General features: G+C 37.1%; 55 protein-coding genes (1 of these 55 cut by a window edge). 13 read left to right on the forward strand and 42 right to left on the reverse strand.

The features are described from left to right. Window positions 1-7 precede the first annotated feature (7 nt). From K345_RS0100940 to K345_RS0100965, 6 genes are all read right to left on the reverse strand, one after another. Window positions 8-928: an ABC transporter permease gene (locus K345_RS0100940; RefSeq protein WP_028972575.1), complete on the reverse strand. Its 921-nt coding sequence runs from the start codon at window positions 926-928 to the stop codon at window positions 8-10. After that, window positions 928-2,004 carry an ABC transporter permease gene (locus tag K345_RS19165; protein ID WP_037570706.1) on the reverse strand — a complete coding sequence of 359 codons (1,077 nt, stop codon included), beginning with the start codon at window positions 2,002-2,004 and terminating at the stop codon, window positions 928-930. Before K345_RS19165 ends, K345_RS0100940 begins: the two co-directional genes overlap by 1 nt. Beyond that, window positions 2,001-3,521, reverse strand: a complete 1,521-nt coding sequence (locus K345_RS0100950) for an ABC transporter ATP-binding protein (protein WP_028972576.1) — start codon at window positions 3,519-3,521, stop codon at window positions 2,001-2,003. Before K345_RS0100950 ends, K345_RS19165 begins: the two co-directional genes overlap by 4 nt. A gap of 87 nt (window positions 3,522-3,608) precedes the next feature. After that, a complete protein-coding gene (locus K345_RS0100955) occupies window positions 3,609-4,586 on the reverse strand; it encodes a sulfotransferase (RefSeq protein ID WP_028972577.1) in 978 nt (325 codons plus the stop codon). Window positions 4,587-4,672: 86 nt separating this feature from the next. After that, entirely contained in the window at window positions 4,673-5,845 is a 1,173-nt protein-coding gene (locus K345_RS0100960; RefSeq protein ID WP_028972578.1) for a BMP family ABC transporter substrate-binding protein, read from the reverse strand. 38 nt (window positions 5,846-5,883) lie between these two features. After that, a complete protein-coding gene (locus tag K345_RS0100965) occupies window positions 5,884-6,501 on the reverse strand; it encodes a MarC family protein (RefSeq protein ID WP_028972579.1) in 618 nt (205 codons plus the stop codon). Window positions 6,502-6,585: 84 nt separating this feature from the next. Between K345_RS0100965 and K345_RS19170 the strand changes: the two genes are divergently transcribed. Beyond that, a complete protein-coding gene (locus K345_RS19170; RefSeq protein ID WP_037570709.1) occupies window positions 6,586-7,716 on the forward strand; it encodes a GGDEF domain-containing protein in 1,131 nt (376 codons plus the stop codon). Window positions 7,717-7,779: 63 nt separating this feature from the next. Then, the gene (gene thrH, locus K345_RS0100975; protein ID WP_028972580.1) at window positions 7,780-8,391 is read left to right on the forward strand and encodes a bifunctional phosphoserine phosphatase/homoserine phosphotransferase ThrH; all 612 of its coding nucleotides are present in this window, start codon (window positions 7,780-7,782) and stop codon (window positions 8,389-8,391) included. Here thrH and K345_RS19175 read toward each other — a convergent pair. Genes K345_RS19175 through K345_RS0100995 form a run of 4 tightly spaced genes read right to left on the reverse strand, consistent with a single transcriptional unit; the run spans window position 8,375 to window position 14,351 of the window. Next, window positions 8,375-10,705: a response regulator gene (locus K345_RS19175; protein ID WP_053227950.1), complete on the reverse strand. Its 2,331-nt coding sequence runs from the start codon at window positions 10,703-10,705 to the stop codon at window positions 8,375-8,377. The genes thrH and K345_RS19175 overlap by 17 nt on opposite strands. Then, entirely contained in the window at window positions 10,689-11,930 is a 1,242-nt protein-coding gene (locus K345_RS0100985; RefSeq protein ID WP_028972581.1) for a response regulator, read from the reverse strand. The genes K345_RS19175 and K345_RS0100985 overlap by 17 nt, the downstream gene beginning before the upstream one ends. A 20-nt stretch (window positions 11,931-11,950) precedes the next feature. Beyond that, window positions 11,951-13,405: an aminoacyl-histidine dipeptidase gene (locus K345_RS0100990; RefSeq protein ID WP_028972582.1), complete on the reverse strand. Its 1,455-nt coding sequence runs from the start codon at window positions 13,403-13,405 to the stop codon at window positions 11,951-11,953. Window positions 13,406-13,418: 13 nt separating this feature from the next. Next, complete coding sequence (locus tag K345_RS0100995; protein ID WP_037570712.1) at window positions 13,419-14,351, reverse strand: hypothetical protein; 933 nt, start codon at window positions 14,349-14,351, stop codon at window positions 13,419-13,421. 120 nt (window positions 14,352-14,471) lie between these two features. Here K345_RS0100995 and K345_RS0101000 point away from each other — a divergent pair, with 120 nt between their 5' ends. Continuing rightward, window positions 14,472-15,770: a ShlB/FhaC/HecB family hemolysin secretion/activation protein gene (locus K345_RS0101000; RefSeq protein ID WP_028972584.1), complete on the forward strand. Its 1,299-nt coding sequence runs from the start codon at window positions 14,472-14,474 to the stop codon at window positions 15,768-15,770. On the opposite strand, the gene bcp is transcribed toward K345_RS0101000, so the two are convergent. From bcp to K345_RS0101025, 5 genes are all read right to left on the reverse strand, one after another. After that, the gene (bcp, locus tag K345_RS0101005) at window positions 15,767-16,219 is read right to left on the reverse strand and encodes a thioredoxin-dependent thiol peroxidase (protein ID WP_028972585.1); all 453 of its coding nucleotides are present in this window, start codon (window positions 16,217-16,219) and stop codon (window positions 15,767-15,769) included. The two genes, K345_RS0101000 and bcp, sit on opposite strands and share 4 nt — an antisense overlap. A gap of 62 nt (window positions 16,220-16,281) precedes the next feature. Then, on the reverse strand, window positions 16,282-17,190 hold the full coding sequence (locus K345_RS0101010) for an esterase/lipase family protein (RefSeq protein ID WP_028972586.1): 909 nt from the start codon (window positions 17,188-17,190) through the stop codon (window positions 16,282-16,284). 71 nt (window positions 17,191-17,261) lie between these two features. Further along, complete coding sequence (pheT, locus tag K345_RS0101015) at window positions 17,262-19,679, reverse strand: phenylalanine--tRNA ligase subunit beta (RefSeq protein WP_028972587.1); 2,418 nt, start codon at window positions 19,677-19,679, stop codon at window positions 17,262-17,264. Window positions 19,680-19,699: 20 nt separating this feature from the next. Beyond that, window positions 19,700-20,746, reverse strand: a complete 1,047-nt coding sequence (pheS, locus tag K345_RS0101020; protein ID WP_053227951.1) for a phenylalanine--tRNA ligase subunit alpha — start codon at window positions 20,744-20,746, stop codon at window positions 19,700-19,702. A 231-nt stretch (window positions 20,747-20,977) separates the two neighbouring features. After that, complete coding sequence (locus tag K345_RS0101025; protein ID WP_156888256.1) at window positions 20,978-21,622, reverse strand: hypothetical protein; 645 nt, start codon at window positions 21,620-21,622, stop codon at window positions 20,978-20,980. Between the two features lie 111 nt (window positions 21,623-21,733). On the opposite strand from K345_RS0101025, the gene K345_RS0101030 reads away from it, so the two are divergent. Then, a complete protein-coding gene (locus tag K345_RS0101030) occupies window positions 21,734-22,069 on the forward strand; it encodes an HIT domain-containing protein (RefSeq protein ID WP_028972590.1) in 336 nt (111 codons plus the stop codon). Window positions 22,070-22,072: 3 nt separating this feature from the next. Here the strand turns inward: K345_RS0101030 and K345_RS0101035 are convergent, their stop codons facing one another. Both K345_RS0101035 and K345_RS0101040 read right to left on the reverse strand, forming a co-directional pair. Continuing rightward, on the reverse strand, window positions 22,073-22,729 hold the full coding sequence (locus tag K345_RS0101035; protein WP_028972591.1) for a hypothetical protein: 657 nt from the start codon (window positions 22,727-22,729) through the stop codon (window positions 22,073-22,075). Between the two features lie 7 nt (window positions 22,730-22,736). After that, window positions 22,737-23,372 carry a rhomboid family intramembrane serine protease gene (locus K345_RS0101040; RefSeq protein ID WP_028972592.1) on the reverse strand — a complete coding sequence of 212 codons (636 nt, stop codon included), beginning with the start codon at window positions 23,370-23,372 and terminating at the stop codon, window positions 22,737-22,739. A 73-nt stretch (window positions 23,373-23,445) separates the two neighbouring features. Here K345_RS0101040 and K345_RS0101045 point away from each other — a divergent pair, with 73 nt between their 5' ends. Beyond that, a complete protein-coding gene (locus tag K345_RS0101045) occupies window positions 23,446-24,030 on the forward strand; it encodes an HD domain-containing protein (RefSeq protein ID WP_028972593.1) in 585 nt (194 codons plus the stop codon). A 4-nt stretch (window positions 24,031-24,034) separates the two neighbouring features. Here the strand turns inward: K345_RS0101045 and K345_RS0101050 are convergent, their stop codons facing one another. From K345_RS0101050 to K345_RS0101090, 9 genes are all read right to left on the reverse strand, one after another. Further along, window positions 24,035-24,760: a DUF554 domain-containing protein gene (locus tag K345_RS0101050; RefSeq protein ID WP_028972594.1), complete on the reverse strand. Its 726-nt coding sequence runs from the start codon at window positions 24,758-24,760 to the stop codon at window positions 24,035-24,037. Continuing rightward, window positions 24,757-26,271 (reverse strand): ATP-binding cassette domain-containing protein, encoded by a 1,515-nt coding sequence (locus K345_RS0101055; RefSeq protein ID WP_028972595.1) that lies wholly within the window; start codon window positions 26,269-26,271, stop codon window positions 24,757-24,759. The genes K345_RS0101050 and K345_RS0101055 overlap by 4 nt, the downstream gene beginning before the upstream one ends. Before the next feature lie 181 nt (window positions 26,272-26,452). After that, the gene (locus K345_RS0101060; protein WP_028972596.1) at window positions 26,453-27,076 is read right to left on the reverse strand and encodes an NUDIX hydrolase N-terminal domain-containing protein; all 624 of its coding nucleotides are present in this window, start codon (window positions 27,074-27,076) and stop codon (window positions 26,453-26,455) included. Then, window positions 27,073-27,786, reverse strand: coding sequence for a GntR family transcriptional regulator (locus tag K345_RS0101065; RefSeq protein ID WP_028972597.1), 714 nt, complete (start codon window positions 27,784-27,786; stop codon window positions 27,073-27,075). Before K345_RS0101065 ends, K345_RS0101060 begins: the two co-directional genes overlap by 4 nt. Further along, the gene (locus K345_RS0101070; protein ID WP_053227952.1) at window positions 27,783-28,559 is read right to left on the reverse strand and encodes an inositol monophosphatase family protein; all 777 of its coding nucleotides are present in this window, start codon (window positions 28,557-28,559) and stop codon (window positions 27,783-27,785) included. The genes K345_RS0101065 and K345_RS0101070 overlap by 4 nt, the downstream gene beginning before the upstream one ends. Next, on the reverse strand, window positions 28,556-29,473 hold the full coding sequence (locus K345_RS0101075) for a ComEC/Rec2 family competence protein (protein ID WP_028972599.1): 918 nt from the start codon (window positions 29,471-29,473) through the stop codon (window positions 28,556-28,558). Before K345_RS0101075 ends, K345_RS0101070 begins: the two co-directional genes overlap by 4 nt. Window position 29,474: 1 nt before the next feature. Next, window positions 29,475-30,344, reverse strand: coding sequence for a carbohydrate ABC transporter permease (locus tag K345_RS19180; RefSeq protein ID WP_053227953.1), 870 nt, complete (start codon window positions 30,342-30,344; stop codon window positions 29,475-29,477). 61 nt (window positions 30,345-30,405) lie between these two features. Beyond that, window positions 30,406-31,620 (reverse strand): extracellular solute-binding protein, encoded by a 1,215-nt coding sequence (locus K345_RS0101085; RefSeq protein ID WP_028972600.1) that lies wholly within the window; start codon window positions 31,618-31,620, stop codon window positions 30,406-30,408. A gap of 80 nt (window positions 31,621-31,700) precedes the next feature. After that, on the reverse strand, window positions 31,701-32,534 hold the full coding sequence (locus K345_RS0101090; protein ID WP_037570720.1) for a carbohydrate ABC transporter permease: 834 nt from the start codon (window positions 32,532-32,534) through the stop codon (window positions 31,701-31,703). 1,595 nt (window positions 32,535-34,129) lie between these two features. Between K345_RS0101090 and K345_RS0101095 the strand changes: the two genes are divergently transcribed. After that, on the forward strand, window positions 34,130-36,010 hold the full coding sequence (locus K345_RS0101095; protein WP_028972602.1) for a hypothetical protein: 1,881 nt from the start codon (window positions 34,130-34,132) through the stop codon (window positions 36,008-36,010). On the opposite strand, the gene K345_RS0101100 is transcribed toward K345_RS0101095, so the two are convergent. Continuing rightward, the gene (locus K345_RS0101100; protein ID WP_028972603.1) at window positions 36,003-37,049 is read right to left on the reverse strand and encodes a polyprenyl synthetase family protein; all 1,047 of its coding nucleotides are present in this window, start codon (window positions 37,047-37,049) and stop codon (window positions 36,003-36,005) included. The genes K345_RS0101095 and K345_RS0101100 overlap by 8 nt on opposite strands. A gap of 45 nt (window positions 37,050-37,094) precedes the next feature. Here K345_RS0101100 and K345_RS19185 point away from each other — a divergent pair, with 45 nt between their 5' ends. Next, on the forward strand, window positions 37,095-37,727 hold the full coding sequence (locus K345_RS19185; protein ID WP_053227954.1) for an SAM-dependent methyltransferase: 633 nt from the start codon (window positions 37,095-37,097) through the stop codon (window positions 37,725-37,727). Here the strand turns inward: K345_RS19185 and K345_RS19190 are convergent. The 3 genes from K345_RS19190 to K345_RS0101120 all read right to left on the reverse strand — a co-directional run bounded on the left by K345_RS19190 (window position 37,687) and on the right by K345_RS0101120 (window position 41,432). Then, on the reverse strand, window positions 37,687-38,649 hold the full coding sequence (locus K345_RS19190) for a polyprenyl synthetase family protein (protein ID WP_053227955.1): 963 nt from the start codon (window positions 38,647-38,649) through the stop codon (window positions 37,687-37,689). The two genes, K345_RS19185 and K345_RS19190, sit on opposite strands and share 41 nt — an antisense overlap. Further along, the gene (locus K345_RS0101115) at window positions 38,649-40,517 is read right to left on the reverse strand and encodes an FAD-dependent oxidoreductase (protein WP_245584592.1); all 1,869 of its coding nucleotides are present in this window, start codon (window positions 40,515-40,517) and stop codon (window positions 38,649-38,651) included. The genes K345_RS19190 and K345_RS0101115 overlap by 1 nt, the downstream gene beginning before the upstream one ends. A 147-nt stretch (window positions 40,518-40,664) precedes the next feature. Further along, on the reverse strand, window positions 40,665-41,432 hold the full coding sequence (locus K345_RS0101120; protein WP_028972605.1) for an FMN-binding protein: 768 nt from the start codon (window positions 41,430-41,432) through the stop codon (window positions 40,665-40,667). An 84-nt stretch (window positions 41,433-41,516) separates the two neighbouring features. Between K345_RS0101120 and K345_RS0101125 the strand changes: the two genes are divergently transcribed. Further along, on the forward strand, window positions 41,517-42,533 hold the full coding sequence (locus K345_RS0101125; protein WP_083963566.1) for an FAD:protein FMN transferase: 1,017 nt from the start codon (window positions 41,517-41,519) through the stop codon (window positions 42,531-42,533). Here K345_RS0101125 and K345_RS0101130 read toward each other — a convergent pair. The 3 genes from K345_RS0101130 to K345_RS21995 are packed head-to-tail and all read right to left on the reverse strand — an operon-like array spanning window position 42,507 to window position 43,969. Further along, complete coding sequence (locus K345_RS0101130; protein ID WP_028972607.1) at window positions 42,507-43,109, reverse strand: energy-coupling factor transporter transmembrane component T family protein; 603 nt, start codon at window positions 43,107-43,109, stop codon at window positions 42,507-42,509. The two genes, K345_RS0101125 and K345_RS0101130, sit on opposite strands and share 27 nt — an antisense overlap. Beyond that, complete coding sequence (locus K345_RS0101135) at window positions 43,093-43,617, reverse strand: Gx transporter family protein (protein ID WP_028972608.1); 525 nt, start codon at window positions 43,615-43,617, stop codon at window positions 43,093-43,095. The genes K345_RS0101130 and K345_RS0101135 overlap by 17 nt, the downstream gene beginning before the upstream one ends. Then, a complete protein-coding gene (locus K345_RS21995) occupies window positions 43,601-43,969 on the reverse strand; it encodes a NusG domain II-containing protein (protein WP_169714739.1) in 369 nt (122 codons plus the stop codon). The genes K345_RS0101135 and K345_RS21995 overlap by 17 nt, the downstream gene beginning before the upstream one ends. Window positions 43,970-44,048: 79 nt before the next feature. On the opposite strand from K345_RS21995, the gene K345_RS0101145 reads away from it, so the two are divergent. Beyond that, window positions 44,049-45,050 carry a tetratricopeptide repeat protein gene (locus tag K345_RS0101145; RefSeq protein WP_156888258.1) on the forward strand — a complete coding sequence of 334 codons (1,002 nt, stop codon included), beginning with the start codon at window positions 44,049-44,051 and terminating at the stop codon, window positions 45,048-45,050. A gap of 17 nt (window positions 45,051-45,067) precedes the next feature. Further along, entirely contained in the window at window positions 45,068-45,577 is a 510-nt protein-coding gene (locus tag K345_RS0101150; protein WP_028972610.1) for a hypothetical protein, read from the forward strand. On the opposite strand, the gene K345_RS0101155 is transcribed toward K345_RS0101150, so the two are convergent. After that, window positions 45,578-47,236: an adenylate/guanylate cyclase domain-containing protein gene (locus K345_RS0101155; protein WP_028972611.1), complete on the reverse strand. Its 1,659-nt coding sequence runs from the start codon at window positions 47,234-47,236 to the stop codon at window positions 45,578-45,580. A 74-nt stretch (window positions 47,237-47,310) separates the two neighbouring features. On the opposite strand from K345_RS0101155, the gene K345_RS0101160 reads away from it, so the two are divergent. After that, window positions 47,311-49,476 carry a coiled-coil domain-containing protein gene (locus tag K345_RS0101160; RefSeq protein WP_028972612.1) on the forward strand — a complete coding sequence of 722 codons (2,166 nt, stop codon included), beginning with the start codon at window positions 47,311-47,313 and terminating at the stop codon, window positions 49,474-49,476. Between the two features lie 85 nt (window positions 49,477-49,561). Beyond that, a complete protein-coding gene (locus K345_RS0101165) occupies window positions 49,562-49,981 on the forward strand; it encodes a response regulator (RefSeq protein ID WP_028972613.1) in 420 nt (139 codons plus the stop codon). Between the two features lie 2 nt (window positions 49,982-49,983). Here the strand turns inward: K345_RS0101165 and K345_RS0101170 are convergent, their stop codons facing one another. Both K345_RS0101170 and K345_RS0101175 read right to left on the reverse strand, forming a co-directional pair. Beyond that, entirely contained in the window at window positions 49,984-50,577 is a 594-nt protein-coding gene (locus tag K345_RS0101170; protein WP_028972614.1) for a histidine phosphatase family protein, read from the reverse strand. Next, window positions 50,577-51,227 (reverse strand): DUF445 domain-containing protein, encoded by a 651-nt coding sequence (locus K345_RS0101175; RefSeq protein ID WP_053227959.1) that lies wholly within the window; start codon window positions 51,225-51,227, stop codon window positions 50,577-50,579. The genes K345_RS0101170 and K345_RS0101175 overlap by 1 nt, the downstream gene beginning before the upstream one ends. A gap of 178 nt (window positions 51,228-51,405) precedes the next feature. Between K345_RS0101175 and K345_RS0101180 the strand changes: the two genes are divergently transcribed. Then, the gene (locus K345_RS0101180) at window positions 51,406-51,612 is read left to right on the forward strand and encodes a hypothetical protein (protein WP_028972616.1); all 207 of its coding nucleotides are present in this window, start codon (window positions 51,406-51,408) and stop codon (window positions 51,610-51,612) included. Between the two features lie 56 nt (window positions 51,613-51,668). Here K345_RS0101180 and K345_RS0101185 read toward each other — a convergent pair whose 3' ends face one another. The 6 genes in view from K345_RS0101185 to K345_RS0101210 are tightly spaced (at most 49 nt apart) and all read right to left on the reverse strand, a layout consistent with a single transcriptional unit that may run on beyond the window. Beyond that, complete coding sequence (locus K345_RS0101185) at window positions 51,669-52,166, reverse strand: nucleoside-diphosphate kinase (RefSeq protein WP_037570725.1); 498 nt, start codon at window positions 52,164-52,166, stop codon at window positions 51,669-51,671. Then, a complete protein-coding gene (locus tag K345_RS0101190) occupies window positions 52,166-52,531 on the reverse strand; it encodes a response regulator (RefSeq protein ID WP_028972618.1) in 366 nt (121 codons plus the stop codon). Before K345_RS0101190 ends, K345_RS0101185 begins: the two co-directional genes overlap by 1 nt. A gap of 49 nt (window positions 52,532-52,580) precedes the next feature. Next, a complete protein-coding gene (locus tag K345_RS0101195) occupies window positions 52,581-54,353 on the reverse strand; it encodes a hypothetical protein (RefSeq protein WP_028972619.1) in 1,773 nt (590 codons plus the stop codon). Between the two features lie 6 nt (window positions 54,354-54,359). Beyond that, window positions 54,360-55,442, reverse strand: a complete 1,083-nt coding sequence (locus K345_RS0101200) for a protein-glutamate methylesterase/protein-glutamine glutaminase (protein ID WP_028972620.1) — start codon at window positions 55,440-55,442, stop codon at window positions 54,360-54,362. A gap of 3 nt (window positions 55,443-55,445) precedes the next feature. Next, window positions 55,446-57,632, reverse strand: coding sequence for a chemotaxis protein CheA (locus K345_RS0101205; RefSeq protein ID WP_028972621.1), 2,187 nt, complete (start codon window positions 57,630-57,632; stop codon window positions 55,446-55,448). 17 nt (window positions 57,633-57,649) lie between these two features. After that, window positions 57,650-57,671, reverse strand: the final stretch of a protein-coding gene (locus K345_RS0101210; RefSeq protein WP_028972622.1) for an STAS domain-containing protein. Its footprint extends 305 nt past the window's final position; 22 of the gene's 327 nt are visible here — the last part of the coding sequence; its start codon lies beyond the right edge, outside the window — the gene reads right to left on this strand; its stop codon occupies window positions 57,650-57,652.

The raw sequence follows: 57,671 nt of genomic DNA on the forward strand, positions 1-57,671 counted from the left end.
TTTATACCTAACGCTCCCCTCTCTTGAAGGGCTCCCCTAAGAAAGCAGGAGAATGAAGACTTTTCTTATCACGTCTTAACCCATCCAAAAGCAGAACAGCTAATGTCGTAACATAAGGGAGCATGGATAATAGATTAGGAGCTATTCCGAGGGGCTGTAAAATATACTGCAAGACAAATATTCCTCCGAAAAGAAAAGCACCTATAAAGGCTCTTTTGGGATTCCATAAGGCAAAGATAGTTAAAGCTACAGCAATCCAACCACGACCGGCAACCATACCTTCTACCCAGGAATTACTATAGGATAGAGCTAAGTTAGCTCCCGCTAATCCTGAAAAGGCTCCCCCAATGGCGATAGCCCCGTAACGATAAAAGGCAACAGAAATACCTTGCGACTCTGCCGCTTTAGGATTTTCGCCAACAGAACGAAGACGTATTCCTCCAATCGTTCTATAGAGAAATATCCAGGTAAAAAGGCCTAATACAATGGCAATATAAAAGAAAGGAGGTTGTTGAAACAATATAGGACCAAGGAAAGGAATATCACTCAATCCAGGAATATCAACCTTTTCAATCTTGGCAGTAAGGGGGCGGCCCACAAAAGGTTTACCCCACATACTGGATAATCCCACACCCAACATGGTAAGGGCTAATCCTGATACCGTTTGATTAACTCGTAATGATACAGATGTCAATCCATGGATAAGACTATAGAGGGAACCTGCAACAACAGCAGCCATAACACCCAACCAGGGATGACCGGTTGTAAAAGCTACTCCGAATCCAACGACTGCTCCAATAGACATCATTCCCTCTACACCCAAGTTAAGGACACCAGATCGCTCTGTAACAATTTCTCCTAAAGTTGCAAGTAATAAAGGAGTTCCAGCAATTAGCGCTCTTTGAAGTACTGTAATTAATATATCCATTACGCCTTTCCTCCTTTGACTAGGCTTACCTTGTTTTTAAGAAAGAATTCTCCACCAATGAGGGCAATAAGAAGAATTCCATTAAAGACTTGAACAGTAGCAGCAGGTAAGCCAAAACTAATCTGAATAGCATCCCCACCAACGACAATACCAGCAAAGAAAATACTGGCTAGTATGGCATAGAGAGGATGTAATTTGGCTAACCACGCAACAATTATAGCAGTAAAGCCATAACCGGAACTAATGGTATCAGGATAGGTTAAGTGGTGATGAACACCTGCGACCTCACCGACTCCAGCCAATCCGGCAAGCCCTCCAGAGATTAACATCATATAGATCGTAGTTTTAACAAAATGTATTCCTGCATATTTTGCGGCTTCTTTGTTTTCCCCAATAACCCGTACTTCATAACCAAATCTAGTCTTTTTCATTAGTATGTAAATCAGTATCGCAGCTATAACAGCAATGACTAAGGTTACAATATGAATCCGAGTCCCCTTTAATAAAGCCAATTGTACCTTTTTAGGAAAATCATCTGTATAAGGAAAACCAAATTGAGTCTTCCCCTTCCATGGTCCTATAACAAGGAATTTAACTAGTTCAGCAGCTATATAATTGAGCATTAGTGTTGAGATAACTTCATTCATTCCAAATCTTATCTTAAATAAGGCTGCTAATAATGCCCAGATACCGCCACAGATGAAACCGATTCCAAACATGATCAATAAAAGCATAGGACCAGGTAAGAAGGATAAATTTAAGGCAGCCCAAGTAGCACCAACAGCTCCCATTAGTAACTGACCTTCGGCTCCGATATTCCAGTATTTACCTTGAAAGACAACAATCAAACCTGTTGATATCAGGATTAAAGGAATGGCTTTTGCAATGGTGGATTTAAATCCAAAAGCACTACCAAAAGAGCCTAAGAATATCTTAGCCATAGCATGAAAAGGATTAACCCCATTAGACAGAAAAATAAATCCAATAATGATTAATCCTACTAACATACTACCAATAAAGGTTAGAAACGCTTGTTTGAAATTCTGTTCATATCTTTCTTGTATTAGTAATTTCACTCAGATACTCCCTCAGTAGTTCCTGCCATCATCAATCCTATCTTTTCCATCGACCAATCTTTTTGTGACAAAATCCCCATAAACTCACCACTATGGATGACTGCTATCTGGTCACAGACTTCAAATAATTCTTCTAAATCTTCAGAAACTAACAAAACAGCCCCACCCTGATTACGTCTCTCAAGTATTTGCTTTCTAATATATTCTGTAGCGCCCACATCTAATCCATAGGTAGGATGACTGGCAATCAATAAATCTGGTTGTTGAACAATCTCTCTACCAAGTATTAGCTTCTGGATATTACCACCAGACAAGTTTCTCGTTCTATGGACAATCCCAGGGGCAGAGACTTGAAAGAGATCCATCAACATCTCTGCATGGGTTCGAATGGATTTGTAATCAAGAAACATGAAATCTGAAAAAGGTTTATTATGATGATGTTTGAGAACGGAATTTTCAAAAATCATTAAATTGGGTACAATACCAAAACGAATTCTTTCTTCAGGGACATGCCCTACTCCCATATTGCTGATAACTCTGGCAGATTCATTAGTGATGTCCTTATCTGCAATAATAACTTGTCCACTGAGGGCCGGTCGCAAACCAGTAATAGATTCAACTAATTCCCGTTGTCCATTCCCTGATACTCCGGCAATACCAAAAACCTGGTTTTTTCTTACTTCGAAGGATATATCCTTTACAGATTCTAAGCCTCTGTCATCTCGGACTCTAAGGTGCTTTACACTAAGAACAACATCACCAGGTTCTAATTCAGGTTTGTCAAAGCTAAACAACACTTCTCGCCCAACCATCATCTTGGCAAGCTCAGAGGGACTAAAATCAGCACGATCCATCTCGCCAACCTTCTGGCCCTTTCTTAAAACTAGTGCTCTATCACATATGTTTAGGATTTCTTCCATTTTATGAGTGATAATAATAATGGCATGGCCATCAGCTTTCATAACTCTTAATATCCGGAACAAGTCTTCTGCTTCTTGTGGAGTCAATACAGAGGTAGGTTCATCTAGAATCAATAGATCTGCCCCATGCATCAGTGCTTTTACGATTTCTACTCTTTGAAGCTCTCCTGCTGATAGATGATAGATTTTTTCATCAGGATCAACATTGAGTCCATATTTTTCACCAAATTCCTTTATAGAATTTCGTATCTTTTTGATAGGATTAAAGAAAGGAATACCTCCCATACCCATAGCAATATTCTCTGCTACCGTATGATTAGATACCAACATAAAATGCTGATGCACCATTCCTATCCCATAAGCAATAGAATCCTTAGGGTTTTTAAACCGGACAACTGTTCCATTTATAATCACCTGTCCTTCATCCTGATGGTATAATCCGTAAAGGATGTTCATCAAAGTAGACTTCCCAGCACCATTCTCACCCAAAAGTCCAAGTATTTCACCACCAAGAACTTTCAGATCAACATCTTTATTGGCATAAAAATCGTGAAACTTCTTGGAGATACCCTGCATTTCCAGAGTCTGGATTCTCATGACAGAGCCTCCTATAAATTGAGTAAATTATTGAGATAAAAGATAATTTTAGGGAGTATTCCTTTGTTATTCAATAGGATAAAGATATTATGATAAACCTTGTATCCTATAAAAGGGGGAAAACCATTGAGGTAATGTAAAATGACGATACTTGGGATCTATTTTTTCTAACTTTTGAACCCATAAATCTTCTCCACCATAACCATAGCCCAACATAAATTCCGAACAATGTTCCATCAATTTTGACACCCTATAACGCCCCCATTGGCGCCACCCTTGGTAGTTTCTAGAATTTTTTTTGGAATGCTTTGGTTTAGTTAATCTATTACTATCATAATACGTTTGACCTTCCATGGATGATCCATCAACAGCATATTGAAGCATATTGGTAAAGTATCCATCCTTGGTCTCTTTGCTAAATAAATCTTCAAATCGATATATTCTGATGTTAGGTAGATTTTTACATCGCTCCATGACAAATCGATTTAGATAATTATACCACCAGCAGTATTTTTCAAATTTATTCATATTATGCCATTTATCATGATAAGGGTCTTCTTTCAGATCTTCTGCAGAAACACTTAATCCCCAATCAAAAGATCCATAAAGAATATACTCTGTTGTTGGAAGAGCTGAGGCCACCCAATTACGGGGATCTCTTATAATAAATATCAACTTCGAATCAGGAAATACTTGGGGTATCAAATCAAATACGCCAAAAAGATGACCTGAAGATTCTATATAAAGCTCCTCAGCTCCTTTTTCGATATAGTGGGATCTCATCTTTCTAATATAATGAATAGCTTCATCATCAGATATTTTTCCTTTTGCCCTTAAATTACTAAGAGTGTACATACTGTACTTTGGATTCAATTGTCCTAAGCTCATATGGTAAAGCCCAAAGTCTTTAATATTTTCCAGAAATAACTTTGGTTTTGTTAACCATAAGGTTCCAGGTTCATGAACAGAACGACATTGAGGAATCATTTCAGATAAAGAATCCGCCAGAAATTGAGTTCCTGTTCGACCAGTGGAACTTATGAATACCATTTTCTTATCAGTCATACTTAAAGGATCTCATATATTTACTAATAAGCAAGAATCTAATTGTTATTTTTTAATTAAAAAAGGAGCCCTAAGGGCTCCTTCATTTATTCAGAAGGGACACTACCTAATACATTATCTACATAATACATCATAGATAGTAATTGATCTTTAGTAGCCATAGTTCCTTCAGATAATTGAAGATTTCCTTCATTATCATAAAGTGGTCCTACATAAGGATCAAAAGATTCTCGACCTTCTTTCATTTGTGCATATCGTTTTACAACAAGATCGTACACAGAGATAGTTCCAAGGTCAGGAGTCTCTACCATTTTAGCTTTAAGAGTTTCAACGTATTTAGGATTAACTAGTTCATCTACATTTTCACTAGCTCCCAATCGAGCGGCATCTTCTTTGGCTAACCACCATAAATCTTCGTTTGACCAGGTACCGTTCTTGTAATCTGTTAAGATTTTATCATAAAGAGCAAACCAGTTGGAAATTTGTCCAGAAAGCAGTGTATCCTCACCATAAGACTGCATAGGAGTATAGTGGCTGAAAGTATAGACATTTTTACCTTCTTCCATTAACTCTTGACCAACTTCAACAACGGCAGGGGTATCTTCTGTAAATGCCAGGACATCAGATCCTGCAGCTACAAGAGCCTGAGCTGCTTCTCTTGCTTTCTCAGGACCATACCAGGCATATGTCCATCTAACATCAACTTTGGCATCAGGATTAGTGGCCTTAACACCAAGAGCATAAGCATCAATGTGACGTACTAATTCAGGTGTTGGGAAAGCCGCCACATAACCAACTTTGTCTGTTTCTGTCATTGCACCAGCCATTAACCCATTTAGGTAGTACATCTGATAAAGCTCAGAAAAATAAGTACCTAAGTTAGGTGCTTGTTTATATCCTGAACAGTGCATGAAGGTTACATCAGGATACATTTCTGCAGCTTTAACAGTGGCATCCATATAACCAAAACTAGTAGTAAAAATGATGTCACATTTTTCTTCATTTATCAAACGATCGATATATCTTCCTGCATCACCTTCAGGTACTGATTCGATGTAAACAGAATCAAACCAATCGTATTTTTCTTCCAACATTTTCCTAACTTCTTCATGTGCATAAGACCATCCAAAGTCGGCTGTAGGGCCTACATAAATAAACCCTGCTTTGATCTTGCCGTCTGTTCTTTCTTCCTGTCCACCAGCAGCAAATACTGTGGCAGCCATGAGAATAGAAAGGGCAACAAGAAGTAATTTCTTCATTAATATCTCCTTTTCAGCTTTAATTTTAACCTTATCGACTATGCAGAGAAAATGTCAATCTGCAATACTCCAGCAATTCCTGTTAATATCATTTGTGCAGCCATAGCAGATAAAACCAGACCTGTAATCTTACTAAGGATAGCAATGCCCTGTTTACCAATTAGTTTTTCTATGGATCCAGCAACAAAAAGAAACAACATGGCACAAATGACAGCGAGAATCAAAACACCAAGAGTTACAATCCTATCCACTAATCCTGACGTTTCTACTCCCATAACAAGTAGATATCCAGTTGTGGCTGGCCCGATTACCACAGGCATAGCTAAAGGAACGACAGCAATGTCCTCTTCCTGAATCTCCTTTTCTGAGTTGGACTTTTTATTACCCTGTACCAAATTCACAGCACTAAGCATTAGTAGGATACCTGTTCCTACCCTGAAGGAGTTTAGAGTTATCCCAAAAAGAGAAAAAATAGTGGGACCACCAAAAAATAAGACTATCGATATCAATATCACTGAGATCAAAACCTTTGAGGCTACTTTCCTTTTTTGGCTCAAAGAGTATCCCTGTGTAAGAGATAAAAATTTTGAGACAACAAAGAAAGGGGTCATAAGGAAAAAGAACTTCAAATATATGGATAAATATTCATTAAACATAGACAAGAAAATAAACCATGTTCCATTTTATTTAAAGCATTGTTTTCTCTAAATAAATAAACTATATTAGTTCAAGGAATAGTTATGGAAGATTGGCATTCAAATCTTGAGCTTCTCAAACATTATGACGTACTCCAGAAGACAGGTATATGGGAACAACTTGATCTATTAAATGGAAAAATCAAGGATCAACAGGAACTTATATCTGAAGCCATCGAGCTATTCCAAAAGGATAGTATTGACTCGATCATTGAGTATGTAACCAGTAAACTACTTAATAAGTTTGTTCCAGAGAACTTAGTATTTCTTCTTCAAGAAGGAGCTTTTTCGGACACCTTAAGAACTATCTGGTTCAAAAATATGAAGCCCTATGAAGGGACTGATCATATAAAATCCTTAACATCATGTACTAAATTTTTTACAGAATTCCCCAATTCCATCAGCTTCAACTTATTAGAATACAAATTAGAAAATGAGTCTTTTATTAACTCTCTACGTTACTATAATCCTGAGATCATAGTCCCCATAGTAGGGATTGGAGGACTCAACGGACTTATTCTCATTGGAAATAAGGTTATTGGCGAAGGTTTTGATAGAGAAGAAATATATTATTTAGATACACTCATGAAGTTTGCCTCTATGAGTATTCAAAACAACCTTAACCACCAAAGTGCCATTACTGATTTCAAGACCCGTTTATATAATCATTCTTTCTTTATTAGACGATTAGAAGAGGAATTAAGTCGTTTAGAACGCTATGATGAAGAAGCTGCTCTATTGGTACTTGATGTTGATAAATTCAAAGTCTTCAACGATACCCATGGACATTTGGCAGGAGATCAGGTCCTTTATCATGTTTCACGTGCTGTGGAAGATACTATTCGTAAAGGAGATATTGCTGCCAGATTCGGTGGAGAAGAATTCGTAGTCCTTCTGGCTAGAACTGGGCAATTTGAAGCTTTCAAAGTAGCAGAACGTATTCGCAATAAGATTGCCGATATGACAGTAGATTTCCAAGGGAAGCAACTCAAAGTAACTGTTAGCATAGGTGGTTGTCATGTTAACAAACGCCGTTTGGTTCATGCTACAAAATTAATTGAGCAAGCAGATTCAGCTTTGTACAATTCCAAAGATAAAGGAAGAAATCAGACCAATTTCTTTGAACCCGGTTTTTACTTTCTCAGTAAAGTAGCTGCCTTACAATTATCAAGCTAGACAACTCTCCTGTACACCTGTTATATATTAAACATTATTAATAAATACTTAAGGCGGGTACAGATGAAAAACGATTTAACCCTGATTACTCTCGACCTGGAGGGTGTTCTCGTTCCTGAAATATGGATAGGTTTTGCCGAACAAACTGGTATTGAAGAACTCAAGCTGACAACAAGAGATATACCGGATTATGATGAACTCATGCAAAAAAGACTAAGAATTCTTAAAGACAAGGGCTATAAAATTCAAGACATTAAAAAAGTTATTGATAGACTTAGTCCTTTAGAAGGAGCAAAGGCCTTCCTTGATGAATTACGACATCGCACTCAAGTTGTCATACTTTCTGACACCTTTACACAGTTTGCCGGCCCTTTGATGGAACAGCTTAATTTACCTACGATCTTTTGCAATACTCTCATTGTAGATGAAGAAGGTAATATTACAAATTACCGTTTACGTCAAAAGGATGGGAAAAAAATCGCTGTACAGAACTTTCAAAATATGGGCCTACAAGTTTATGCGGCTGGGGATTCCTTCAACGATACAGGGATGCTTTTGCAAGCAGAGCAGGGCTTTTTCTTTAATCCACCAGACAGTTGTATTAAGCAATTTCCCCAGATACCTATAACAAGGAACTATGAAGAATTACTTGTTAAGTTTAAGGAATATATTTAATTATTGCCGACTCAGCCGCCTTCAAGGCGGCTTCTAGCTCGATGATGTCATCAGATATACCCGCTGCGACAGCTTTTTTTGCCTTGGCTTCTATAATTTCACCTATATCACCTAATTGACGAAGAGATATGTTACGACAACTTCCTTTAATAGAATGAGATTCATATTCAAGACGTTGAAAATCACTTTCACTCAAAGCTTGTTTCATTGTATGGATTTGATTCTTCATTTTTTCCATTATTTGATTAAGCAATGTCTCAACCATTTCACCATCCCCCATGAATGTATCTAGAGCATCCTTATAATCAAAGATATAAGAATCAAGATTTTCCCTGGCGTTATCTATACTATCTAACTCATTGATTTCTTCTGTATCATAATCCAAACTTTTATCAGGCCACTTAAGTTGATTAATAACTTTCTCGATATCAGCTTTTTGAAAAGGTTTAGTGACAAAGCCAACCAAACCTGCTTTAAAACATTCCTCTTTTTCAGAAGGGAGGGCATTTGCTGTAACAGCAATAATAGGATTATGAAATCCTTCAGATATTAATTGCCTGGAGGCATCAAGACCATTTAGCCTTGGCATATGCATATCCATAAAAACTATATCAGGATGGTATTTTTGTGTTAATTCTACTGCTTCAATACCATCATATGCCAAAATAACCTTATATCCCAATTTTTTAATTATAGCCTCAAAAAGGGTTATATTAACCTCATTATCTTCCGCAATCAAACAAGTTAGGGTTCGCTTATTCTCTATAGGCTCAGGTTCAGATTCTGTAATAATGGTTAATTCTTCTTCAAAATCAGAGACATTTGAAATCACCCTAAATAGAGTCTCAAACAATTCTCTACGCTTAACTGGTTTTATTATGTAATCGTCAAACCAATGAAGCATTCGCATTTTTGCAGTTTCAGGGCTAACACCAGCACTGTTCATAAGAATCATTTTCAGATTACCAAGCAAGGGATTATCCCTAATCTCGTGAGCTAATCGCCACCCATCCATGACAGGCATATTTTTATCAATAAGGGCAACATCAAAATGGATTTGACTTTGTGTCCACATTGATATTTGGCTTAGTGCTTTCTTACCAGAATCAGCTTCATAAACAAGGCATCCCCATTCTTCTAAGTACTGCTTTATAATGCGGCGGGACATATCATTATCATCAACTAACAGAACTGTTGTCCCTTTGAAGAAATTACTGGGAAGATAGTGGTACAGATTAGATTGCTCTTGTGTCTCAACAGGAATATTAAAAAAGAATTCCGTACCTTGACCAAATACACTTTTCACATCGATATAACCATCCATTAATTCCACAAGGTTTTTACAGATGGCCAAACCCAATCCTGACCCACCATATATTCGTGTTGTAGAATTATCTATTTGGGAAAAAGATTTAAAAAGCAATCCCACCCTATCTTCTGGAATACCTATCCCCGTATCTTTAACCCCCAATCTCAAATAGGGAGTTTCTTTTTCAATCTTAGCTAATGAAACAGTTACCAAGATTTCCCCGGAAGATGTGAATTTTACAGCATTATTGAACAAGTTTAGAATAACTTGCCTTAATCTAATAGGATCTCCCACTAATAAGTGCGGAACTTCTTTGTCAAACTCTAAACCAACCTCCAATCCCTTATTAAAGGCCTGAAGTGAAACCATATCAACAGTTTGTTCTAGTAATTCAAATAGATCGAAGGGAATAGATTCTAATTCCAAACGTCCGGCTTCAATTTTTGAATAATCCAGAACATCATTAATTAAATCTAGTAATATTCTACCAGCAAAAATGATTTGATCAGAATACTCCTTTTGCTCTTCATTCAAATCTGTTTCACTAAGTAGACTAGAAAGTCCATTAATCGTGTGAAGAGGGGTACGGATCTCATGACTAATATTGGCAAGAAATTCTGATTTACTCTGAGTGGCTCGTTCAGCTTGTAGTACGGCTTCCTCTAAAACGAGTCTTTCCTCATGATGAGTAGTGATATCCACCATAAAAATAATAATCACATCACTAAATGATCTAGTTTTTAGAGAAAAAGTAAGATCCTTGTCTTGCTTGGTTTTAAAGACAAAATCACCTCTTTGTGATTTATCATTTCCGACCCATTTTTTAAAATGCTCCCACTCAGAAAGGTGGAGGAACCAAGTAAATTTTGTACCAAGAACTTCTGACTCATCATAACCCATCCATTTATAGAATTGATCATTTGTCTCTTGAATCCGCCCTTCTTTATCTATAAAGACAACAGGAAAAGGAATTAAAGAAAACCAATTATCACAATGGATGTCCAAGGATCTCTACACCTTTTTTAATAATATCTAATGGTTTCACAGGTTTGATAAGATAGGACTTGACTCCATATTCCCGTGCTTTTAAAACAGTTTCCATTTTGCTTAAGGCACTAAGTATAATAACCGGAAATGTAGCATTATACTTTTTTATAGCCTCTAATACATGGAATCCATTAATATCAGGCATCATTAGATCCAAATATAATAAATCCAGATCTGGAGGAACATTAGATAAAAACTCTCGACCATTACCATATGTATACAATGTCGCTTGTGTATTAGAATAAGCCTTTTTTACGATTCCATGCACGATAGGATCGTCATCAACAATCGCAATCTTCAGTGACTTTATATCTACCAGTTTTTGAAGTTCAATAGGATCCTCATATCTATTCATACGAATCCCAGTTTCACCGGCTTCTGCATTTTCTGGACCAGTAACGAGTTGCTGTTGTTTTGCCCTTAGCTGGTTTTGATCGGAACCCGCTCCTATAAAGCCATTAAGGGCTAAATCCAAAGAAGGAAATACTTTTATTTTTGGTGTTTCATTTAAAGTAGATATCAATGCATCGGAAGTCGTTAAAACTCTTATTCGATCCTGACGATCATTTACAAGAGACAGAAGTTCCTCAAATAGCAGATGACACTTGTCCTCATCTTTATCATTCCACTGTATATCGCTAAACATGACTAAGATTAAAGGAAGTCTTATACTATAAAGCTCCATTAGTTCTCGAATTTTATAGTTGACTAATCGTATTTTCTCTCTATTAAAACCTCTGGCAATCTCAACAAATACAATCTGATCATTCATATGAACATCTACAATACTGGATGTTTCATCTAAGGGGATATCGACTTTTAGCATGTCAGTAACAGCACTTAGTAAGTCAACAATTGTACAAGGTTTTCGAAGTATTTTTTTGACACCGTACCTGGCAATGTCCATTAATTTTTCTTTAGGTATTTGACCAGATACAAGTAAGGTAGGAATATTACTCACATTAGGAGATTTTGCTTTGTCAGCCAGAAGAGAGTCTCCATCTCTTCTGGTTAAGAAAAAATCCATGATCACCATATCGGGAGCTTCCGAATGGATTTTATTATAGCCATCAAAACCATTATTTGCAGACACTATATAAAAACCATAATCAGATAATGTCTTTTTCAGGAATTCCCTAAACAGAGGAGATTCATCGATGATCAGGATTTTCTTCTTTATCATTTAAACAGTTATAACTCTCTTTATAGTTTTTCTAAAACATAATTCAACAATTTGTAGGAGCGTACTGTAGAAGAAACGGATAACTTTTCTTCAGGAGTATGGACTCCAACTAAATCTGGTCCAAAGGATATCATTTCCATCCCTTCATATTTTGATCCAATTATACCACACTCAAGCCCTGCATGAATAACACTTATCTCAGCTTTTTTTCCTTCTAAAACTTCAAAAGCCTCGCCAAATATTTTAGAAAGTCTGGAATTCCAATCTGGTTCCCAAGCTGGATATTGATTTTCAATCTTATAAGTCCCTCCTGCACTAAGGAAGGCGGTTTTTATACGATCAGCTACATGGTCCCTTCTCGACATTACACTAGATCGTTGACTGGATAAAACACTGACATTTGACCCATCAATCTTAATAGCCGCAAAATTTGTTGAAGTTTCAATGAGGCCTGGAATTTCTTTAGATCTACTGACAACACCATTTGGTAAGCAAAATAATAAATTGATCAGTTTTGTTGCATCTGACTTGAGAAAAACTTTTTGAGGGATAACATCAAGTATCTGCACATCCATTTTAAAGGAACTTTCAAGATCGCCTAGTTCATTTCTTATTGTAGACTCATATTCATCAATGAAAGACCTAACTTGAGGGATAGATTCTGTTGCCACTAATATTGTGGCAAAAAACTCTCGTGGAATAGCATTATGTTTATCCCCACCTTCTAAATGAGCTAGATCATAGGACAAATCTTGAGCTAAATACCATAAAGCCCGTACTCCTATCTCATTAGCGTTGCCCAAGGGAAGATGAATATCAGCTCCAGAATGCCCACCTTTTAATCCAGTGACCTTAATTTGAACGGGAACAAGATCACTGGGAGCATCAACCCACGAAATAGGAAGGATTCCACTTGCAATATTACCACCAGCGCAACCGACATAGAGGATTCCTTCTTCTTCAGAATCCATGTTTATAAGGATTCGACCCTTTAATATAGAATCAGATAAATTAGTAGCTCCAACCAAACCAGTTTCTTCTTCTGTTGTAAAAAGAAACTCAAGAGGTCCATGTTTTACAGTAGAATCTTTCATCAAACAAAGAGCTGAAGCTACAGCAATACCATTATCAGCCCCTAATGTCGTACCTCTAGCCTTAAGCCAATCTCCTTCTTGATACACATCAAGGGGGTCCTTAAGAAAATCATGTTTTGTATCTCGATTCTTTTCACAAACCATATCAACATGGCATTGAAACACTACTATAGGAGCCTTTTCTCTGCCTTTTGCTCCTGGTTTACGCACTACCAGATTATGGGCACTATCTGATTCATATTCAAAACCCAACTTTTGGGCTTCTGATTCTATATATTTAAGGATAGCCGTTTCATTACCAGATCCATGGGGTATCTCAGTAATGGTCTTAAAGGCTTCCCATAAAGCTTTTGGTTCTTGGTTAATCCAATCACTGCTCATTTAACAACTCCTACTACGACATGATAAGAACCTGCGAAGTAGCTGAGCGCCAACGGGCTAAAGCTTCCTCATAGGTATGGTTCGTAGTGTAGGTTAAAAGGTTTTCTTCTACTACCCCCCCAGCATAACCGGGAAACCTGAATATAGGATTTCCTATGATACCCAGAATCTCAGCTTCAGGAATCCCTCTATCTAATAACCAATGAGCAAATGTCAGCTCCATTACTGGAATAGCATTGTATTCTTTATCAACTAGATAACCACAACCATCCAATAGCATTTCAAAAGGACTTTTAGAAAAATGAAATACGCGACTGGGAGGAATACGTGGATCAAGAATTTGTTCCTCAATGAGAGCTTCAGTCATATGACCAAACATGGCATGAATGCCTTCCCAATCCAAATCTGTTCTAAATATCATTGCGGCTAAATCTGTTCGATTTGAGTTCTTATGAAGTAAAGCAGGAATATCATAGTTTACTATATATAGATCATCTTTATGCTTTATCGTTTGGCCATTTAAAGTCATCATATCAAAGGGATCAACCCATAATTTAACTAATTCTTCAGGGGTGATACCTAATATTCTTAGAGCTTCAAAAGCTCCCACAATATGGGCATCTTCAAAGGGTACACTAAAAAACTGAGTAAAAGCTTGAGCCATGTAAGGTGTAAAGGTTTTCTTACCTAAGGAAGCAAAATGATATTTGACAGCATAATGGTTCTCAATAATCTTGCGATCATTAATAAAGGAACCGGGAAGATTAGCCATATACACAATTTTTACATGGCCCTTATAAGCTGGGTTGTTCATAAAAACCCTCATCAAAACAGATTCGACTTCGACTCCATTTGATTCTGGTCGTAGATAGACAAACAAATCTCTGCAGTTTTCATTGCATGGTCCCGCATAGGGAACTATTACAGTTGGTAATCTTATCGCCATCACCCCAATCCTAGATTGATGAAATTAGTAACTAAGGTTATACTCTCTGGTGTTTAATTCTAATACATACAACATATTGTTGTCGAACATCTATTTTATGAAAAGGCAGGCATCCTATTAATGCAAAGAAAAATTTTTATTGTCTTCCTTCTTTTTCTCGGTTCTTTATTGTTTTCAGAACCGTTGAAAGTGGGAGAAGTGACCTATAATATAGAAGGGAATAGTCGGGAATATTTCTTAGAAAATTTCCTAAAATTAAGAGTAGCAGAACCTTTTGAAACAGAAGAGGACCTAGAGATTTACCTAAAAGATAAAAAGCAAGATCTCATCAATCTCAGGTTATATGATTCAGTAGAAATTTTTCATCGAATTAATAGTGATCACACAGTGGATATCGATGTAAATCTTGATGATACTTGGAACTTAATACCTATTGCTGTACCCCTTTATAACTCCAATGAAGGATTCAAAGTATCCTATAAAATATACTACAGTAATGTATTAGGTACTTTGATGAATAGTAAAATTGAAGGAAAATACAACTGGTATCCTGGTGATAATATAACTGATAGTTTATTTAATATTAATGAACCGAGAAACTGGTATTCAACATTCACATTATCTGATATCCGTATAGGATCCACAACATGGTCAGTGTCTACAGGAATAGATTATTCCACTGAAGAATCAGCAAATGAAAATAATCCGGATGAACTGGATATCAAGTTCTCTTATTACTCAGTAGATGCAGCTATTGGAACTAGTTTTGATTTACCAGGAAGATTTTCCTGGGGGCCTTCAATTAGTATCACACGAAATTTTAATTATGATATTGAAAAAGATGTCAATGATTCAGTGAAAGGAAACAATTCCTTGGACTTTGGATTTGATCATTCTCTCAATTACAATAAAGTAAATTGGATGGGCAACTTTAAAGAAGGATACTCATTTGCTTTAGGTAATGCCTATGCCATTTCATCTGATGCAGATGATGTAGACATAAATTTAACAACATCAGCACGTTATTACAAACCTTGGAAATTCTTAGGTTACAGTACTAGCTTTGAAACATTTTATACCTTTGGTCATCCCAAATACAGTGTAGGTGATAAGGTGAGAGGTGTAGCAGACAATAGGATGACAGGAAATCAAGGTTTGTTTTTACAAAATAACTTAGCCATTAAACTCATTGAACCTCGAGGTTGGGAATTACAGGCTATTCCCTTCATAGATATGGGAATAGCCTGGGAAGATGATAAAACAATAGAAAAGAACGACTTCAAAATGGGTGCTGGTACGGAATTTGTAATTTACCCTGGTTTTACAAAAAGCTTCCTCTTCCGTTTAAGTGGAGGTATATCCCTACTGGATTCTACTATTGATCCTGAAATAGATATGACTGCTTCCCTTTCCTTTTAAAGGAAGGGAAGTATCTCTTCATTATGAGAAGCGGTTTTTACTTTCTTAAATATTTTAAAGATTTTTCCTTCTTCATCAATCAAGAAAGTGGACCGCTTTACTCCAACAACAACCTTTCCATACATATTTTTCTCACCCCAGGCATCGTATTGCTCCATTACTTTGTGGTCTGGATCAGACAAAAGATCAAAAGGAAGATCAAATTTGTCTATGAATTTCTGATGACTAGTAGTTGAATCAGGACTAACTCCCAATATAACCGTTCCTGTTTGACTTATAGCTTCATATCCAGCTCTTAGGGAACAGGCCTCTTTTGTACAACCGGGAGTATTATCTTTTGGGTAGAAATATAGAACGACCTTTTTTCCTTTATACTCACTTAACTTAATCAAGGTCCCGTTTTGATTGGATAATTCAAAATCCGGGGCTTGTTGTCCTAGTTCTAACATTTTATCTCTCCTTAATAAAAGAATACTAATAATATAAATGGCTGACTACAGGACATCACATATTAATATCCTTCTTCGTATAAGAACCTAACAATTTTTAAGATGAATAAATCTGCGTCAAATTCCCTGTTCGCTAACAAACCTAATCCTACAACATCAATATGGGTTATTCCCTTCTTAGTATGCATTAAATCATTTACTGTTCCCAAATATGTACCCCACTTAGAGGAATAGATAGAGACAACTCCATCATTAGGCCCCTCCCTGTCTAAAATAACTTTCCAAAAAAACTTCAGAGGTATATGGAAGTAATGGTCAGTCATATCTGCCCCAAATGAATAATATTTTACTTTTGGCGAGTCAGGATTATCACGATTAAACTGGATCATAGCCTTTCTCGTCATAGAACGAATGACTTCTTTATAATTAGGGTTAGTATCGCCAATAGCACGCCCACCTGCATTAACAAGAAGTTCAAAAGCGGTATTATAGAAGAGCCAATGGGTTAATAAAAACTCTGCAGAACTCGCCCCTCTATTAGGAGTACAGATCATTGTCAGAGTGGCAATGTGGCTATCCATACCCAATTGTGAGATGGCGTATCGTGTTTCTAAGCCACCTTTGGAATAGGCAATGACATTAACTTTATCATATTGAGGATGGTCTATAAGAAAAGCGAGGATTTGTGCCTTCATTTTAGCCGCGTTATCTTCAATAGTACCGAAAGAATCTGTGTCGGCATAAAAAACTTCATATCCATTCTTTTTAAGATATTTTGTTATACGTACAGTAAAATTGGGATAGGGAATATCATAACGCTCAAATAAACCATGGGCTACATAGATAGGATATTTAGTTATATGATCTTCATCAACAGAATTAGAGGCAGAATCAGGAATGGAGCTACAGGATATTGAGAAAGTTAGTATTAGTGCAACTATTAAAACTATTTTTACATTTTTGACATTCAAAATTTAAAAACCACCACCGGGAAATATTAAATAAGCAGGAAAGGACTTGCAAGTCCTTTCCTCATAGTCATCTATTGCTTAAGAGGGAATCCTGCTTTATCTAAGGTAGCGATAAGATCTTGTTCTGCTTTATGCAAGAAATCATGAGTTAACGTTCCTTCTCTATCTAAAAAGCTGGCTCTCAAGGTAATACAACGACCACCTTCTTCAGGTATATAGACATCATAAATCTTTATATCTACCATTTCTTTAAGTCGTAATTTCTTAGCAGCAGACAATACATCCGCTACGGGAGTATGATCAGAAGCCAAAACAGTACAGTCAAAAGTAGAACCTTGATACTTTGGTAATGGTTGATATTTTGTTTTATCTTTTAAAGGTTGATCCATAAAATCTGTTACATCTAATAATGCCATCACAAGATTACCCTTGATCTTAAAATTACGGGTCATAAGAGGATGGATGGTTCCAATAAATCCTGCTGTCTTACCCATCACCCTAATATCTAGAAATTCCCTAGGATGCTTACCCATCCAATCAGACGGAACGTGGGGATTAGGGAATTTGGGTTTAGCTTCAGAAATCTGGGCATTCACTCCCATAAAGTTAAGAAGATCATCAAAAAGATTAAGCATTTCCATAAAAGGCGATTCACTTTTCGAATAATAAACGACACCCAACTGATGTCTTTCATTACTAAAGTTCTTTGGATCACTCCAATAAGATCGGCCTAATTCAAACAAACGGAAAGAAGAATAGTTCTTTTGATTTAAAGCCGCTTTTTCTAATAAGGAAGGAACTAAGGAAGGACGCATCCTATCTAATTCAGGACTTAAAGCATTCGCTAAGATCAATTCTTCATTGAGGACATGCCAATCTGCATTTTTAAGGAGCTTGGGTCCCACGATAGGATAAGTATAGATCTCTAAAGCACGACCTCTTAATATAAGGAAGTCCTGGATCCGTCTGGCCATCTTTTTGGCAGGGGATAATTCAATAGCCGTTACTTCATTAAAAGGAGCTTTAGGTTGAAGCTTGTCAAATCCATGGATACGGCCTACTTCTTCAATAAGGTCTGCATCAACTTGCACATCCTTTGTGGCCCTAAAGCTTGGAACAGTTACCATCAGATTTTCCCCTTCTGTAGTAACTTCAAACTCAAGAGATTCTAGATTCTTTGCTATCTCCTGACTATTTAAGTCTGTCCCTAATACAGAGTTAACCCTCTTAGGGGATAGTTCAATCTTCAATTCAGGTGTCTTTATAACACCATCAGAGACAATCTGACCGACAACCTTGGCTTCGGGACAGCTTTCAAGAACTAATTCCATCACTCTCAAGACGGTACGTTCTAATTGATTTGTATCAAGAGATTTTTCGTAACGTTGACTGGAATCAGTGCGAAGACCTAAACGGGTAGAAGTATGTCTGATTCGTACATCAACCCAATTCGCTGCTTCAATAAAGATACGGGAAGTGGTTGGTTTAACACTGCTTGTTAATCCACCCATAATACCTCCAATAACGGAGGGACCCTCTGCATCACAAACCATGGTATCGTCCGCAATGATATCCCGTTCCATATCATCCAATGTCGTAAATTTTGTATCCTCACCCATTTTGCGAACAATAATTTGTCCTCCCCGGATCGTATCCCTATCAAAAATATGATTAGGCTGACCAAGTTCAAGCATGACATAATTACTGATGTCAACAATGTTGCTAATAGGACGTAAACCACAGGATATTAATCGCTGTTGTATCCATTTTGGACTGTCTTTGACTGTCACATTTTCCATACTCAATCCATAATATCCTACGCAAGCTGTACCTTCTTTAACAGAAACAGAGACGGGATTTACATCAGAAGTAAAATGAGACTTCATTTTTGCTTCCCATTCCGAGCTAAAAGCTTTCTTCAAGGGATTACCAAAGACAGCAGAGAATTCTCTAGCCATTCCATAATGTCCCCACAGATCAGGTCGATGGGTAATGGATTTATTATCTATATCAAGAAGGATATCTGACTGTAATTCCAGATATTCTGACATTGTCTGACCAATAGAAGCTTCATCATTAAGAATGAGAAGACCTTCATGCCCCTCACCTAAGCCTAATTCATCTTCTGCACAAAGCATTCCTTCACTTAAGATTCCCCTAATCTTTTTAGGCTCTAAAGTGAATCCTCCAGGAAGGGTGGTACCTATAGGAGCAAAAGGAACTTTCAATCCAACAGCGACATTAGGAGCCCCACAAACAACTCTTTTTTCTCCGTCCTGACATTTAAAGCTAACTAAATTTAACTTATCCGCTTCAGGATGTGGTTCTATCTTGGTAATTTGGGCCACGGTTACTTTTGCTAAGTGGGCATTTGTCTCTTCTACACCCTCTACTTCACAAGTGGATAAAGTAAATTTGACACCCAATTCTTCCGGTGTTAAATCAGGAAGAGGGGTGAATTCTTTGATCCAATCTAAACTAATCTTCATTTTATCAACTCCTAACCTGATTAATATGCTTTGAACTGTTCTGAGAACCGAAGGTCCCCTTGGTGAAGGTGGCGTACATCATCAATGTGATATCGCATCATGACAAGACGGTCCACACCGAGCCCCCAGGCAAACCCATTCCACTTATGGGGATCAATTCCTCCTGCTTTTAACACATTTGGATGAACCATCCCACAACCCAAAGCTTCTACCCAACCAACTTGTTTACAGACAGAACAACCTTTGCCACCACAGAGAAGACATTCATAATCTAATTCAAAGCCCGGTTCTACGAAAGGGAAGTATCCAGGACGAAGACGAACATTAATATCCTTCTTAAAGACTTCCCTAAGTAAAGTTCTTAGAAAGTGGATCATATGAGATACGGAGATATCTTCACCAATCATCATACCTTCAAACTGATGGAAAGCCGCTTCATGACTGGCATCCAGAGATTCTGAACGGAAGACTTTCCCTGGAGCAACAAATTTAAAGGGAGGATTTTTCTTCTGCTCCATACCCCTAATCTGAATATTGGAAGTTTGTGTTCTTAATAAGTGCTTCATATCATTAAACCAGAACGTATCCTGCAAGTCCCTGGCAGGGTGATTAGCAGGAACATTCAAAGCTTCAAAGTTATAGAACTCCGTTTCTATATGAGGCCCATCCAGGATATCAAAACCCATAGACAGGAAAATATCTTCCAGATCTCTTGTTATTTTTGTTAGAGGATGGAGACCAGCGGACTGTTGACCTTTATCCTTAACACGTTCAAGCCAACTGATATCCTGCCAGTTTTTTTCCAACTTGGCATTGATTTCACTTAGCTCGATCTGCTGACTTCGCTTTCCTATGGCTTCTTCCATAGTCTGCTTAACTTCATTAGCTTTAGCTCCAAAGCTCTTTTTCTCTTCAACTGACAGGTCTTTCATCCCTGACATAAGGCCTTTGAGCTTACCCTTTTTACCAAGGTATTCAGACTTAAATTGAGCCATATCTGGCAGACTATTGACTGAATCAAGGGATTGTTCAAACTCATTAAGGACTTCTTGTAATTTATCCAGCATCCTTTGCTCCTTCATCCTTTTCTGCGGCACAGTTCCCCTGAGAGGAGAAATACAAAAAAAAAGCGGACCCCTTCATCAGGATCCGCTGATTTGCCTTAGACTAATTATCTATGGGAAACCCCGAATCCTGTGATTCCGGTAAAGCTAAAAAAGAAAAATAAACCTGTAAAAAAGATTCTGCTTCCCATAATTGAATTCATTATATTAAGTAACCTCATTCTGTCAATACACTTAAAGCCCTCTTAGGGCAACCAAAGCTAACTGATACCCCTGGGAATAGTCTTCACCAAAGCTTCCTTTGAGGTCATCCTGTTCTATCCGCTTTTGAATACTCGCCTTAGCGTTCATAAGAAGAGCATAGAAATCAGGACTTAAAGAGGAATCTTCATGTAAGAGTTCAGGAACCTTTCCTAAACCAAAGAGTAAGATTATTTCGTTTTGTTGATAGATCCGGTCCATTCCCTCTCCCCCAAAAGGAAAAGAAAGAAGAAACTGAAAGGCGGCTTTAAGAGCCTCTATTACTTTATAAGTTCGTTCTATCATCTGTTTATTTAATAGACGGGAGAGAAGAGCTATTCCTAACACAGTAGGAAAGACCACCATATCCATAAACTCATCAGCAGGTAAAGAGTCAAATGGTTCCGCAACAGCCCAACTGCCCCCGGGAAGAGCCCCTTGTGATGACCTTTGTAGATTAAGGAGGCTATCAACTAAACCTCTTATATTTTCAGAAGTATATTGATTGTGAGGTATATGACCTCCAGCTAACTGTTCCAAAGTAAATCGTAACTTTCCCACAATGGCTAGTCGATCTTCATAGTCACCCTTATCTTCAATAATAAAAGTGCGGCATAATCGGTTATTCAATAAGCTCATAATGAAAAGCATTGTCTCCTCAAAAACTGATAAGATCAAGCTATAAATCCTCAAAAAACTGAGCTTGCCAAGGAAACTTATAGCCTATAACCTAGAACAAAAGGAGCAACTATGACTCTATTTGAAAAAATCCTAAAAGGTGATATTCCTTCAGATAAAGTTTATGAAGACGAATATAGTTTTGCCTTTAAAGACATCAGTCCCCAAGCCCCCGTACATGTACTTGTTATACCTAAGACGAAGGCACGAAACATTGAGGAATTAGCAGACCTCTCACAAGAAGTTGTCAACGGATATCTAAAGGGTATTAAAAAGACAATACAAACTTTGGAATTGGCAGAAGGTTATCGAGTTGTATTTAATACAGGAGAATGGGGAGGACAGACAGTTGATTATGTTCATGCTCATATTCTTGGAAAACGACAACTATCCTGGCCTCCAGGTTAATAGTTAAAAACTTTTATACGGAACAATTTCAGTTATATTCAGGTGGACTCTCACATTGGCATGTATCTTACCTGATTCTACAGTAAAGGAAGGAACATCAATAAGAAGAGCTTCTCCTGTTATTTCCCGAGGTTTATTGAATTCTCTTGGACGTAGATAATTACGGATAGCTTCTTTGATACCGTTATCAATGGACTTAAACCGGCTTTCCCAGCCAAGGAAGTAATTAGCAGAACCAAATCCACCTGCAGTAGGAATATTAGCGGAGTTCCAGTGTTGTCGATTTATGATCTGGGCTTGATTCAGATAATACTCTACAGTTATATACAAGTTCCTATCCACTCTTCTACTGCTTCGTATCTTTAGTCGTTTATCCCCCCAGGGAATTTGCTTAATCGGCTCAATCTCATAATATTCCTTAATCTGACGATTTTTGTCACTTGGGGTGTAAGTAAAATGGTATCCATAAATCATCCCAGAAAAGATATACCGAGCTTCCTCCAATATACGACGAAAGACTTCTTCATCAACAGGTGGTTCTTCCAATTCATCAGGATTACGAGGTCCTAAAGGAAAGTAGATGACACCTGTCAGGTATTCATCTACTCCATAGGATAAGGTTGTAATCAGTAAAAAAAACAGAATAAGAAATCGTTTCACACCCCTATTATCGGTATCTTTTGGGAGGGAAGAAACGATCTATGGGATTAATTCTTAATCGAACCAGGAAGTATAGGTAGGCAAAAAGAAAACCAGCTAAGTGACTAAAGTGAGCCACATTGGAATTATAAGAGGCCAACTGACTATACACTTCTATAACTGTATATCCCAATACCAAAATAGGAGCTCTCACAGGAATAAGACCCCATATAAAAATCCTTGCTGTAGGATAGAAAGTAGCAAAGCCTAGCATGACACCATAGATAGCACCACTCGCTCCCAGTAAAGATACCTGAGGAGATCCTGTATACCAATAAAATGCCAAGCTTATCAGACCTACAAGAATTCCTACAAACATATAATAAAGAAGGAATTCCCAGCTCCCTAGACGTTCTTCCAAATGTTGCCCAAAGATAAACAAAGCCAGCATGTTGAACAAAATATGGGAGAAACTCGCGTGGGTAAACATATAAGTCACAAGCTGCCAATAATAACCATATTCAATGACTGCAATGGGAGTCATAGCCATAGACAATTGAAATTGTCTTGAAAGGGAAGTCAAAAAGAAGACCACCACATTAATCCCAATCAAATAGAGGACGACATTATGTCGACTATAGGGTAATTTTTTCTGTAAAAACATGATCATAAGTTACTCATCAATTCATTGACCAGTCAATGATTATCCCGTAAATTGTCACCAAAGGCAGGTCAGAATGAATCAATTAGAACAAATATTTGTGTTTATCAAAGAAATCGACAAGGTCAAAAACATACAACGCCAATCTCTCGTATCAGAGAGTCTTCGCCGTGAAAACGATGCAGAACATGCCTGGCATCTAGCGATGATGGCTATGGTCCTTCAAACTTTTGCTAATGATCATATAGACCTACTAAAAGTACTCAAAATGGTTCTTATCCATGACATCGTAGAAATCGATGCAGGGGATGTCTTTCTCTATGACCTGGAAGCCAGAAAAGCCCAAAAAGCAATAGAAGCTGAAGCCGCGAGAAGAATCTTTGGATTGTTACCCCATCCTATGGGACAAGAACTTATTGAGTTGTGGGAAGACTTCGAAGACAGGCAGACCCCTGAAAGTAGATTCGCTGCCTCCCTGGATCGTATTCAACCAATGCTTCAAAATTACATGACCGGGGGGAAAGCCTGGAAAGAGCACAAAATCACTCGAGACATGGTTCTCAAAACAAATGCCCACATAGGAGAAGGCTCAAAGGAACTATGGGAAATGATCCAAGCTATGATTGATGATGCTGTCAAAAAAGGCTATCTCCTACCTTAATGGTTTATCCAAAATACATAAGCCATAAATTGGTAAAAGGTATAACTAAAAGAAGTGCCGGTAACTGGTTAACCACAGGGAAATCCTTAATTTTGGCCATACGCAATCCTAATCCTATCATAATAACTCCTCCACAAGCAGAGAAATTAGCATAGGTGGGACCTGTCATATAGGGCATGATAAAGCTAGAAAGAAAATATAACAAAGATTGAAAAGCCAACTGTGGAATAAACAATAAGCTGACAGAGATACCAAAGGTCATGGCGAAGATTATGGCTGTAAAGAAATCCAGTATGGACTTAATAATTAGCAGTTGATAATCCCCTGAGAGACCTTCTGTCAAAGCTCCAAGAATTCCCATTCCACTCATGGTAAACAGAACAATTAAAGCAGAGTACTGTCGTGAGAACTCAATACTTACCCCTTGGGAATTCTTCTCTTTAGAAGAAGATAGTAATCGCCCCGTTAATCCTTGCAGAGATTGAGCACTTTTATTAACCCATTGCTCCAACATGAGAAGCTCACCAATAGCCACGCCAAAGATAATGGCAATCACAACTGGTGGAGCCGTTTCCATTTTTATTAACATAGTTACCCCAATAGATAAAGCAATGAGGGCAAAAGAGGGGCTCAACCCTTCTGCTATTCGCTTGGGAATGATAGGTTTGAGTATAAAGCCTATTATTCCTCCTGTAAAAATAGCTGTGCTATTTACGAGAGGCCCGATCATAGAATCTCCTTATTAATTGAAAATATTTCCGGGGAAATCTTTTCAATGATCCATTTCTTATTTGTGCTTACCCTGGCTAATTCCGCATCATGACTTACCAGCATAAGAGCTCCCCCATAGGTTTGGAGCGCTTCTTCCAAGTGTTCAATAGCCTTTATGTCTAAATGATTTGTTGGCTCATCCATCACCAAAAGAGAGATATCCTGACTAAGGACAAAGGATAATTGTATTTTTACCCATTCACCAGGACTAAAATCCTTCTTAGCCAGATAGTAATCTGGTTCAATGCCCCAATAGGATAAGAGAGTCAGGAACTCCTGTTGTTTATCCTTTCTTAAGGCTCTTAAAGTCACTAATAGGGTATTCTTATCTTCTAATGACAACTCTTGAGGCAACCAATATCCTTTTGAATACTCGATAATAGATTCAAGATATTTAAGAAAACTAGTCTTACCAGAACCATTAGATCCAGCTAAATGAATTTTGTCAGACCGTCCCCAGCTTAACTCAGGCCAAGTTAAGACCAGATCATCACTCAAGCGTAACTCCCCAGGTTCCAGCTGTATAAAGGAGTCCCCTTTACTAATAGTTTGTTTAAAGAAAGCCTGGCGATCCTCTAAATCCTTGAAGGAAGCATCTCCTTCCAACTGATCTTTAATAGCCGCAGCGCGATCTTCTAGATGCTTTATTTTTTGGCTAGCTCTCTTATCCTTACCAAGTAACCTATAACCGTCTATCTTGGCTTTGTTATCATGATCCTTGGAGGACAGGCCCTTTTTGGACATCTTATGATTTCGCCCTGTCTCTCGAGATTTCATTTGTTTAGCTACTTTATTAAGGTGATTGTATTGTTCACGAAAATTCTGTCTCTGCTGTCGATGACTATCAGCTTCCATAGCCATTTGTTCACTGCTCTCACTATAGTTACCAGACCGTAAACTTACCTGGCCCCCGTCAAAGTAGAGACATTGTTGACAAATCCTATCTAAAGCATAACGATCATGAGCGATTAGCAACCCCAAACCTGAATAGGACTCAAGAGCCCGATAAATTTCCTCCCTGCCTTCCCTATCTAAATAATTAAAGGGTTCATCAAGAATAAGGACATCTGGATCTTGGGCCATTAAGATCCCCAACTGGAATCGTTTCTTCTCACCCAGACTTAGTGTGTCCCAGCGATATAACCAATCATAGCCGATTCCCAATAGTGATCTCCATCTTCCACCGGAACCTACTGGATCATAGAGAAAGTCCTCTGCCCCTTCTGGAAGCTGATCCGTTTCCTGAGAGCATAGAAGGATCTTATACTGTTCGTGGCCGTTGATGCTCCCTCTGGAACAAGGAAGCTGCCCACCAATAAGGTGAACAAAAGTTGTTTTTCCACTACCATTGGGACCAACAAGTCCTGTCCATCCTTCTGTTAGTGTGAGATTAATATTTAATAAAACTGGCTTAACTGAGTCAGGATAAGAGAAAGTTACATTGGATATTTGAATTTGTCTGGCTGACATATTGATCTCCTTCAAAAGCATTAGATGTTTATTCATCTATCCCTTCTGGGGGGCGCTTAGCCTAAAGATCCGCTTACAATCATTAACTAAGCTAGTCAGCTAGTTTCATTCTCAAATATCCTCCTTTCTGTGTTTTATACCATATTTCCATTTTTACAATCTGTCAACACAGCATAAAAGACTAATCAAAAAAAGGTTCTATATGATCTGAGTGGAGTGCTTCAAAACACATCTTGATTTGTTCAGGAGTGTTCCTGGTCAATGACAAAGGAGGTAGCTCATCAGGGCCAAAGAAATCAGCAGTAATAGTCTCAGTATTGGTTTCAAATGCCATTTCAATGAAGTCACATTGAACAAATATCTTATAAATACTGTATACATACACAGGTTTATTATGGCGCTTTCGATCTTGAATAGCGATGATACGCTTAGGAACTACGATAGCCCCCGCTTCTTCCTGGGCTTCTTTGATCACATTCTCTTTGACAGAATGGGACACATCAGCCCAGCCACCGGGTAAAGACCAATACTGATCTACCTGCTCTTGAACTAATAGAATTTTCCCTTCATGGAACACAGCACCTCTGACATCTACTTTAGGTGTAGGATAGCCAGCTTCACTCTCAAAGAGAGCTTCCACCTTTTCAAAAGGAATATCACTATGCTCACTCATCATCTGATAACTAATACGCTGAAGTTCTTCAAATCTTTCAACATCATATTTATTAGGACTATAAGCTAAACCTGCTTGGGCTATAGCCTGAAGCCTTTGGGCATAGTCGAGCCATTTGGGCTGATTACTCATGATCGCCTCCTTCGTAAACGAAACTGGAACACATCCTCCCTTAGATAGTCATGAGAGTACAATATGGGAAGATTAAACTCATCATAATGAATTTGTTTTAAGAGAAAAACCCCAGTATCCTTTCCCAAATGTTCACAAGCCTTAGATTGCTGTTCTGGATTCGGTAGGGCGATCTCCGTATCAGCACAAACAATCTTTATATGAGCTTTATTCTCTATGTAGGATAATAACGAACCAGAAAACTGGCCTTCCCCAAAGATATCTCCTACCAAAGACTTGGGTAGGTAGTTCTGAGAGAAGGCAATGGAAGAACCATCTGCCAAACGAGTCCTTTCCATATAGACTAATTCTGATCCGAGGGCTATATCCAACTTCCGGGCCATATCCTCCTTCGCAAAGAGGGAACTGATCAAGTTGATACTTTCCGATTCTTTAAAACCACTATTCTGTATCATAGATCCCAAGCTTTCTAATTGATCGAGACTTCCCGGGATGGAAGGAAGTGGTTGGGACAGGAAAGTCCCAACCCCGTGGATCACTACCAAATGTCCTTCCTCTGCCAATTCCTTGGCGATGGTTCGATAAGTCATTCGGCTTACCTGAAATCGCTTAGCCATCTCCAGCTCAGAAGGTAATTTATTGTCAGGATATTTCCCTGACTGAAGAGAGAGGAGGATATCCTTTTTGATTTGATCACGGCGGGAACTCAAGTGTACTCCTTATCAATATAATTCAGCATATGTTCGTGAAGAAAGGGATTCCCAGCACAGAGGCAGGGACCATCTTCTGTATCCCGAAGGCTCAAAAATCCTCCCGCTTCGGTTACTATTAAGGCGCCCCCTTTGTAATCCCAAGGATTAAGGGCAAACTCCCAAAAACCATCCAATTGTCCTGAGGCCACTAAACAAAGATCTAAAGCCGCACTGCCTAGACGTCTAATACCGGAGGATTTCTTCATAAAGATATCCAGAAGTTTTGCCTGACCTAAAGACAGCCCCTTGAGTAGGGGGAATCCCGTTCCTAGTAGGGCGTTGTCCCAATGATTCACATTAGAGACTTGAAGAGGAACTCCGTTGAGATAAGCCCCTTGTCCTTTATAGGCAGTAAAGATACTTCCCTCACTAGGTTGAATAACCATTGACGCCAAAGGTTCTTCCTTGTATTCCAAGCATACGCTGACAGAATACCAAAGAAGTCTATGGATATAATTAGCGGTTCCATCCAAGGGATCAATAATCCACTTGTAATCAGAATCTCCTTTAGAAAAACCTTGCTCCTCTGCATAGATAGAATGATCAGGATATAAATTATGGATTTGTTCACATAGATACTGTTCTGTATGAAGATCCACCTCTGTCACGTAATCCGTATAACGTTCCTTATGATGGATATCAAAACCGGATTGAGCCTGCATTTTCACTTGATAGGGAATAATGTACTGTGCCCATTCCTCCATGTGAATCTTTACCTTATCCAGATTCATAAGAATTCCTTTCCTAACACAACTCCCTGATCATCAAAGTTATAACGTAGTAGACATCCCGTATTATGATCATGCTCCAGGAAGGTAAACTCCTTACATCGTCCCTTTTGAGCTTTAAGAAAATCAGGACTGGGAAAGCCGAAAGTTCCTAATGAATCGGCAATAACGACCAAATGGGGAATCATAATACTTTCGAGATAGGAATCCTTATAATATCTGATATCCCCATGATGAGGAGCCGTTACAAGATGGGGAGTCTTAATAAGAGAAGCATAGGAAGGCCACATATCAGGAGAAGCATCCGCCCCAAAGAGAGCTACACTGTCCTCCCCTTTACAGAGGAGAACTGCCAGGGATGTTCCATTAAGACCTTTATCAATTTGATCAAGAAGAGAATTCTCAGATTCAGAGCTCTGTGTTTGTACTAGCTTGTTCATTAATAGCTGGATCGGTTCCACCTTTGACTCATGGGGAGTTAAAAGATGGAGAAACCAATCTCCTAGAACTATCGTATGAAGATCTTTCACAATATGATGGGGAATATTATTTGCTTGTAACACAGAACATAAACGAGATAAATCAACCATACCTTGTCGTATAGAACCAAAACCAGCGACCTCCTTAGGTGCATAGCCTTCTAGGAAGGTATTCATATAGACAGTCTTAACTCTTATATCTTCCATAAGGGTGGCAGCAGCCCCAATATGATCTTCGTGGGGATGAGTGATAATCCATCCCTCAACTTCGTCTATGTTATGCTTATTTAGGTAATGGGAGAGTTCCATACGGTGAGGAACACTGTTCATATATTCCTCATCACCAGAGCCTCCATCAATAATGTAATGCTTATTTTCCAAGCAAATAACAACTGATAATCCATATCCCGGATTAATAATGTCTATCTTCAGTGGCATATTAAGATTCCCCTTTTAGTCCCAGCCGCCAACCTGGTAAGGATAGACCCAGAACAAGTATCGTCATGATGACCGATACAGCAGCGGCATAACCAAGATGCATATTTTCTATTCCCTTTTGGAATATAAACTGACTAATAGTGGCCGTTGTATTAGCAGGCCCTCCTTTCGTCAGGATGTTGACTTTGTCAAATAATCGAAAGCTATCGATACTTCGTAATAGGATAAGAAGACCTATGGTTGGCCTAATATGGGGCCATTGGATGTAACGAAAGCGCAGCCATCCTTGGGCCCCCTCTAAATCAGCCGCTTCATATTGGCTTTTTGGAATAGCCAATAAGGCGGTGTATATCATCAAAAAGCAAAAAGGTGACCACTGCCACAAATCAATAAATACTAAACTCCCCATGGCAGCTCCTGGCTGTCCAAGCCAGTTATAGGATTCTTGACCTATTAGATGAAGCATCCTATTAACAACTCCTTGATAACTGAGGAGATTCTGCCATACAAGTATGGCTGTTACAGGAGGGAGTAAGTTAGGGAGAAGAATAAGAAATCTTAGAGCTTTATGACCTTTTTTCACAGAAGCAAAGGCCAAAGCCAATAAGAGACCTATGAGAATTTCTCCCAGTGTAGAGCTGAACATAAAGATCAAAGTATTCCCTAGAGATTGTCCGAAATAAGGATCAGTTACGGCCTGTAAGTAATTAGCCCAACCGATATAATGGGTCGACCTTGGTTTTAGTAAATAAAAATCCTGAAAGCTCTGATACAAGGTATAGACCAAGGGGAATACACTTAGCAAAGCTAACAAGAGCAAAGCGGGCATGAGCATTATGATAGAAAAGCTTTTGTTTCGTATGGTTGTCATAACTTCCTTATAGGCCCCAGGGGAGGATTGCTTTGGCCCTCACTCCCCTTCTTATGAGTCATTATTTCATGATAGAATTAATAGCATCCTGAGCATCACTTAGGGCTTCTTCGGTGGTTTTAGTACCTACAATGGCTGCGGATAGTTCCGCTCCTAAAGCGGCTTCCACTTCCGACCATTTTGGCGTTCGTGGTCGTGCTACAGAATTCTCAAGAGCCGCTAATTGAGCTGTATAATGGGGATACTTGGCCACTAAGGCCGAATCTTCATACACACTTTTACGAGTGGGAATTCCTCCTTGGGTAGCCATCTTCTTTTGAACATCAGAGGACGTTAGGTAACTAAGAAAAGCCGCCGCTTCTGCTTTATGTCCTGAATTAGCAGTAATCCCCATCATCCAGTTACCAATCATTCCTGTAGATTGAGCTGAACTAGCATTGGTGAATTTATTAGGGATAGGACCATAGGCGGCACTAGCTTCTGCTCCAGCTATATACCAAGAAGGCCAACCTAAAGACATACCAGCATCCCCTTTTGATACGGCCTGTACAAGATCGTTCTTTTCCAGATTTACCCCAGTAGCTAATAGCTCCTTATAGAAATCAAGAGCCTTTTGCCCTTCTGTGCTATTAATAGTGGAAGTCCAATCCTTATTAAAAACTTCACCACCCATAGCCCATAAAACAGGAAGATAATCGGATACGATAGGATTACCTTGTTGCCCCCTAATGGCATAACCTGGCTTACCAGTACGGTCTTTAATAGCCTTTGCATTATTGAGGACCTCCTCCCAACTTTGGGGTAAGGATAGGCCCAACTGATTGTAAAGGGATTGGTTATAGAAAAATAATTGAACATTTCCTACCACTGGTAAAGCGTAAAGCTTGCCTGTTTTATATGGATAAGTTCCTAAGTACATAGCCGCAGGAATAATATCTGGATCTTTTGTGATTCCATAATCCTCAAGGGGTGCGAATAATCCCGCTTCACAGAACTCTGGCATCCAAGGATCATCAGCCATTATAAGGTCATAACTTGCTGTTTTATTACCCGCATCCAATCCGATTTTTTGTTTTAAATTCGCTGATTCTAAAGCCAGGATTTCTACGGTCACATTATTCTTTTGTTCGAAATCAGAGAGGACTGATTTCATGGCATCAATATGGGTGCCCCCTCTACCGGCAAGGACGATCTTAACTGGTCCTTCTTCTTTCTGACTACAAGACAGAAAGGCAAAGCTCATGAGAGCTATTAATATTAGTATGATTTTCTTCATGGTATTACTCCTATTGATTAATAATTGTGATCTCATTCTTTTCACTTGTTATTGATTCCTGACACCTCCTGTTATTATCCCTAGGACTTAACCGAACCGGCTGTTAAACCGGAAACCAAATATCTCTGCATGACCAAGGCAAAGATCAACAGAGGTAATAAACTCATACTCCCACCCGCTGCGAGGGATCCCCACTTCATAACTTCCTGTTCCGAATTGAAGGTGGCTAAACGTAATGGCAAGGTGAACTTACCTGGACTCTGGGTCATAACAACCGCATAGGCATATTCATTCCAGGAATTCATAAAGGAAAAGATGGCCACTGCCGCCAAGGAAGGACCAATCAAAGGCAAAGCTATCTGGATAAATATCCTTCTATCTCCCGCTCCATCGATCTTAGCGCTTTCTTCTAATTCTTGAGGGATTCCTCTAAAAGCAGGGATAAGGAACCACATGATGAAAGGTAGATTCATCAAACTATGAGACAGGATAAGAGGAATATTTGTTCCCAAGAGGTGGGTTTTATTGAATAAAATAAAAAGGGGTATTCCCAAAGTGATGGGAGGAAGAATCCGCGCCGTTAGGATCCAAGCAATAAAGGAACGATGAACCCAATGGCGGAATCGGGATCGACCTAGGATATAGGCACCACAGGTTCCAGCGATCATACTAATCATCAAAGAGATCCATCCCACGAAAAGACTATTACCTAAGGGAATGATAAAATCTCTGGCTTTCCATAAATCTTCCCAGTGATGCAATGTGAAGGAATGGGGAAGTAAGGACCAAGCATGGGCCATGTCCGAAGATTGGCGCAAAGACAAAGAAATAAGCCAATACAGGGGAAATAACATTAATAGGACAAGTAGTCCTAGTGGTACTAATGGTAATTTGCCTTTGATACTTGATTTCATAGAATCATCCGACTCCTCTTGTCTAGATGTCTATACATCTACCAAGAGCTTGTTAATGTCCTATGTTTGTCATATGAAATAGCTATGAGCAGATTTGAACAAATCTAACAAGAATCTAATATTTTTTATTCTTTTTATTTATAACCTTTGAGCAGTTCAGAGGTTTGTCTTATGTATGTGTTATTACAAAGCTAAGGATGAAGAGCATGGGTTTAATGGTATGTTTTATTTGTTTTACTCACTCTTTTTGTTATGGATGTTATCCTATGCTCTGATTCCCTAGTTCATCACTAGTAATAACCTTAGAAGATAAGAGTTTTTCTCCGATTTTTATTTTCATTGGTAACAGGGGGCTTAACCAACCTTTAAACACGCAGCTTTATGGTTGAGTCCTTTTAGTTACCATCATAACCTTTACTTACATTAGTTAATCCCTAGAGGTTTACCTTTTCCTCTGGGGATTTTTTGTATGTGAAGGAGTTCTTTGCTTATTGAGGACTGCTTGGGAAATATTATTTCTACAGTGGATCGAAATATATAGGGAGTGAGAGTCAAATAACATAGCCCCTATGATTTGTGTTCTGTGTTAATTGTTGATGTTCTTCTTATTTGCTTATTAGAAATACTTTTTTCCATTACCAAACTTTGATTTTCTAATATTTATTTTTCAGACCATATTGTATATGTTCCCTGGTTTTTGGACCCTTATACTTCTAATCTTTTCCAATATACCATCGAACTTAAATATCCTCTCAAAAACATCATCTTGATCCTTAAATCGTTAAGTCAAAAACAATTCTCCTTAAGTGTTCAAACGATGCATTTAATCATAACATTCTGATAAACAGTGTCTGGCGTAATACATTTTTTACTGATGGTAAATCTACGCATAACATCAAGAAAATTCTTTGCCCCAAAAACTAAACCATTATCTGATCTTGGAATTAGGTAATCTGCTTTTGAAGAACTAGATAGTCTCCCGTAGATAATGCTTCGATGACAGCAATCTATAAATACAGTTAAATGACCTAAACTTGTACACAGGGTCTGAGACATTTACTTTTCTTATTTAACTGCCAATTGTTCAACTTAATGATTCTGTGAACTTATTTTCTATTTAGCTTACTGTTAAAACTTTGTCTTGAAATAGCTGTTATCATTCTCCAGCCCACGGCCGGTTCTTCTTCAATCATCGTATCTCTCTTGCGCTCTGCTGTTATCCGGGTTCGATAATTAAAAAATTGTCTCGGGACTTTAAAAATCTTGCATATCTCCTAATAAAGATATCTATACAATGATTCATTAATGGACTCTTTGTGGTTATTGTAATTTTAGAATCTTTTCTCAACCCAGGTATTCTACGTATTTATTATTCCTAAATCATTTTTGAAGGTTTCTAAATTATTTTTCTTGAGCTTGAAAACAAAAGGTTTGGTAGTTAGTGGGAATAAAGAACAGCATGTTAAATTTTTGATCGTGGAAACAAATTAGTGATTGTGCAAATGGTTTAATTAAGAGGAGTTTAACTTTAATATTTCTAAAAATATTAAATCATTTCATTCAAAATTTTAGTTCCATAAGTACTAGGAGCTAAAATGTTAATCGTACTATTACTACTAATAATATTATCATCCTGTAATTTAATACCAACTAATGAACCTCCTGATAAATCAGGACAATTATCACTTACCTTTAAAACTGATCAAAACATAACACGAAGCTACTTACCTGATAAAGGTGATTTAATAATTGACCATTTACATATTACTATTCAAAGAAATAATAATGTTGAATTTGATCAGATTATTGAACCTTCTGGGCTTCAATTAGATATCGACTTTGGACCAATAACCATTATTATCTCTGCCATTAATGAAAAAGATATCGAAATCTACAAAGGTACAGAAACCTTTGAATTTAATGAAAATACCGAGAAAGTTATCCAACTATATCCTCTAGAAGGACCAGGTAACTTCTCTTTTATATTAAAGACAGATAATATAATGGCAGATAAAGTTATTTTCACATTAAGAAATAGCACCTTCACTCAATCATGGACAAACAAAATAGATAGTAGCAAAATTAATATAAATGATAAAATACAGCAAGGGATTTATTTTGCTACAGTAGATATCTATAAAGAAGGAACTTTAATCAATCAAATTAATGATAGTGTTTTGATTTTTCCTAATTTAATTACACAAATCGAATACATTCATTTAGATGAAGACCATAAAAATAAAGACCCATCTCTTTCATATGCGATTAAAAATTATAGAGTAGAAAGCTTGTCAGAATTACAAAGTTTTTGGACACCTTACTGTTCTGAAAATATACCTAGTATTAATTTACCAGAGGATTACTCATGCATTTGGTATATCAATAATCAAGAAGTAAGCCATTCTCCTATTCCCATGCTGCCTACTATCAGTGGTACTTATAATTTGAGTTTGTTATTCAGTCAAAGTCAATATCTGGGTGGTTTTTGGGAATCTCAGATTAATGTAATAAATAACACAGATTTCAATTGGAGACGTAGCTATAATAGCACTAAAGAAATGCCCCTCCAAGGGATACGACAAATATTATCACTGAGTCCCAATGTTTATATATCTGCTAATTATGATAACAATTCACTATCTCTTTTTTCCTATGACAATTTTGAAATAAAATCAATTAATTCATTTAAGAGTATTGATGGTAGTAAAATAAACAAGCCTATATGTTTGCTCAATGATAAAACAAGTGTTTTTGTTTTAGATAGAACTGGATCTATTTTTGAAGGATACTTTTCAAAAGATAATATCAGCTTTAGAAAAGTTACTTCTTTGACAGGATATGGTAATGCTAAATCAATGATAAAATATTCGGATATACTCATATTATCATTTGAATCAGGACTGTATTCCTACGATTTAAACAGACAAAATCTAAAGGTGGTCACATTAGGAGTTTCTCTAGACGAAATGATCTATCTTGATAGTAATACAATCTGTGGAGTATCGAAGAAGGATGATCGAGTTTATATATTCAATGTCACAAATAGTGAAATTAAAGTAAAGAATTTTTGGCCGACAGACACTACAAACCATAATTATATAAATGGGGCTCATCATCTAGCATTTGACAAAACTAGTTCGACGATTTTTGTCACAAGCTTCTATAGTGATAGCTTATTTGCTATTAAATACATTAATAATCAATTCTCAATATCAGATATATGGACCCCAAGAGATGCCAACTCAAAATACTCACAAAACTGCTACTATAGCAAAGGAATAGTATACTGGATGCTTACAAGTGGTGATGAGATTGCAACAGCTATTTGGAGTGGCAATAAATTCATTGATACATTAGTATCACAATATGCAAATCAAGGTTTATGGGAATCTCCTCGAAGCTTCGTACAGACAGACAAAGGGTTTCTTATTGCAAGTAAAAAACCTCAGGAGCTTCATATTTTTATTACTAACTAAGCATCTTATCCAAGAACCCTTGCAACACTCCAATCAATAAATCCTTAGCCTCAGAGTCTTTAAATCCATCAATCAACCTCTGCCTAGCATCGAATAACATATCCTTAGCGATAAGCCCAGCTTGGGAGATTGAGCCATTCTTATCCATCATATCAATAGCATCAAAGATTACCTTATCTTCCACAGAAGGACCTATTTCTTTAGCCTGATTCATTAAATTCAGAAACTCAGGATTAACATCATTACCTGATAAATAAAGAATCACAGGAAGGCTTTTCTTGCCCTCAACAATATCGTCTCCTCTTCTCTTCCCAGGATTACCAGTAGTTAAGTTTTTCACATCGTCCAGGATTTGAAAACCTACCCCAATATCTTCCCAGATGGCTCCCAACTTCAAAGCGTCTTCTTCGATGCCACCACCAACAATCCAACCCAGCTGGGCTGCCATCCGAGCCAGACTTCCGGTCTTGAATCGGCACATTTGAAGATACTCATCCACTTGAGGAATGTACTGATTATTATTATGCCACTGGATATCAAGTCCTTGACCAAAGTGCAAACGCCTACAATCTTGTAAATAATATTTCATAAGAAGGAGTTTTTTCTCGGCAGATATATCTAAATTCTCTAATACATAAGAAGGGAGAAAATAGAGATGATTTCCTGCATTAATAGACAAATCTATACCATACATCAAGTGAACAGCAGGTTTACCCCTTCTTTCTTCAGAATTATCTTCAATATCATCAATGATTAAGCTACCATTATGAGGTAACTCAACGACAGGACAAAGGTCATAAGCCAAAGAATCATTTCCAGCCATCTCACTGGCAAGGACAACAACAAGGGGACGCCAACGCTTTCCCCCTCTATTCACCAATTCTAATGCTGGCTTATTCAATATATCTAAATGCTTCGGTTGGACAGCTTTATTATGTTCCCCTGCGACAAGACCTAACCAATCCAAATCTGCTTTTTCAGGTAATACCTTCTGAATTGAGGCTTCTATCTTTTGTAATCTGCTCTTATACTTATCCATGGTTAGAGTCTCTATAGACTCATCAAATTAGTCAAGGAAAAAGATATGGCCAAAAGGGACACTCTCGATTTTTATTCACTAAAAGCACAAAAAGAAGGCTATCCTGCCCGATCAGTATATAAACTGGAAGAAATTCAGCAAAAAATAAAAGTAATCAAACCTAAGGATCATGTCCTCGACATCGGAGCATCCCCAGGAAGCTGGAGTCTCTATGTTCTCAAGATACTTAAAGGACAGGGAAAATTAACAGCCATTGATTTAAAACCCTTAAATCTGAAAAAGCAACCACCCTCTAATTACGACTTCTTCCAAGGAGATGTTTTTGATAAGGAAAACCAGGATATATTGAGAGAAAAAGGACCTTATCATGTCATTATCTCAGATGCAGCCCCCTCCACTACAGGAAACAGAACCATCGACTGTGGTAGGTCCTATAGCTTAAATGAGCAAATATTATCAGTAGGAGATGCTTTATTGGAAACAGGGGGGAATTTAATCATAAAAGTCTTCCAAGGAGGAGATGAAAAAATCCTCCTTGAAAGGATGCAACAAAGCTTTGATAAAGTTAAAATTCTTAAACCGAAAGCAGTACGAAAGATATCTTTCGAAACCTACTTCATCGGTTTAGGAAAGAAAGCTAATAATCCCGAACTAACAGAAGATGAACCATCTTCTTGAGAAGATCTTTATTAGGATTATCAGGTAGACTATCAATATCCTTGATAGATCGTTGCATATAATGTGTTGTTAAGTCCTTTGTTTTAGATAAGGCATTGGTGCTTTGATAAGCTCTTAACAATCTTTTTCTTCGTATAAAATTGGGTTTACCATTGGCAAGGGTACTTTCCAGGAAGGTACTTTCCTCGCAGGCTAATATAACAGGCAAGGTATAATATCCATTCTTAAGATCCCAACCTAAAGGCTTGCCAACTTTTTTGGGATCACCATTCAAATCTAACAAATCATCTTGTAATTGGAAGGCTGCTCCTAAAGAATAGCCTATTCTACGGAACTTTTCACCTAAGACAGCTTCTTGACCACTTTTAACTGTACCTGAATAACAACTAAGCATAAACAAAGCCCCGGTTTTACGGATGATTTTCTTTATAGCCCGTCTTTTACTCATTATCAGCTTATAACGATCTGTATTTTGCTGGATTTCTCCAGAGGCTATAGCTTTAATACCTGTGGCAATAATAATACCATTATCAAAAGAAGTGGTCTTTGCCACCAACTCCACAGCCAAAGCCAGGAGATAATCTCCTAACAATATAGCATTTCGTTTACCAGCTAAGGCAAATAAAGAAGGTGAACCTCTTCGCAATTTGGAATTATCGATTATGTCATCATGCACTAAGGTAGCCAAATGAAGTATTTCAATGGCACATGCTAAATCAAGCAGGGAGTCTTCCTCAGTTTCACCCCAACCAGCTGATAACATAACCAATAGAGGCCTTATTCTTTTACCTCTACGAGAAAGGTCGCTTAACGAATAAGCGACCTGATGTTCCTCATTTTTCAAAATATGCTGAAGACGTCTGTCTATTTTTGAGTGTAGGGCCTCAAGTTCCGGTACAGAGGCCCAAAAAGAACTCGACATTATTCTCCCGTAAAGAGATGATGCTTTTTAATGAAAGGTATTTTTTTGTAGTACTTTCCAAGGAAAGGCATAACCCAATAATCTAATCCAGCAAAATTACCTGCTCCTCCCATTAGGGCAACAGCAGCCATCATGTACCATAGCATTTCAGCACCAGCCATAGCACCAAGTGTAAACATCAATCCAAGACCTATGGAAACTAAAGCAGCTAAGAAGGTGAATAGTCCACCAATAAGGGCAAGTCCAATACCGATTTCTGCAAAAACAGCACTAGCTTGGAATAAGAAAGGAGCCTTTGCTACAATGGCATCCATGAACCAGGTATAGAGAAAGAAGGGCTCTGATAATAATGGCTGTACAGCCTGGGCTGCTTGATTAACCGTTTCAGCAACTTCTTCAGAAGCGGCTGACGCACCATCTACAGGCATTATAAAGATATTATCCGGAGACAACCATCCATCTTGTACTTTCATTATACCTTCGATCAACCACTTAGCCCCAACAAACATTCGTAAAGGGAAAAGCCAGAAAGTGTGAATCTTATTAGAAGCAAAGCCTCCAATCATAGATCTTCTTTCTTTAATACCGAAGAAACGGGCCATTAAATATTCCCAGCAACCATTAAAACCGGTAACACTCCAAAGGTAGTGAAGATTAACAATGTGCTTCATGGCCATAGCCATAAAGCCGCTCATCATCATTCCCATTAAGTTTGCTACAGCATACTTACTTCCTATAGAGACCATGTATCCATGGTAATTACTCTTAAAAGCTTTTTTATCCTTACCTTGAATGTCTGCAATGATATTAGAAGCAGCACACTCACCTGTCTGAAGGGCTGTTTCTACGATTTGAGGAAGTGTTTTATGTCCTTCCAGATGCCATGTCACATCACCGATAATATAAACGTTTTCATAAGCTTCAGATTGCATGTACTCATTAGTGATGACACGACACTTTTTCTGTATATTAAATCTTAAGTTAGTGTCATCAGAACAAGTTCCATCTTCTGCTACATTCTGACATTGTCTGCTTTCTTTCTTTGTTTCATGAAGTGGTTTAAGCTCACCAGCGAATGCAGAGCCTTTTACACCACAAGACCAAACTAATGTTTTTGTTGCAATAGATAAATCACTTATTTTGATATCGTCAGCCGTTACTTCTGTTATTGCTGAATCTAGAAGGATTTCTCCTCCTTTTTTCTCAATAAACTTAACAGATTTATCTCTTAACTTACGAGGCAGCATAGGAAGTATTTCCCTTTGTGCTTCTACTAAGATAACCCTAACTTCATCACTCTTAACATCGTATTGTCCGCATAGTTTCTTTTTCCATTCCAGTAATTCCCCAAGCATTTCTACACCTGTGAAACCTGCACCTGCTACAACAAAGGTCAATAATTGCTGTCTCTTTATAAGATCAGATGTTCTTGATGCTTCTAGAAAACAATTTTCGATATGCTCACGAAGTTTGATTGCGTCATTATAAGACCAAAGAGTAAAAGAATGATCTTGTGCCCCTGTAACTCCAAAGAACTCAGGTTCTGCACCAACACCCATTACAAGATAATCATACTTATACTCTTTATCCCTACCAGATAAAACTTTTTGATCAAAATCTATGTTCTCTATTTCATCTATTACAACATGTACAGCTGTTCCGGCGAAGATTTTTTTTAAGGAGATTCTAATAGAATCTTCCTCAACCCGTCCTCCTGCCACCTCGTGGAGCTCGGTCATTAAAGTATGGAAGGGATTCCTATCGATCAATGTGATCTGAGTCGCTTCTTGTTTTTTTAAACCTTTTAATAATTTCTTTGCTGCTGCTACTCCACCGTAGCCGCCACCCAATATGACTATATTCCTCACCTTAGACTCCATAAACATGGCGGCTCCCTAACAGAGAGCTTCGCCAGTATTTGATTCAGTAAACTTTTATTAATATAGTAAATTAATTAGATATGATCTAGGAGGTAAGGCTTACTCCTTGAAGAAGTAAACCTTTTTTATTAGAAATTAACCCCTAGCGGAGATTGCTTTTGCAGCCAAAGCCTTAAATCGCTCAGATAAGCTTGTTGCTCCAGATACGGCATCAACAGTGTCTACAGATCCCGTTGTTTCTAATTGTTTAATCAACTGAGCTTGAGCCTCCTCCCAAGAAACACCTGAATGTTCTTTCATCATGGAGTTATAACTTTCATTTCCTAGCTTACCAACTTTATCTGCATCCACTTCATCATAGGCAACTTTTGATATTTCACCATTTTGATAAGTTACAGAAATAGTTCCAGTATAACCACGTTCATCAGCTTCATCACTGACAGTATAGGTATCATTCATTGGTATAACAATATTCTCAGTGTTACCAGCTTCAGCATTCTTAAGAATTGCGGATAATAGTTCATTAAAATTAGCTTTGGTACTTGTTGCTCCTGATACACCGTCAACGGGACCAGCTTGTTTTTTAATCAATTGTTCTTCCATTGCTGATTTTGCGCTGGCTGGTGTTGTCTCTTTTTTTGTAATCTTAACCATCATATCTGCATAGTTTTGATCCTGGGACTTCAATTCACCAACTTGATTAACATAATCAAAGTCAGCTGATGCAATTTTTCCATCCTTAATTGTTAAGTTAAGAAATGGTTTCCATCCATTATGATCAGCAGCGTCATAGACAGCCGAATAAGACCCATCTTGATAGTCTGTAGTAGAAGAGTCATTGCCACATGAAGCAAGAAGTGTAATCAAACTAAGGGCAATCATAAACAAAAATGATTTTTTCATCATTTCCTCCTGTTAAGTTGTTTCACAGTTTATCTTGTTGATATACCATATGTCAAAATTTTAAAACACACTGAGGTTTATATAATGAAATTGCGACCTAATATCGTATTAATCTCAATTTGGATAATTATTTCTCTATTATCTTGCGCTGATCAAAGAGGAGTTTCAGCCTCTCGATTGTTACTGGGAACAACATGTACTATCACAGCTGATGGAGTATCACAAATTGAATTGGAAAATACTCTGGATATGGTGAAGGACATCGAAAACAGAATGCATACCACAAGAGATGGTAGTGAGGTAGCCCTCATTAATCAGATGGCCGGAATAAAAGCTGTCCATATATCTAATGATACCTATGCAGTAATAAAGAAGTCCCTACAAATGGCAAAGGATTCTCATGGGGCTTTTGATCCAACTTTAGGACCAGTCATTGAATTATGGGGAATCAGCTCCGATAATCCGAGACTTCCCAGTCCCGAAGAAATCAAAGAGGCCCTAAAGTTCGTCGATTATACAAAAGTTGTACTTAATGACAACAATCAAACTGTGTTTCTTCAAGAAAAAGGAATGGTTATTGATCTAGGTGGAATAGCTAAAGGTTATGCGGCAGATGTAGTATATAAAGAGCTGAAAGAACTGGGAGCCCATAGTGCACTCATTGACTTCGGAGGCAACATAATGGTACTGGGAGCAAAGGGTGATAGACCATGGATCATTGGTATACAAGACCCCTTTCTTCCACGAGGTCAATCCATGGGGAGATTAGAAGCACAAGACCAAACTATTGTTACCAGTGGTATCTATGAAAGATTCCTGGAAGTAGATGGTAAACACTATCACCATATCATGGATAGCCAGACAGGTTATCCTATTGATAATAATCTAGCAGGAGTTACGGTTCGGACAAAGGTTTCAATGGAAGCAGATGGACTATCCACAGCATTATTTGCCTTAGGTCCTGAACAAAGTCAGGACTTATTGGCAGAGTATCCTGATGTAGAAGCTTATTTTATCACTAAAGATAAAAAAGTAATTACTTATCACGCGAATCATCATCTGCTCATAACGAATTCAGAATTTGAACTGGTAGAGAGATAGGCCTACAAAAACCAACCAATACAATCCAATCAATAAGAATCCTTGGATTGTGTTGGTTCTTTTTTCTGCAACTTCATTGGTAGCATTAAGAGGATAAAGGTCTTCAAGGAACTGATCGATCTTTGTAATCCAATTACCTTTTGTTATCTCCTTCTTTCTATCTAGAATAACTTCCAGATAGACAAAAGTCTCCCCTAGCAAAGCACCTAACTTTCCAGGGAATGTTAAATCTCTATGAACAGCAGATAAACTAAGAAAAACCATCCCAATTATGGTAAAACCTTTTACAACTCCAATAACTAGGGAACCTAAAGTAATATCTATAGGCCCTAAGGAATAAAGAAGCTGTCCTGCAGGGGTCAAGAGATGAAAGAAGGTTACCGAACCTACCATCATAACAAAATATAAGTATTTCAATTTTTTACCTGCTAAGGTAACTAAAAAAGCCAACATCAATACTTCAATGAATTTCAACAATACATTGTCTTGAAAACTGAAAGGAATAATGAGGGGGATGAAACCCCAGAACCTTGTTTTAGGATTTAATAGTTTACTTATCCTATCTTTGGGCTTCATAGATCTTCCTGTACCATTGAGATTTATTTCTAAACTCTTGAGCAAACAATCCCATCAAAAACCCACTCACAGTTCCGACGGTAATAAAAATAGGTAGGATAACAAGAGAATTTTGTCCAAAAATAAAGAATATCGATAATAAAAGCTGTATGGCATTACTGGTTAAGGCTCCAGCCATACTAATACCGACTAGAGAAATCCACTTTTGATAAAATAATCGATGAAGGGTATACATGACAAACAAACTCGAAAAAGTACCTAATAAGCTAAACACAAAAACATAACTGGCCAATGTCCCATTCACAACTCCCTGACCTACAACTTTTATAAGGGATAACAAGAGAAGTTCAGGAAAAGTAAATATATCTAAAGCCAGAATAATAGGAATATTAGCTAAACCTAATCGCATAAAAGGAAGAGGTTTGGGAAACAAAAACTCAATGGCGGCAAAGAACAAACTTATAGCCCCGAGTAAGGGGATTAAATCCCTTTTAGTAGGAATTGACATCAATAGGAGCCTCCTTACTTTCTTCACCTACAACTCTAAACAATAACCCATTTGGTAAGCAGGCAATCCATTGATTATTCTTATGAATGGGAGGTGTTGTTACGCATAATTTATTAAGACAAGGAGAATCTAATACATCTACATATCCATTTTTTATAACAAAATGGGTATCACCTAAAGGACCTGCAACATAACCATCATAATCTTTATCTAGGGCATAAACCCAAGTGTTATCACCTTGAGTGATAACCAACTTTAAGCTATCCATCCTTTGCATACCTGTAACAATCAAATACAAAGATAGACTAAGAGCTACCAGGCTTATGATGTAATCCAGTAATTTTAATCGCATATTGCAAAAGTAGAGTTGTTTTTCAACTTGGTCAAGGAACATCTTGCAACTAAAGCAAAAGAAAACTTACAATTTAATTATGAAGCGTAGCCTAATAATGATTAGTTATTTATGGATCACAGTTCTCCTTTGGGGTCAAACATCCTCTAATGACATGGCTAATGTATTTATTGTGTCAGAACCTCAAAATGCTCATATCATAGTGAACAATCAGGCTATTACCCAAAAAACTCCCGCCTTAATAAAGCTCCCTATCAATTCTAAACATTCCCTATCTCTTTTAAAGGATGACTACAAATTATTATCCATAGAGTTTTCAGTGGATAAAAATAACATTGTAATAAACAAAACATTGGAATCTAATTATATAATTGTAGAAAATCCAGACTCAAGTAAAAGCCAGAGTTCAAAATATTTAAAAATACCTGAAGGAGAATATTCTATAGACAGAACTAACATGGATGGATTTATACAACCTCAGTATCCCCATAAAAACCAAATGTTGTTAATGAATATTTTTTCAATCCCTTTTTATTTTGTTACTACAATTGCCTGGTTCTCCCAGGAAGAGTTAACACCATCACGTACAACTATGGCCTTATCAGGAGCTTCACTCACTTTATTTCTATCCAATTTAATTCTTCACAAAAAAAGAAATGATTATGAAAGAAACTTTTACAGTTCAATTCAGGAGATTGATAACGAAAGCTATAATGATCAATTAGAATTTGATAAAGGAGAAATATATCTGCAACAAGGGTTATTCATCGATGCTGAGAAAACTTATCTGGATATTTTGCAATTAAATAAGGACAAAAGTATATATCCCATTATTTTTTACAAACTTGCAAAGCTCCATCTTATTATGGGGAAAACAGATATAAGCGAGGAAGAACTGTTACTTATACTAACGAATTATCCTCATCCGGATGTGTATGATAAAACACTAAAGACTTTAGCTGATATATCTATTGTAAAAGGAAATGTATCAAAAGGAATCGAATACTTAAACAAGATTACTTACATTGATCCAATTTATTCAAAAGAAGATATTAAAAATATTATCGAGGCATTAAAGTGAAGAGCATATTCTTAATCATGCTATTTCCAATATTTGTCCTATCTCCCTGGGCTCAAGATTCAGGAATAGAAAATATGGTTCTCAATAATGAGTCCATATCATCCTCAGAACTGGAGGATATAAAAGAATGGATGGAGTCATTATCAGATAGTAATAACCAGGAACTAATAAATACGAGTTTAAGTTTATATATTATAAGTCTTGAAAAGCATAAAACATCCAACACAAATAGGGATGCAATTGAACAACTTTATATTGATGAAACTAATAGAATAAGAAACTTAAAGATTTCAAGACTATTAAGAAAAGTATCATTAATAACAGGAACAGTAGCATTGGGAAGTACTATCTTATTTGATATCATCTCTGAAGAGAATTATTCCGTATACTCTGATAATGGCAACACTGAGAATGTAAGAGATTCAGCTTATCAAGACTATAAGACATCAAGGGATATATCGATAACCAGTCTGGCCCTATTAGCATTTTCTGGATTAAATTATTTAATTGCTCTAAACATGGAATAACTACTTTTCTTTTAAAACTTCTAGTCCTACCCAACCTTCATCAGGTGGAGTGGCTATATAAATTTTGCTTCGCTCTTTGTATATTTTTGCAATAACATCATCAGGATCAAATATTAATATTCTATCGAAATATTTCAGGGCGTTTTTAAAATCTTTTGCATAGTAAAATGATAGTCCTGCATGATGATGGTTCCATATTTTTTCCTCTTCAGCAGTTAAGACCCTTTTCGCTGTGTAAATATTTTCCCCCGTAGTCTTGCCTTTAACAACAACCTTATCAACTAGTCGACAGGGATATTCAGACTTTACACGGCGATAAACAGCTTCACTAAAAATCAACTTCTGTCCGTATTTTTTGGTTAGTCCTTCTAAACGTGATGCCAGATTAACTTCATCCCCTATAACCGTATAATCCATCTTTTTATCACTACCAATGTTACCGACAGTGACTAATCCATAGTTAATTCCTATTCCTGTGTTAAATTCAGGTTGATTCTGTTCTCTTTGCTTTTCATTAAAAATTTGTATAGCATCAATCATTCCCAAAGCCGCATTAACAGCTGATAAAGCATCATTATCACCTTTTATGGGAGCGCCATAAAAAGCCATGATGGCATCACCAATATATTTATCAACAATCCCTCCCTCAGACACAATGATATCTACCATAATGGAAAAATATCTATTTAAGGTTTGAACTAACTCTTCAGGAGTTAGCCCTTCACTTATGGTTGTAAATGATCTTATATCTGAGAAAAAAATCGCTAAACGTCGTTTGTCACCGACTAACATAGCCTCAGGGTTTATAAACACCTTATCTATGACATCTTTAGGTACATACTTCTGAAATATATTCCTAATCTTCTTTTCTCTTTTTTCAGCTAACACTGATTGAAAAGCAAAATTCTTTATTTGACTATAGGCCTTATCAAGTTCCTGAATCATAACATTGAACGTCCCTGCCAGTTCCCCCACTTCATCATTGAACTGAACTGGAACCCTCTGATTTAAGTCATTATGAGTTATTATTTCTTTCATGGACTTAACGACTTTACCAAGGGGATTAATAATTATCTGCACAAATATCATTAACATTATGATCGCAATACAGGCAGCAATTCCCATGATAATCAACGTCTGTTTTAAGATATTAGAGACCTCTTGGTAAAAAACATTTCTCGCCTCCGAAATATACACCCACCAATTGAAGGGAGCAAAAAAGAAAGCTTGTCCAACTCTATCTTCATTAGACAAAGACATTATGGTCCAACCTTCCTTCTTACTTGTAAGACTTTCTCTTAATGTACTTATATCTTCTGAGGATAAAGGTTCATTAGAAGTATCAAAAACAATACCCAAATCAGGATGGATAGCTATTATTCTCTCTGTATCACTTCTCACGAGTGTAGAGGCATAGGAAGCAATTGCCTTTTTAGATATTTCGAGGTATTGGGGTCTATCAATTAATCTATTGCTAACGAGAAGATCCCACTGATTATCAGCGTACTTTTTAAGTTCCTTTGCTTTAAATCCTAAAAAATCTACTGCTATTCTGGTTATTGCATTTTGAGCTGCAAATGATGATGAGAAACCAGCAATAGATAACGTAGAGACAATCAAAGGCAAAACAATTAAAATAATCTTACTTCTTACTTTCATCTTTATTAAGAATCGACAGATAAAAGTTGCTCTTAAAGAGATATTCAATAGAATTAATTAGTAGAAGGTGTTTTTTGGAAATTCAAGACTTAAAGACCGAGGAAGAGCGACTCAAAGAAGAAGGTTTTTCTCAACAAGACAAAGACGAGATCTTTGATCAGATAGATCAAATTGCTCAAAAAAACAAAATACATATTACTCCTGAAATTTTCGAGGTACGAACTCATAAAGGTAATATATTTCCATGGCTTGTCAATATCATTGCACTCATTACCATCCCCTTAGCGTTTTACATAATAAGCAGATATTTCACACAGAAAGAGAACAGTATTACCTTAGAAACTAACACCTATTTTTCCGGAGAAGGACAATTAATATCAGAAGTAATTAAAGAATCAGAAGCAAAGCTAGAAGCAAAACAAGGTGAAATCAATAAAATCAAATCAGAACTAAATAACATTAATGCTCAACAAGAAGCATTGTTAAACAATATGCAAAATCAGATTACTGAGAAAGAGGAAGAATTACGCAGTCAATATGAAATAGCCCTGGAAGAAGAACGGCAACGCTTAATCGATCAGGGAATGGCTCAAAGTGAAATAACAAAACTTCTGGAAGAATGGGAACAACAGAAAAAACAAGAGCTTTCTACAACACTTGAAAATTTTAAAGCTTCTGCCGCTCAAGAGTTGGAAGAAAAAGAAACAGACCTGAAAAACACCAGACTTCAACTGGAGAATGTCCTGGAAAGCGCAGAACAGGAACAGCAAAGACTTATCGAAGAAACTAATAGAACTAAGGAAGAGTCAGAAGCACTTAAGAATGAAAATGAACAAATAACAGATGAACTTGATAGACTCATGGGGACGAAACTTCAAGAAGATTTGTACACGGATCAACTTATTCAAACCTATCAACAAATAAAATATGATCTTGAAACTGGCAACAAAACCAAAGCAAATGAAGATTTGCTACTTCTCACTTCGCTTATAGATGATATTTCTACAAAAAAATTACCCTCCTTGAAAAAAAGAATAGAGACAGAAAGATTTGTGATTTCTCTTATATCTACCTTGCTTTTGGACACTGAAGATTCACCATGGTCGCAGAACAACCTGTTACTAGATTCACTGGATGAAAAGATAGCAGAGGCAACAGAGTTAAAAGCAAAAGGACAACAGCAAGAAGCCTCTAAAGTTTTCAATGATGTTATTACCACTTTTGATGCTATTAATACGGCGCATACTCAATTAAATGAGATAAAAGATGAAATCCAACAAGCTAAGCTAAATGAAGCTTATAAAACGGCACAGCTTGATGGTAACAAGATTAATTCTTATCTCAATTTTATTAGAGAGTTTTTTCCAGATCCTATTATGGGAAAATCATTAACTAATGAAATAGCTAATGATTGGGAACAAAAAAACTCACAGTTAGAAGTACAGAAATCAGAACTAGCAAACTCTTCCATACAGATAACTAGTTTAGAAAGGGAAAACCAAGAATTATCAGACAACTTAAACATGCTAGAAACAGTTATCACAAATAATCAAGAACGTATTGATTACTATGAAGAATATGCCATTCAACTAAGTGATTTAACAAGCAAATATGTCACTATAAGTAAGTTAATTGAAGATAATATAGAAAATAATAATGATAAGGAACTTCAACAGAATATGAGCCAGCTAGGAACTTTATTTAATACAAACATTGCTCAAAATATCCTTCCTAATATAGGACATAACTATCAAGTCCTCATTGATTACATACAAAATAAAACAAAACAAGAAATAGCTTTTAATAACAATGATTCTGTTAATGATATTCTTAGGGTTATAAAATACATGTCAGGTTCAGAAAACTTAACAGAAGAAGACAAAACTATATTAGAAGATCAAATCCAAGATAATCAGGAATTAAATGATATTATTGAAGAACTAAGGACATTAGCGATTCGAGGGCAAAAAAGTTCTCTCCAATCAAAGGAATATCTACTATTAGGAGCTGTTAGCTATAAATTAAACGATTCAATAATAGTTGAACGTTTGACGGATATTTTAGTAACTGACAAACAAAAGGTCCAATTCAGACGTCAAATCAAAGGGGAAAGTGTTATCATTGCAGAAGGTGAGATAAGATCCTTTGAAGGATCTAAAGTATTAACAAATATATCATCTATTATTGATCAAGAACCCCGTAGTGGGGATATAGTATTTGTAGAAATGTTAATAAAATAAAAAATCTATGATAATGATTATGATCCATGATAAAATATGAGTCCGTATAATCATTCTGATTTGCACGAAAATAAGTGAGGAGAAAATGAATCGAGCAAAAATTTTGGTAGTAGATGATCGTCCTGAAAATCTACTTGCCTTTGGGTTGGTCCTTAGTGATATTGATGCAGATATAGTGAATGCGGCATCAGGAGAGGAAGCTCTCGAAAAAGTTAAAACGAACGAATTTTCTATTGCTTTACTTGATATTCAAATGCCTGATATGGATGGCTATGAACTAGCTGAGCTCATTAGAAAAGATGAAAAGCATACAGAAATGCCTATTTTCTTTATATCATCTATATTTGCAAAGGATTTTACCTTATTCCCGGGAGCTGAGCTTGGGCCTGTAGATTTTATGCAGAGACCATTTAAGAATGATCTATTTCTAATTAGAATAAGAACTCTAGTGGAATATGTAAGAATGAAAAAACAGTTAGAAGAATTAAAACTTATGGAAAAGTAAATTTAGTAAGCAATTCGGTTTTCTAAAGAAATTGAAGGATGCTTTGTCCAATTGAGCACGGTAAGACTTGCAGAATCAAACGATGGAGCATCCCAAATATAGTTGATATTTCCATATTTTATCATTGTATATATTACTTTTAATACCATTCCATGGGTAAAAATCAGTATCTTTTTATATCCATTTATTCTCTTTATATTATCCAGACAATAAGACACTCTAGACCATACCTCAGAAAAACCTTCTCCGTTAACAGCTTTATACTCTCTCGGAGTATTATGAAATGCTTCATACTCAGAGGCATACAACTTCTGTACTTCACCAACAGTTCTCCCCTGCCATTGACCTAAGTTTATTTCTCTAAAATCATCTAATAGAGTAATACCCATAATAGGATTCATCGCAATATTAGCTGTTGCAATAGTCCGTCCCAAACTAGAAGAATAGACATGATCATAAGATTTACGAGAGATAATCTTTTTCACTGACTTCGCTTGTTTGATTCCTTCTTCCGTTAAAGGAGAATCCAATTGACCTTGAAAACGGCTTTGACAATTCCATAGGGTCTGACCATGTCTGATTAAGGATACTTCCATTATTTTCCTATAACTCCAACAACTAAACCAATTAATCCACCAAACAATCCCCCCCAGAGAACCAGCCATCCTAAATGTTTTCTTATCATGTTTTGAATTATATTCTTAACCATAAGGGGGGTTAATTCATCGAGTCTCTTCTTCACTATATTCTCTACATTATTAACTAAAGATTCGACATTAACAGAAGAATCCAACTCTAATTTTTTAAGAGTTTCCGGGGAGGAAACCTCTTCTTTAATAGCAACTTTTGAACGTTCTATAAAAGGAGCCCTGTACCCCTCAAGGACAGAAGAACCTCCGAACATAGACAACATGGAACCCAATTGACTTTCAACGATAATATTAACCAATTCATCAAACAATTTATTAAAGTCAAGCTGATCTACCATATCGTTTATCTTGGAAGATATTCCATTATTGGAATTTTTCTCTGTTATATATTTTCTAATATTATCTTCACTAAAGAATTGATTCATGATGAGGTTTTGGATACCAGATTTAAACTCTTCAAAATGAAGAGGTATCACGCCGGAACCATATAAAAAGGGTACCTTTTCAAATAGCATATAAACAGCCAACCAGTTTGTGACAGCTCCTGATAAGGCGAAGATACCTGCAGACATAACTTCAGATCGAAAGACAGGCATAAAGTACCCGACTATTATTATTAATATTGAAACAAGTGTTGTTATTAGGCTCATAGTACCTAAGGTAATCATATTTTTATTTATTTGTTAATACCAAGATAATAAAGAATTATCTAAACCACTACGAATCTTTTGGCGAAAATTGTAGTAACAGTTCATCCAATACTAGGAGTAAATCATGAAACTATATGAAGTAAAGGGAAAAAATCCTCATAAGGAATACTTAAAAGTACTCGGGGAAACTAAAAATGGATTAGAAGTATTAATGATTCGCATAAAAGAAGACTACACTAGTGAAAAAAGAGAGATATTACCAAAAGAACTATTTGAAACATGCCTTCGGACTCAATACTTAGTAGAATCAAGCAATTTTCTATCGGCATAAGGAATAAAATGTTAGAGAGGTGCTAAGAAAAGGCACCTCATAACTCTATTATTTACTTAGAAGAAATGCTCAACCTGATCAGATCTTTTATATTCTGTGACTTCATCACTATTAAACCAAAGGCCAATCTCCTTTTCTGCCTCCTCAACAGAGGCTGAAGCATGAATCACATTTCTAATTGATTCTTCTTTTTCCGTACTTAGAGCAAAAGTATGGTGACAGAAATCACCTCTTATAGTTCCAGGGAGTGCACTTTTGGGCTCAGTGGAACCAGCTAATTTCCGTACGACTTCTACAGCACTAACTCCTTCCACAACCATGGCAACAACCGGATCGGAAGTAATGAATTTAATTAAACGATTCCTAACATCCTCTCCATGACGAACAGCTATGTCATCATAACTATAATGTTCACCAGCCAGTTGTGGTGTAGGTTTAACCATCTTCATGGCTATAATCTTCAAACCAGTACGTTCCAAACGTGAAATAATTTCTCCAATCAAAGCACGCCTAACCGCATCAGGTTTTAACAAAACTAAAGTATTTTCAAGCATCAGTTTGGTAGTACCTTCCTAATTGTTCCTAAAAGTTTTTCATTATCAAAGGGCTTTACAATCCAACCGGTAGCTCCGGCTGCTTTACCTTCCTGCATTTTGCTATCTTGTGACTCAGTAGTCAATACGAGTATAGGTACAAATTTATAGTCACTTAAGGATCTTGCTTCTTTTACTAAAGTGATTCCGTCCATATTAGGCATGTTAACATCTGTAATTACCAGATCATATTTTGCGGCTTTAACTTTACTTAGCCCATCTTGACCATCTTCAGCAGTAATAACATCAAACCCATTTTCTTTTAGTACAAATTCTAAACTTTGACGAATGGCTGAGGAATCATCAACAACTAGTATTTTTTTCATACAATCCTCCTATCAAAACTATAATTCATGATTATATGCTTTTCAAATGCTAAAACAGCGTTACATCACCAGTTTCAACGGAATCATCAGATAATTCTATACCCGCAGCATCACTGGCAGCTTTCTTATGTGTATAAATGGTAAATTGGTCTAAAAGCTTTTTAATCCGATCATCCTTCACTTCCCAAGAAGTAAGATTTCTTTTTTCTAAAGCTTCCTGGTATTGGACATTAAAATCAGCACTGGATTTCTCAAGAATACCACCTAATTCCTCTAATAAGGACTCAAGATCTTGTAGATCATTCAAATCCTCTTCAATTATGGAAAACGAGCTAAGGAAATCACCTTCTACCAATGAAAAGTGTGATATGGAATGCTGCATTTTCGAACCTTCATTATATATCTCTTCATACATATCTTTTAACTGGGAAGAAAAGGTTTTAATAAAGCTTGATTCTTCTTTTGATTGTTCTGCTAGTTGAGAGACTACCCGTTTTGTTCCCTCTATAAAGTCTTTTGTCTTATTCAAGGCATCAGTAACATTTGATTCAATACTAACAATAACATCACTCATTTCTTCAATATTTTTAACCATTTCTTTTAGGGCCACCTGCCTTGCGACTTCTATACGGCTAGCTATATTAATATTCTGAAAGCGGTCAACCAAGGTTCCAATAGCAGACAAATCTTTTTCCACACTTGATACCATTACATCAAGTTCTTTTGACAAATCAGAAACGTTAGATTTTTCCTTGAGCGATTTATTAAGACTTGAAACCACATCTTCAATTATCTTCGTTGCCAAAGCAAAATTCTCAGCAAAGATACTTTTTGTATCTCCAACGGAATCGAAATGGGCCCGAAACTCTACAATCTTATCCTTCATCAGTGAGAATAGGCCTTTAAGAGATTCATACTCATGGGAAAAGGATAATACACTTGAAACATATTGCTTACGAATATCTTCTAATATCTCCTCACTCAATCGAGAGGCATCTACATAAAATCTTAATTCATCCATTGAATCATCAAATGCAGCCTTTTCTTTTTCATCTATAAATAGAATGATATGATCCAAGGATTGTCTCAAGATATCCTGCATCTGAATAGTCTGCATGACTTTCATAAAAGGCTGACGAATTTTTTTGGCAGTTTCCATTAAGTCTTTTAGAATACCTATTACATTCTGGGTCTCATGGAAAAAAGTATCAAAACTACGACTAATATCCTTTTCTAAGTTAGCTAATAAGTCTTGTTGACTCCCCAGACTCCCCCTTACTGTTTGTTGATATTCACCTAGGGTTAGTTCAATTTTTTCACCTTTCTGCCCCAAGGAATCAGCAAGACCTATCATTCTTTGTGTTAGTTTACGTATTTCTGAAGTTATATAACTAAAAGCCCCCCCAGCCTTTCCTGCTTTAACAGCAACCGTTAATGTGTTTATTGATATAATCTCCATATCAACAGAGACTTCTTTCAATTGATTGATACTAACATCGATCTCTTTTATACCATTTATTTCCTTTTCTAAATTCGTTACCAAACCAGCATGGGCTTTTGTATTCTCATTTAGAAAATAGGAAGATTCCTCAATCAGATCTTTGGTTACACCTAACTTATATCCCAATTCCGAATCGAGAAAAGAATCTTCTCCTTGAGATAATATCTCCAAATCTTTCATTACATCAGTCGAATGAGATAACTTATTATCAAACTGTTTTAACAATGAGGGGTAATTTGTTGCAATTCTAGCAAATACTTTTTCTGACCTTTTCTGAAATTCTTCTATTATCTTTCTTGCGTTTTGTATTTTTGATGTCACACTGTCCTACCTGGATTTCGTTTTTTCTACAACATGAGAAGCAATCTTCTCCAAAGGAAGAACGTTATCAACTGCATTTGCGGCAATAGCTTCTTTAGGCATTCCAAAAACAACACAGGTTTTCTCATCTTGAGCAATGGTGTAGGCCCCATGATCATGCATTTCTTTCATTCCCCTCGCACCATCATCACCCATACCTGTCATTATGACACCTATAGCATTTTTTCCTGCATAACTAGCCACCGATCTAAACAAAACATCTACACTTGGTCTATGCCTACTTACCAGAGGTCCTTCCTTTGTTTCAACATAATACCTTGCTCCAGATCTTTTTAAAAGCATGTGTTTATTTCCTGGAGCAATTAATGCTTGCCCAGGGAGCACAGAATCATTATTTTCCGCTTCTTTTACTGTGATTTTACAAGTTATATTCAATCTATCAGCAAATGCCTTTGTAAATTTTTCCGGCATATGCTGAACGATTACAATACCAGGGGAGTCTATGGGAAGTTCTTCCAGGAACTGCCTTAAGGCCTCCGTTCCCCCTGTAGAGGCTCCCACTGCAATTATTTTTTCAGTTGTATCTATACTTAAAGGAGCTTTACCAATGGATAAGACTGCATCAGCTGTTAATTTGGGCTGTGGCTCTATAGAGACATTTTGTTTAACAGATATTTTCTTTAACTTACTGATAGCGGCAGCCCTTAGAACATCCAAGATTCTTACTTTTGATTCTTCAAAGAACTGCTTCGTCCCTAACTTAGGTTTTGTTATAATATCTACAGCCCCTAACTCTAGGGCAGTGAAAGCATTGTTTGAACCTTTTTCTGTCTTGCTTGAACATATAATCACAGGAATAGGATGCTGAGACATTATTTTCCTTAAGAAAGTTAATCCATCCATCCTTGGCATTTCTATATCCAAGGTCATAACATCAGGAAGTACAGATGCTAGTTTTTTAGCAGCAATATAAGGGTCAGCAGCTGTTCCTACGACCTCAAAGTCTGAATCCTCCTCAATAATTGAAGACAAAGTTTGTCTTACTACAGCAGAATCATCTACAATCAACACTCTTATCTTATCTGACATTTACTACACCTTTTGATGTTCTTTTGAGTTATGACGGGCTATTTCAGATATTTTTTCTACATCAACAATCAGGGCGACCCTTCCATTACCTAAAATAGTGGCACCACTGATACCTTCTAAATCCTGGTAGAGAGGACCTAATGTTTTAATAACAGTTTGATAATCCCCAATGACTTCATCAACGACAAAGCCAACAAGATCCTGAGTTGACTTGATAACCACAACCTGTTCGATATCTCTATTATCACTTTCAAATTCAAATAATTTTTTAAGATGTATATAAGGAAGGATCTCATCTCTAAAAAGGATATATCTCCGGTTTTTCTGGCTCTCTACTTCTTCCTTTGTTAAGTCAACACAGGCTATGACAGAAGACAAAGGAATAACCATATACTCAGATCCAATACGAACAAGAAGCCCTTCAATAATGGCGAGAGTTAAGGGAAAAGAGAGGGTTATACGTGTGAATTGATTGTAGACACTTTCTATTTTAATTTTACCTCGAAGAGCTTCAATCTGGCGTTTGACAACATCCATGCCAACACCCCTTCCACTTACACTGGAGACAACCTTGGCAGTCGAAAACCCAGGTTCAAAAATAAACCTAAAGATATCTTCATCGGACAAACCATTACCATCATTAACCAGCCCCCTTTCAATAGCTTTGTTAAGGATTCTGTCCTTATCTAGTCCATTACCATCATCCTCAATTATTATAGAGACACTGGCTCCCTGATGTACCGCTTTAAGGCATACAGTCCCCTGAGGATTTTTACCTTTTGCCTCCCTCTCTTGGGGTGTCTCAATACCATGATCTATACTGTTACGTATAATATGGACAAGAGGATCGTTTAGTTTTTCAATGATGGTTTTATCTAACTCAGTATCCCCACCTTCTGTATTCATAAGGACGGCTTTATCCAAATCTTGAGCTAAGTCTCTAACTAGTCTATTAAAACGAGTAAAGGTACTACCAATGGGTACCATTCGTAATATCATGGCATTATCACGTAATTCCGTTGTTAGACGTTCTAACTCTTCGGAAACGGAGGCAAAGGAAGTATTTCTTTCATGATCGGCAATTTGGGCAATCCTGGCTTGAACTGTTACCAGCTCACCGACCAAATCTACTAATTTATCAAGTTTATCCGATGATACCCGTAATGAACTATTACTGGCAGGTTTCTTCTTCTCGATGACTTTCTTTATATGTTCCTGTTCAGATAATGCTGTATTAAGATCTTCCTCAGAAACCTTTTGATGATCCTTTAAAACCTCGCCAATTTTCTTTTGCCCTTTAAGAGCCTCATTAACGGTCTCCGCTTCAACCACTCCATTCTTTACAAGTATCTCACCTATACGGGGTTCTGTACCTGGTATTAATTCACAATGGACTTCAGTTATTTCTAACTCGGAAGCGGCATCTAAAAAAATAAAAGCATCATCGACAAGGGTCCTCCCTTTATTGGTTGTAACAAGGATATCCCAAGCCAAATAATTATTTTCTGGTTTTAAGTTATCAAAAGAGGGAACTTCTTTATGAATAGTTCTGCAAGAATACTCTCCTAGCTCTTGTAATTCTTGAAGTATTAACAGAGGACGAGATCCAGTTAGGAAAAACTCAGGTGAGGGATGAAATTTTATTCGATAAGTAACATCCTTATTAACTGGGTCTTCCTCTTGAACCTCTTCTTTTTCAGGTTCCTTTATTGTTAGTTCTGTTTCTGGTTCTTCAGGAAGCTTCTCTTCTTCTGTTTTAACAGCTTCAACGACAGGATCTCCGTCTTCCTTTACTTCAGGAGCCTCATCAGGATTTTCACTACGTTGTTCCACTAAATTGGTTATAACAACAATAAGCTCTTGAGCGGACTTATCCAATTCAGGAGTATCTTCATCGAGCATTGCATAAATCTGATCACGGCAACGAAGAGTTAGGTCAATTAGCTTTTCGGTAACAGGTATTTCTCCATTTCTTAACTCTTCCATTACCGTTTCAACTTGGTGGGTAAAATGTGATATCTTCTCAAAACCAAACATTGACGAAGAGCCTTTAATAGTATGCATAACTCTAAATACAGCAAACAAAGTATCCTTATCTTGGGGATCTTGTTCCAACTTAAGTAAGTCATCTTCTAGAGTTCCTAACAACTCAATAGCTTCTTCCTTGAAAGCTTCCTTAAACTTATCCAATATCTTCTCACCTTTACTTATTCTTTAAGTATTTCGAAT

Source organism: Spirochaeta cellobiosiphila DSM 17781 (assembly GCF_000426705.1).
Classification (GTDB): Bacteria; Spirochaetota; Spirochaetia; order DSM-17781; family DSM-17781; genus Spirochaeta_E; species Spirochaeta_E cellobiosiphila.

Coding starts and splice junctions, on each gene's coding strand:
- K345_RS0100955 (WP_028972577.1), bottom strand. CDS start 4,586: ATGACTGATAAGAAAATGGTATTCATAAGTTCCACTGGTCGAACAGGA.
- K345_RS0101060 (WP_028972596.1), bottom strand. CDS start 27,076: ATGAGTAATCAGCCCAAATGGCTCGACTATGCCCAAAGGCTTCAGGCT.
- K345_RS19185 (WP_053227954.1), top strand. CDS start 37,095: ATGGCCAAAAGGGACACTCTCGATTTTTATTCACTAAAAGCACAAAAA.
- K345_RS0101135 (WP_028972608.1), bottom strand. CDS start 43,617: ATGTCAATTCCTACTAAAAGGGATTTAATCCCCTTACTCGGGGCTATA.
- K345_RS0101190 (WP_028972618.1), bottom strand. CDS start 52,531: ATGAAAAAAATACTAGTTGTTGATGATTCCTCAGCCATTCGTCAAAGT.
- pheT (WP_028972587.1), bottom strand. CDS start 19,679: ATGAAGATTAGTTTAGATTGGATCAAAGAATTCACCCCTCTTCCTGAT.
- K345_RS0101030 (WP_028972590.1), top strand. CDS start 21,734: ATGACTCTATTTGAAAAAATCCTAAAAGGTGATATTCCTTCAGATAAA.
- K345_RS0101200 (WP_028972620.1), bottom strand. CDS start 55,442: ATGTCAGATAAGATAAGAGTGTTGATTGTAGATGATTCTGCTGTAGTA.
- K345_RS19190 (WP_053227955.1), bottom strand. CDS start 38,649: ATGTCGAGTTCTTTTTGGGCCTCTGTACCGGAACTTGAGGCCCTACAC.
- K345_RS0101185 (WP_037570725.1), bottom strand. CDS start 52,166: ATGCTTGAAAATACTTTAGTTTTGTTAAAACCTGATGCGGTTAGGCGT.
- K345_RS0100950 (WP_028972576.1), bottom strand. CDS start 3,521: ATGAGAATCCAGACTCTGGAAATGCAGGGTATCTCCAAGAAGTTTCAC.
- K345_RS0101100 (WP_028972603.1), bottom strand. CDS start 37,049: ATGGATAAGTATAAGAGCAGATTACAAAAGATAGAAGCCTCAATTCAG.
- K345_RS0101095 (WP_028972602.1), top strand. CDS start 34,130: ATGTTAATCGTACTATTACTACTAATAATATTATCATCCTGTAATTTA.
- K345_RS0100965 (WP_028972579.1), bottom strand. CDS start 6,501: ATGTTTAATGAATATTTATCCATATATTTGAAGTTCTTTTTCCTTATG.
- thrH (WP_028972580.1), top strand. CDS start 7,780: ATGAAAAACGATTTAACCCTGATTACTCTCGACCTGGAGGGTGTTCTC.
- K345_RS0101075 (WP_028972599.1), bottom strand. CDS start 29,473: ATGCCACTGAAGATAGACATTATTAATCCGGGATATGGATTATCAGTT.
- K345_RS0101180 (WP_028972616.1), top strand. CDS start 51,406: ATGAAACTATATGAAGTAAAGGGAAAAAATCCTCATAAGGAATACTTA.
- K345_RS0101050 (WP_028972594.1), bottom strand. CDS start 24,760: ATGATCGGGCCTCTCGTAAATAGCACAGCTATTTTTACAGGAGGAATA.
- K345_RS0101000 (WP_028972584.1), top strand. CDS start 14,472: ATGCAAAGAAAAATTTTTATTGTCTTCCTTCTTTTTCTCGGTTCTTTA.
- K345_RS19170 (WP_037570709.1), top strand. CDS start 6,586: ATGGAAGATTGGCATTCAAATCTTGAGCTTCTCAAACATTATGACGTA.
- K345_RS0101165 (WP_028972613.1), top strand. CDS start 49,562: ATGAATCGAGCAAAAATTTTGGTAGTAGATGATCGTCCTGAAAATCTA.
- K345_RS0101155 (WP_028972611.1), bottom strand. CDS start 47,236: ATGAAAGTAAGAAGTAAGATTATTTTAATTGTTTTGCCTTTGATTGTC.
- K345_RS0101175 (WP_053227959.1), bottom strand. CDS start 51,227: ATGCCTGTCTTTCGATCTGAAGTTATGTCTGCAGGTATCTTCGCCTTA.
- K345_RS0100960 (WP_028972578.1), bottom strand. CDS start 5,845: ATGAAGAAATTACTTCTTGTTGCCCTTTCTATTCTCATGGCTGCCACA.
- K345_RS0101170 (WP_028972614.1), bottom strand. CDS start 50,577: ATGGAAGTATCCTTAATCAGACATGGTCAGACCCTATGGAATTGTCAA.
- K345_RS0101145 (WP_156888258.1), top strand. CDS start 44,049: ATGAAGCGTAGCCTAATAATGATTAGTTATTTATGGATCACAGTTCTC.
- K345_RS0100990 (WP_028972582.1), bottom strand. CDS start 13,405: ATGAGCAGTGATTGGATTAACCAAGAACCAAAAGCTTTATGGGAAGCC.
- bcp (WP_028972585.1), bottom strand. CDS start 16,219: ATGTTAGAACTAGGACAACAAGCCCCGGATTTTGAATTATCCAATCAA.
- K345_RS0101040 (WP_028972592.1), bottom strand. CDS start 23,372: ATGTTTTTACAGAAAAAATTACCCTATAGTCGACATAATGTCGTCCTC.
- K345_RS0101150 (WP_028972610.1), top strand. CDS start 45,068: ATGCTATTTCCAATATTTGTCCTATCTCCCTGGGCTCAAGATTCAGGA.
- K345_RS0101085 (WP_028972600.1), bottom strand. CDS start 31,620: ATGAAGAAAATCATACTAATATTAATAGCTCTCATGAGCTTTGCCTTT.
- K345_RS19180 (WP_053227953.1), bottom strand. CDS start 30,344: ATGACAACCATACGAAACAAAAGCTTTTCTATCATAATGCTCATGCCC.
- K345_RS0101025 (WP_156888256.1), bottom strand. CDS start 21,622: ATGAGCTTATTGAATAACCGATTATGCCGCACTTTTATTATTGAAGAT.
- K345_RS0100985 (WP_028972581.1), bottom strand. CDS start 11,930: ATGATAAAGAAGAAAATCCTGATCATCGATGAATCTCCTCTGTTTAGG.
- K345_RS0101070 (WP_053227952.1), bottom strand. CDS start 28,559: ATGAATCTGGATAAGGTAAAGATTCACATGGAGGAATGGGCACAGTAC.
- pheS (WP_053227951.1), bottom strand. CDS start 20,746: ATGCTGGATAAATTACAAGAAGTCCTTAATGAGTTTGAACAATCCCTT.
- K345_RS0101045 (WP_028972593.1), top strand. CDS start 23,446: ATGAATCAATTAGAACAAATATTTGTGTTTATCAAAGAAATCGACAAG.
- K345_RS21995 (WP_169714739.1), bottom strand. CDS start 43,969: ATGCGATTAAAATTACTGGATTACATCATAAGCCTGGTAGCTCTTAGT.
- K345_RS0101120 (WP_028972605.1), bottom strand. CDS start 41,432: ATGAAAAAATCATTTTTGTTTATGATTGCCCTTAGTTTGATTACACTT.
- K345_RS0101125 (WP_083963566.1), top strand. CDS start 41,517: ATGAAATTGCGACCTAATATCGTATTAATCTCAATTTGGATAATTATT.
- K345_RS0101055 (WP_028972595.1), bottom strand. CDS start 26,271: ATGTCAGCCAGACAAATTCAAATATCCAATGTAACTTTCTCTTATCCT.
- K345_RS0101090 (WP_037570720.1), bottom strand. CDS start 32,534: ATGAAATCAAGTATCAAAGGCAAATTACCATTAGTACCACTAGGACTA.
- K345_RS0101130 (WP_028972607.1), bottom strand. CDS start 43,109: ATGAAGCCCAAAGATAGGATAAGTAAACTATTAAATCCTAAAACAAGG.
- K345_RS0100995 (WP_037570712.1), bottom strand. CDS start 14,351: ATGGCGATAAGATTACCAACTGTAATAGTTCCCTATGCGGGACCATGC.
- K345_RS0100940 (WP_028972575.1), bottom strand. CDS start 928: ATGGATATATTAATTACAGTACTTCAAAGAGCGCTAATTGCTGGAACT.